This window comes from Sphingobacterium sp. Mn56C (assembly GCF_049319645.1).
GTDB lineage: Bacteria > Bacteroidota > Bacteroidia > Sphingobacteriales > Sphingobacteriaceae > Sphingobacterium.
In genome coordinates this window covers 1-57671 of the sequence record NZ_JBMOUC010000010.1, presented here as the reverse complement: position 1 = coordinate 57671, position 57671 = coordinate 1, and the positions used below count along the sequence as shown (strand labels likewise).

Genomic DNA, 57671 nt, shown 5'->3' with positions numbered 1-57671 from the left:
CATGTCCAATTTCTGAACGAATGGCGTTACCGTTTCGTTGCCCAAGTTTTTCAAGATTAATTCATCGGGCTTAACAATTGCTAACTCATAATCGTTGATATAAACCACCTCTTTTGTATAGGCTAACATCGGGGATGCGTCTGAACCTAAGAAATGTTCATTTTGACCAATACCAATAACCAAAGGTGATCCTTTTCTTGCGGCAATAATGGTATTTGGAACACTCTCATCCAATAGCAAAATAACATACGCACCGGTTACTCTTTTCAAAGCAATGCGTACGGCCTCTTCCAAAGTGCATCCATTATTGATGCGGATATCGTCGATAAAGTTTACTAATACCTCTGAATCGGTATCACTATGAAATTCATACCCTTTAGCAACTAGCTCTTTCTTTAACTGTGCATAGTTTTCAATAATACCATTATGAATAAGGGCTATTTGTTTGGAGTTGGAGTAATGTGGATGGGCATTTTTATCACAAGGCTCTCCATGCGTAGCCCAACGTGTATGTCCCATACCTACCGTTCCGGTAATATCTTCTTCGGCAACCATAGCCTCCAAGTTAGCTACTCTACCTTCTTTTTTGAACAACTTTATTTTATTATCCTTTAAAATAGCTACCCCTGCACTATCATACCCACGGTATTCTAACTTTTTTAAACCATCAATTACAATTGAATAAGCATCTTTGCTACCTACGTAGCCAACGATTCCACACATACGAAATAAGTCTAATTATATATTCTGTTAATAGGATAGCAAAAATAATGAAAAATCAATGTGATACAATCGATTGCATAAGATTTTTTTGTAACCAAATTATTTTGCTTATATTAAGATAGTTATAACTACTAATTAATCCTAATCTAAGTACATTTTTTTAGAAACTCGTTCATAAAATTAAACTTAAAACTATTGGTATATGAATATGAAAATAGTATGCACTGCAGTGCTATTTATTTGCAGCTATTTTAGCTATGCACAACAGCCACACAATCTTACGGGGGTGTACTTACATACGGGGTCTGCGTATAATACTTTATGGCTAATTCAGGACCAGTACCTAAGTCAAATACAATACAATCCGCATAGCTACATCAGCACACAGGGGGGGCCGTTTAGCTTATCTGGAAACCAGCTCCGGTATAATATTGAATATTTTGATGCCGTACCTGACAGTGTAGGCTTACAGAAGACCGAAATTCTACAGGTTAAAGATGGGGAGCTTTGGGTCAATGGAAAGGTGTTTATCAAACAGAAAGCAAAGTCGCAAGACTTAGATGGACTTTGGCGTATAACGGGTAGAATGACGACGGAAAACAAAATCGATGAAATCCCGCGGGGCGACCGCAGGACTGTAAAAATCCTGGTCGACGGATTTTTCCAATGGATCGCCATAAATCCTGCCAGCAAGGGATTTTATGGTACCGGTGGTGGAACGTATACCTTACAAAATGGTAAATACACCGAAAAGGTTCTATTCTTCTCCCGCGATAACAGCCGTATTGGTGCAACGCTAGGTTTCAATGGCGAAATAAAGAACGACAAATGGCACCATAGCGGCTTTAGTTCAAAAGGCGACCCTATTTATGAAGTCTGGAGCCGCGATTAGTGGGCTCCAAACAGGGGTTTATCTAACCTGGCAATGGGGTTAAAGCCTGTAAATGTTACCTCGGTAGAGATATACCCAGCTTTTATAGGCTCATCTTTAACTAAATCTGTACTTAGGTATTTTTTATTGTCGTCTGCCAGTAGTGTTACCACAACGGCATCTAAGCCCATTTCTTCCTTCACTTTAATGGCGCCGATAACATTGGCACCCGAGGAGATACCTACGGCTAAGCCCAGCTGCCTGGCTAATTTCTGCGCCATAAGAATAGCATCACCATCTGAAGCACAGATAACAGTATCTAATTCATCTAACTTTACAATAGCAGGAATAAACTCATCTGATATTCCTTGTATACGGTGCGAACCGACCTTATATCCTGTTGTTAAAGTGGGGCTTTCCTGCGGCTCTAGGGGATGGATTTTAACAAAGGGGTTGCTATTTCTTAGCTGCTTTCCTACGCCCATTACTGTGCCCCCTGTTCCAACACCTGCGACAAAGGCATCGGCCGTAAGGCCTTGGCTTTCCAGTTGCATCACGATCTCTTTCCCGGTTGTAAACTCATGCGCTTCGGCATTGAAAATATTTTCAAACTGCCGTGGTAAAAACACGCCTCCCTGTAAGGCCTGCTCCTCACTAAGCGCTATGCTACCCAAGAAACCACCCTCCTCTTTGCTCAGCAACTGAATATCAGCGCCCATACTTTTTATAATATCTATTCGTTCTTTGCTTAACCAATTAGGCATTATAATTTTCACCTGATGCCCAAGCGCCTTACCAATGGCTGCAAATGCAATTCCGGTATTACCACTTGTGGCCTCAATAATGGTATCGTTAGGGTTTATCTCACAATTCATATAGGCTTTATACAAAATATACAGGGCCATTCGATCCTTGATGCTTCCGGTAAGATTATAATTTTCACATTTTACATAAATCTTGCCCGCTTTACCTTTGTAGGTATAGTGCAACGCTAACATGGGCGTGTTGCCGACCAGGCACCATAGGTGTTGAAAACGACGATCCAACTCGGGGGATAAACATGCACTAAATATTGTATCTGCAACCATGGTAATCAGTTTTTTATAAAAAATAAAACTATTAAACAAAAATAAACAACACAAAATTCATCTTATTCCATATTATATTCAATACTTTAATGAAAATTCAATAAATTTTACAGTATTTAATAGTTTTTACAATAAAATAAACACAAATAGATCTTATTTTTGATATACAGCCAAAATATATACAGCATGAACTTAGATCAAACAGACATTAAATTATTGAGCTACCTGCAGGAGGATGCCAGTATAAGTAATAAAGAACTATCGATAAAGCTACACAAGTCTATTGCTGCCATACACGAGCGGGTAAAAAAGCTAAAAGCAAATGGTTATATCAAGAAAACGGTTGCCATCTTAGATCGCCACCGTATAGGGATTGGTCTTATTTCCTTTTCACAGGTTTTCCTTAAAGCACATACCTTTGAAGTGCTCAATGAATTTGAACAGGAGGTTGCCAAATTCCCCGAGGTAATGGAATGTTATCAAATGGCTGGCTCATACGATTTTATGTTGCGCATTGCTACGCGCGACATGGAAGCTTACCACCTTTTTTTACGACATAAGCTCGCCGTATTACCTCAGGTAAATACCGTTCAGACTTATTTTGTATTGTCGGAAACAAAAAATGTGACCGCTTATCCCATTTAACTAAACACCTAAAGACAAGTCGTTTATTTTGTAATAAACACCTTGTCCTTAGGTATTTCTACGGTATCCTAATTCCGCACCACCACTTACAGGTAAGCTTACTCCTGTAATAAACCGTGCGTTATCGGATAATAGAAACACACAAGCGTCGGCTATAACATCTCCTTCCGGGCAATACCCCAGCAGGTGTATATCGTTTAAGAAGTTTAAAGTTCGCTCAGGTACAGCCTGTTCTTGCACCCAATTTTTCAACATGGGGGTCATCACTGCTGCAGGCAATACAGCATTCACGCGTATCCCATCGGCAGCATAATCTATAGCCATAGACTTGGTTAAAGCATTCACGGCCCCCTTTGTTGCCGAGTAAGCGGCATGATTCTCCTGTCCTATTTCGCCCACCAAACTACTGGTATGTAAAACACAGCCTTTCGTGTTTTTTAGGTGTGGATATCCATAGCGCATGGTAAACAAAATACTCTTCAAATTTACCTGCATTAAATTTTCCCATTCCTCATCCGTCGTCAGATGCAAGGGTTTCGAAGGGCTCGCTAGTCCGGCATTATTATGAATCGCATCTAGCCGGCCAAAAGTTTGTACAACAAGGGCAATTGCTTCTTCCACCTCGGCAGCGTTGGTAACATCCGCACAGATCCCCAGATGGGGTGCTCCTATAAGCTGCTGCGTATCGTTTACCAATTCCTGTTCCAAGCCTATAAAAGCAACCTTTGCTCCAGCATCAACATAAGCTTTAACACAAGACAATCCAATTCCTGCCGTTCCCCCTGTAATGAGTATTACTTTTTCTTGTAAAGCACGCATAATAAATTTAAAAAACTAATAAAAAAATCTATTCTCCCAGTTTCCTAGTTGAATACTATATATAAAAATACGACAATAGCGAGCAGGGCAGCCGATAGAAAGCGATAGTTGCCGATACCATTCCATGCCTTTCCACGTAAAGGATCCAAGGGATTCTTCCAATACAAAGTTTTACTTATTGCCGTGTGCTGAACCGGATAGATATACGAAAAACTAACCTGCACAACTACGCAAAGCAAAAACAGATAAAACGCCATCATCATAAATGGAATTTGTCCGATGACCGAAGCGGGCATCAGCTTGTTCAATACAAAGACCAACACACCAATACCAGAGCCTATCCACAGCGTATATTTTGCCGATACCGCAGAAGCTTTTTTCCAAAATACCCCCAATAAAAAAACACAGGTAATAGGTGGAGCAATATGCGCTATAACATCGTTTATCCCGTTAAAGATACTTTCATAATTGTTTAACAAGGGCAATAAGGCTAAAGAAAATGCCATTGCCAATACCGCCGATATTTTACCGATCCAGATCAACTGCTTATCGGTTGCTTGAGGTTTCTTCTGTTTATAAATATCGTAACTTACCATGGTCGATATAGAATTTAAGGCGCCAGATATCTGACTCATTAAGCCCGACAATAGGGCCGCCACCAATACGCCAATTAGCCCGGATGGCAACAACTGGGTAATCATAAGGGTATATATGCCCTTAGAGTTAACCTGTCCGGCAGCATCTACACCAAGGCTACTTAAATCCAGTTGCCCGGTTTTAAATAAGGTATAAGCAAACAAGCCTGGGAGCACAAAAATAAAAACCGGAAGTATTTTTAGAAATCCACAAAACAGAGCCCCCACACGGCCATGGTTTTCATCCTTAGCACCAAGCACACGCTGCACAATAGTTTGATCGGCACACCAATACCAGATTCCTAGAATCGGGTAGCCCAATATTGCCGCATACCAGGGCATACCACTCGGGTCATCGCTCGCGCGCAACATCGACAACCGTATAAGCTCCCCCTCCTGGTCTAATACATCACGCATCGGCTGCCAGCCCCCCATCTTATGAAAGGCAGCATAGCTGATGATCAAGGCTCCAGACAGCAACACAACGGTTTGAATAGATTCCGTAACCACCACGGCACGTAAGCCACCGAGAATCGTATAGATCCCTGTTATAATACAAATTAACGTAATACTCCAGTACATATTAAAACCAAATAAAGTTTTTAATACAATCCCCCCGGCAAGCATAGAAAAAGCAATATGGATAACGATTGCCGAAACTATAGAAATTAACGTTAACCAGTCCCTGCTGGCCCGATCATAACGTCTTTCCAAAAAGTCGGGCAAGGTAGTAACGCCAGATTTCAGGTAAAAGGGAACAAAGAATAGGGCCAATAATATCAAGGTAAAGGCCGCCATCCATTCGAAATTGCCATTAAGCAGTCCAGAATCGAAACCACTCTGTGCTAAACTCACTAAGTGTACCGTAGAAATATTCGTAGCAAAAAGAGCCAACCCTATCGCCGGCCACTTCAAACTTTTACCCGCCAAAAAATAGCCATCGGCTGTCGCTGCTGCGCTTTCACCTTGCTTACGTGTACCGACCCATACCCCTACGATAAGAATCAGTAAAATGTAAAAAATGGATATACCTAAGTCAATGTTCCCTAACATAATCCCTATGTTTTTATATTAAATCGCAACTACTGCCTGCTTCCATAGGCGTTTTATACACGCCACCCTCAATATGTACAGGATGCACAAAATGAGATTTTAAGTGCGGTATATGCTCCAAGAATAACGCCTCATGCCCCATGTTGATATGGTTAAACAACACCAAATGTTGATGCAGCTGCCCCATATCGCCTACATGTGGCACCACCGGGATATTGTATTTACGTGCTAGCAGACTCACAGAAAGAAACTCGCTAACCCCACCTACACGCACCGCATCCACCTGCACAAAGCCGGTTGCCTCCATCTGCAGGTAATTTTTAAATACTACACGGTTGGGTACATGCTCGCCCATTGCAATTTTTGTTGGGTTAAGCGCCATAGCCAATTTCTTATGCGCCATAATATCATCGGGATGCGTAGGCTCTTCAATCCAAAAGGGATTCATCTCTTTCAGTTCCTGACAGATAGACAGCGCCTGTGGGTAAGTCCATTGTTGGTTGGCATCCAGCATTACGGTAGCTTTATCGCCCGCAGTTTCGCGAACGATATGCGCACGGCGGATATCGCGCAACGGATCCGTACTACCCACCTTAAGCTTCATGGCTGTAAAGCCCTTATCGATAGCCTTCAAGCAGTTTTCCCGCACTTGGTCATCGGAATAATTAAACCAGCCTACAGAGGTATCGTACCCCTTATACCCCTGCTCCAAAATACCCATACGGCTATCCCGGTCTTTCCTATTATCGGCCAATAAAGCGATAGCCTCCGCCTGCGTAAGCTCATCCTCTAAGTACGAAAGATCCAGTGTATTTACCAACTCTTCGGCAGATAAGTCTATTAACAACTTCCACAACGGCACCCCTCTTCTTTTTGCCCATAAGTCGTAACAGGCATTTGTAACCGAGGCTAATGCCAAATGCACTACCCCCTTATGTGGCCCTAACCAGCGAAACTGCTGTTCGTTGCTTAGGGTTCTAAAAGTTTGGCCAAAATCAGCCATTAATACCTCAATATCCTTACCTTTTAGCTGCTGCGCATAAAATGCCGCTGCCTTACATACCAGGTCATTCCCCTCGCCTATGGTAAATGCTAAACCGGTACCTACATTACCGCGATCATCAACAAGCTGGGTTACGGCATAAGAATACACCGGGTCTTTATGTACGGCATCGCTACCTGCACCTGTAGCCAAAGGAAATCTTTTATCCTGAATATTAAATTTTGTTATCATCGTTTGTGTAAAACTTGAGTTTATGTTGATCGTTAAATAGCTTATCCTTTTTTATTCTGCGCCTCGGGCATATCTATAATATTAATCTCTTTTATAGCGGGTAAGCCCGTAGCTTTTAAAATGCTAAACCGCAATTTAGCCGTTTGATAGTATTTTGGGAAGCGGATTACCTTACAATCGCCCATAGGCTCGGCACCGATATAAATCGTTTCCCAATTGCCGTTATTCCATATCTGCACGATATACTCCTGTATCCTGTTGCTACGGATGTTCGAGAAGCCATCGTCCAATTGCTTGGTATCCTGATACTCAAAAATCGTGATCTTATTAAAGCGTTTTTTGGGGTCTAAGGTAATATCTAAAAAACCGGTGGTATCCGCTGCCGACCAGCGGCTTTCTAAATTCCCATCTGTCACTGCCGTAGCAGCATAGCTTACGCCGTCTTCTACCAAGGTCGAGCTGGCTGTAACATCCTGTAACGCCGAAATAAAAGTGCCATTTGTAGGTAGCGGTTTATTTTTGGTTATACCGATACGCTTGGCCAGAGAAATAACCGCATTTGCTTCATACTCACGTATCCTACCGGTTTGATCGGGCGGAATATTTACCACCAGACAGTTGTCGTTATAGGTAGACCAATAAAACAGCTCTTCCAGTTCGTCCTGACTTCTAACAGGAAGATCCATAGACTTCTGAAACCAGTTCCAACGACTGCTGATGCAGATGGTATGCTCAAAGGGCAGGTAATACGATTGCCCCTCATGCAGGTACTGTTTCTTATCATACCGTGTAATTAACATCGGATCCCACAGTCTGAAATCGGATGGAAAATACTGAAAGAAATACGTATTATCCTCCGTCATGACAGATGGGTGCGTGAAATCGCGTTTCCCAGCTTCGTTTACAATGGTATGGTTTACGCTAATCGCACAATTAGGGTTAAAACCTTTAACCAATTTGTAAATCTGATCCATACCCCAATCTTCGGGTTTACGATCCCAGCCTCCATCTAACCACAATTCACAAATATCACCGTAATTGGTAAATAATTCTGTCAATTGATTTTTCATGTAATCAATATACTTCTGAGGATCTTTGTCCTGGTAGGAAGGCTCTTTTCTATCCCACAACGAGTAATACACGGCAAACTCCAACCCATATTTTTTACAGGCATCGGACACGGCTTTTACAACATCCATTTTTACGGGCGATGATGCGACATCATAATCGGTATATTTACTATCCCACAGGCAGAAACCATCGTGGTGCTTAGTAATCAACAACACATACCTAAAGCCCGCATCACGTGCTACACGCACCCACTGATCGGGGTCCAGGTTTGTAGGGTTATATTTCTCTACCGGAATACTGCCATCCGACCATTCGATATCGGTAAAGGTGTTCACACCGAAATGAATAAACATACCATACCCGCGTTTTATCATGAGCTGCTGCGCTTTATTGGGTTTGGTAGCAGGGACTTGCTGCTGCGCTAATGCCACTGTTCCAAACAGCAGACCTAGCCATACACTTACTATATATTTACGGAACTTCATTGTATAATTAATCTTAGTCGGTATGAAAGACTTCCTCCATATCTGACCATATTTTGCCCTCCGCCTTAGCATCATCTAAGGGTAACTGACAAGGGTCTGTTTCTTTCCACCAGCGCTGCGTTTCGGGGTCTGCAGCCATTTTTGCCATATCGGATTTAAAATTGTTACCCCGATATTCAAAATAACTGAACAGGAAGTATTCACCTTTAATTTCTTTAAGGTAAATCGAATAGTTTTCAATATTACATGCTTTGATTTTTTTTAGCACCGCCGGCCATGCTGCCGCATGTAGCTGTTTATAATACTCCAGCTTCTCGGGTTTTAAACCGGTCACTGAGGCATAGCGCTGTAGTGGTTGCTCCTGAGCATCGGACTGCGACGTATTGGAACATCCTGAAAATATTACGGCCATAACAATGGAGCATATACATAAAAATCGAGATTTTTTTAAAGCCATACGAATAACATCATATAGAAGTATACGGAACTTACGCTTAAAGGATGTTTCTAACGGTAATCCTCCCCTATGCTGCTGGTTATACTTCCAGGTTTATCCAACAAATCTACTAGTATCTGGGCATATCTATATCGACTAGATTAACAAGATTACATGCTATATTAACAAAATATCAAGATCAGGATCTTAAAAATGTAAAAAAAAGCTATATTGTTCCGTTTTATATAGCTCTACTCTACAGGATGAAACCCGTTTATGCTAAAATATTAGAAGGTTCTGAAATCGAAACTTTTGCTACAAAGGAGATCTGCAGACCCAATTTCTCTACCGAATTTCATTTTCATTCGGCATGCCAGATCACCTACATAATCCAAAGCAGTGGAAAACGTATAATTGGCGATAGTGTAGACCGGTTTAGTACCGACGAGCTAACTTTTATAGGGTCCAATTTGCCTCACGTATGGCACAATGACCTTAAACCCCAGCAGCCCCATGAAGAAGCGCGTTCTATAGCCTTATACCTGGAGCCTTCCTTATTCTTAGACAGCATAAAGAAATTTTTTAATCCGCATAAAATTGAAACTTTTCTGCATCTCTCCAAAAGAGGCTTACTTTTTTTCGGCGACACAAAAAAACAGCTGAAACAAAAATTGCAGGAAATCGTAGCGGTTCCCTATGGGCTGAAAAAAACAACCATGCTGTTTGAAATTATAGATATCTTGATACATACGGAAGAATATATTTTTCTATCGAGCGCTGGCTATACCAACAATTATAGACCCCAGGATAACGATAAAATAGATCGGATTTTTAAGTATGTTTTCGACAACTACAGCAAGGATATGGTATTAGATTCTGTTGCTGCACTATCGAATATGTCTAAACATGCCTTCTGCAGATACTTTAAATCGCGTACGCAAAAAACATTTATTCAGTTTGTAAACGAGGTGCGTATCAGCGAAGCCTGTAAATTGCTGGGAGAGGATACGCTTCAAATCACGTCTATTGCTTACCATTGTGGCTTTAACAACCTCTCGCATTTTAATAAGATTTTTAAGGCAGTAAAGGGGGCTACACCGCGAGAATATAAATTGCGGTTTTTAGGTTGAGTAATTTCCGGATAATACCCCGCTTTATTGGTTTAATATCCGGAAGATATATGCGTTCTGGAATGGCTATTTTTTTGTGGCAGCCATTTCGCGGGTAAAATGATAATTTTCATCTATAGCTACAACCTTGCGGTCTACCTTACGAAAATCGCGTGCCTCATTACTCCATAAAAAGGGGTAAAAGGAAAACACCTGATTTCCGTCTAATGCCTTAACATCTGCCTCCCAGTTCTTCCACTTGAAAGTTTGGTAAAACTCATGAATCTTACCGTTCAAGGTCCAATAGATAAAATCAGCATACTTACAGCCCAAACTTTCCCATTCCAAAGTATCTGGTGCGAAGTAGTAAATATTGCCTATTTCATCCCCTAAATCACCGGCATTGATTGCAAAATATCCACCTAAAACATCGTCGGCAATTAGGAGAAAACCACCCTTTACGCCTTCTTTATCAAAACTCTTCCCCTTATTCCATTCCATCATCCCGCGGTTCAATTTTCCCGATCCAGAGCCCAAGATACGGATCCAGCCCTGATCGACCAAGATACCGCCGGTTTCATAGATAATAGATCCCATAGCAGATTTCGTAGAAATTTGCGCCCTTAACAGCTCTTCATCAGCACGTTTCGGATTGCGCGGTAATATCTCATAGGCGTTTACAGCAGTCTTCATCCAGCCTTGAACCATTTTCCATCCTGAATCTGTCGTATGTATAAGCTCCTTTAAGGTCTTCATATGTATCTTATAAATTTGCGGTAAAGATAGTTTAAATTTCCCCTTTAGGTAAAGAAACTGTAAATATTGAGCCAGCATCGGGTCTGCTGTTTACCTGTATTGCGCCCCGATTTAAACGCGTAAACTCGGCACATAGGCTTAAACCAATACCATAACCATGCTCGCCAGATGTGCCATAGGTAGGCTGTTGGGCTACTGAAAACAGCATTTTAACTTTGCATTCGTCCATACCTATTCCTTCATCCATCACAACAATATCAATCATTTCTCCTGCATCTACCGCACGAATGCGTATGGTACCACCAAGCTTACTGAATTTAATGGCATTACTTAGCAAATTACGCAGAATAACCGCAGTCTGGTCTCTATCGGCATAGATTGTCATATCGCCAGGTACACTTACATCCAATACCAGGTGTTTTTGTGTAAAAAGTAAATCGAAGAAGTATAGAACCTCTAATACCAAAGGCTGTAAATAAAAGGAGGTCTTTATCGGTTGCATACCAACCATGCTCCGCGAACTCCAGCGCAACAAATTATCAATTGTGGTACTTAGACAAGACACCTGTTCATGTAAGGTCCCTAAGGTCTGTATACGTTCCCTACCTGTTAAAAGGTCGGCATGAAAGGCCTGCAATAGGTTTTCTAGCGTTGCTATAGGGCTGCGAATATCGTGCGCCAATATGGAAAATACCTTTTCCTTATCCTTATTCAATTGTATTAAGGCTTGTCGCTGCTTTTCAACTTCACGTTGATACCCCAATTGTATGTTTTTAAAAAAGGTGACCGATACCAGCATAATCAAACTGGCAATTATCATATTCACCATAACCTGCCGCTGCATTACCACAGCTCCGAAAATGGGTTGCTGCGGAAACATGGCTACACTTACACTACTCAACAAAATTAGGCTACACAGCAGATAACGCAGCCATTTTAGGTCGATCAGCAAGAGGGTAGTAATGATTAATGTCCATAAAAAATACTGTGATCCATTATGAAAAAATAAACCGGAGAAGGTGTATAAGCAAAACCGGGAAGTTATCATGACTAAACGGGCACTTAAGTACTTACGATACTTATGTAAAAGCAAAACCACTGTTGCATCTATTACAAGCCATAAGTTTAAAAACATAAGAACAGGACGCTCCTGGTAGGAATTAAAACACGCGTAGCTAAGCGCCAGTACTATCCCGATTAAGTTTAATACGTTCAACAGCTTCGTATATCTAGACTCCACGTAGGGCATATCCGGATAAATCCCGGTATTAACCAGTTTATGCAGTATATTTTTTAAGGAAATAAAAGACGTAGTATACATCAAATAGCAGGTTAACCGAGAAATAATTAAATGTCATAGTTAGATTAAACAAAGGTATTATTGTTTTTCAATTTTTAAATATCTTAAGTTATTTTATCTAAAAACCCCTTAAACCTGCTATACGCTGGGCCACAGTGCTCCCCAATGCAATGCCCTTACAAGCGGCCTGTTTTGCTTATATTATTTCTCGATGCCTCTTTGTGGCCTGCATCATTTTTAGGTAAAAATGATCACACCAAAGCAAAATTAACGGCTCAAAGACTTACTTTTGGATATTTTTAGTCAAAAAGTCAATATAGTATTTTTATGAAAAACCCCACTTTAGCGGTTGCTATAGCTTTTTTTTCCTTGTTACTGTACGGATGTAATTTATTTGAAGTACACCCATACGATGGTAATATTAAAGGAACAAAAGACATCAACAACAGCAATATCAAATTAATCGAAGAACGGTACGCCGATAAAGACACCATCCGTTATGCCTTTATCAGCGATTCGCAGCGTTGGTACGATGAGCTTAAAGATTTTGTAAACAGCGCCAATAAACGGGATGACATCGATTTTATTATTCATGGTGGCGACATTTCAGATTTCGGCCTTACCAGGGAATTTCTGTGGCAACGCGATATCTTGGAAAAATTGAAACAACCGTACGTAGCATTAATAGGTAACCACGACTGCCTAGCCAATGGTGAGGAGGTCTTTTCGAAACTTTTCGGCAATCCGAATTTTAGTTTTATTGCCGGTAAAACGAAGTTTTTATGTCTCAATACCAATGCCCTTGAATCGGACTACTCAAACCCTATTCCCAACTTTGCATTTATTGAATCCGAGCGCGAAAAAGATAGCCATAGGTTTGAGAAAACGGTGGTTCTTATGCATGCCCGTCCCAGCTCTGAACAATTTAATAACAATGTTGCCAATGTGTTCCAGTATAGCATAAAACGCTTCCCTGACCTGCTGTACTGCAATAATGGCCACGACCATAACTACCAAGAGGATGATATATTTCAGGATGGTATTATATACTATGGCACACCCAATATCGGGAAACGTCAATATCTAATTTTTACGATCACAAAAGAAGGTTACTCCCATGAACTTGTATCATTTTAAAATAACATACAGCACCGTACTTTTTACCCTTATTTTCTTTACTCAAATTGCTACCGCACAAATTAATGCGCATTTACCTACCGATACCATGCAGGCCAATACCCCGGCCGAAAAGGATTTAAAAAAGGCTTCTTTAGCTTTATTTCCTTCGAGTTATATTGCACAATATGCCGGCTCTATCGGGATAATATCCTTGGGTGCAGGCTGGGATTATGGAAGAAATAACAAATGGGCTACCGATGTATTAATGGGTTATGTTCCGAAGTATGATACCGAAAGAATAAAAATAACGTTTACACTCCGACAGACGTACAGCCCTTTTAGCTTGGCGCTACAGGATGGATTGACGTATCAACCCCTACGAACAGGGATGTATGTAAACACTACTTTTGGCAGACAGTTTTGGCTTAGTGCACCCGATAAATATCCCGGCAATTATTACAGCTTCTCTACCAAGATAAGATTTAACATTTTTGTAGGTCAGAATTTCACGTATACCTTCAACTCCAAGTCTTCCTTCTTTGAAGGGGTTAAATTCTATTACGATCTGCATACCAGCGACCTGTATTTGATAAGTCGCGTACAGAATAAATATTTGAAGTTTGATGATTATTTAGGCCTTGCTTTAGGCGTAAAGCTACAGATTCGGCGCCAATAAAAGCTTGGCACCTTAAGCATAATTTACGGTAGTGTATGCGCATACACTCTTATTAGTATACGCATACACTACCGCTTACAGGCTAACACTGGCGTGTAGTAAATTTATTTCACTTTAATTTTCACAAAACCGGTAACGGTACCGCCCTGGTTTACTTCAAAAGATTTAGTCGCTGTATTTGTGGCTGCATTAAACTCAAAATAGGCGTTTGTTCCTGTGGCAGTAGCGCCGCGCAACAATATCTTGCCATCGACCTCCACTACTGCTACTGCAGCACCTGGGTTTATACCTGTCGGAATACCTTGGATGGCATTAAAGACGAATGGCTTTTTATTTACATCTATGCTGTAATATTTCCAGATATCTTTTGAATTGATATTTCCTCCCTGACCACCAGATAACGATTCGGTATTTAAAGTCACGATCATCTGTCCATTTTTAACAAAGACGCCAACAAACTTACCGTTATCTTCGGCACGGAAATCCGAAAACTTCAATACCCAATCTTTATCAATATCCGTTTGGTTGGCTTGGATACGAACGATCTTGGATTTCCCCCCCAAGCCTTGCAAATGTTTTCCCTGCGTTACGATGTATAAATCGCCATTGGTATCAAAATCATACATCGCATTATCATTGATATAGGCTATACTACCGGCATCCGCGATTTTTATAGTTTTTTCATACTGCCCGGTAGCTAAATCAATAACTGCAATATAAACATCGGGGAAGTAATCATCGAAAAATCCCGCTTGCGTAGAGGATAGCGTACCATAGGTGATATTGGCATATAGCTTTCCGCCTTTTATCGCCAAGAATTTTTGACCTATAGCTTTAAATTTTATCCCTGTATCCGTGTCCTTGATATTTTGATTCACAGCAGCTGTTAAATCCAGCGTACCGGTATTCTTCATTTCTAAAGGGTTGAATTTCTGAATTTTTAATGGCTCGGCAGCATCCCAATAGAAACCTGCGGTTTCATGCTGTATCACAAAGTTGCCTGTCCCTAAATATTTAGCCGCTTCGGTAGGGTTTTTAGACGATATAAACTGCCCTGAGGTAACTTTACCATCCCTATCGACTTCAATTTTTTCTATCCCCTGGGACGCATCAGCACTGCGGAACATCTTGAAAATCCAGTTTCCATAAGGTCTCCATCCAGCCATTCCGCGTACACCTTGTAAGGATTTACCGCCCACAACATTTGAAAATGATCCGGAAGGAAATTCGTTGTAAGCGGATATATAGCCCCCGCCATTTTGTTGGGTACGATCGGTTACCGTCATTAAGACATATTTAGACTGGCCTTGCTCGATATCAGGCTCCGGCGTTTTATCGCTTGTACATGCACCCCATAAGATACTGCTGCATACTATGCTTAAAACAAAATTAAAGCTAGTTTTTTTCATAACATTAACTTTTAGTTGATTTTATAAAGTAGTTGATTTTAAAATGTATACTTCGACCAGGACGCTGTATTTTATAATAATCATACAGTTTAGCATCCATAATATTTTTGACTTCAGCACCGAAGGTCCAGTTGGCAAAGGGGAAGTTATAGGTAAAGCCTGCATTAATTAGGCTTTGATTAGGCACCAGATCTTTCGTGCTAATCTTCGCACTGCCGGTAAGGCCTAAAAAGCCATTCGCTTCTTTATCTTTCGGTACATTAACCAGGTAAAACTCGCGGATAAAATTGTAATGTATATAAGGCTTTAGGCCATCGTTTTTTGAAAATACATGCTCAAAATTTCCTTTAACACCGATATTGCTGAAAAAATACGGCGTGTTGGTTAGTCGGGTGCCTTCAATCCATTTATACAGGGGTTCGCCCACATCGACCATTCGGATATCTTGCCAGGTCGCATTTCCGCTTATTTCTACATTTTTTAATAACCTATACGACAAGTCTATATCAAAACCATAACCTTGTATGCTATCTAAATTTTTATACTGCGAGAAAGGTGGTTGTATGGGCACCAGCAGAATCATGCCTTTGGTTTTTCGGTAAAAGGTACCTATTTCTGCACTGTACCTGGCGGTAGCGTAGCGGTACCCTAAGTTCACATTAAAACTCCGCTCGGGTTTAAGGTTAAAATTTGGTGCGCGGGTATCATTATTCCCGAAAAGTTCTTCTTGCAAGGGTAAGCGGTTGGTGAGTTCCACTGAAGCCCGGACGAAGCTGTTTGCATCGATCTGGTATTTTGTAGCGTTGCCATATCCGAAGTTAAAATCCGACATGGACTGGTATTTACTTAAATCGGTGTCATTACTTAAAAAGCCGTTTATCCCTTTGGCAGAGAAGCCGAAATGTTTAACAAACAATTGGTTTGTTAGTTTTTTATTCCACCAGTTTGATTCCCAGGATATGCCTAGAATAGACTTTCTATAGGTTGCTTTTTTACTTAATATATCCACATCAGTGCCTGTAAAACGGAAGCCTAATGGGTCGCTTCCCTTACGCATATTATGATCGAGGGTAAAGCTGGTATAAATGGTATTATTTTTATCGATTGAAAAGGATGCAGCAGTACGGCTGATGATATGGGTATAATCTATATGGGCTAAGGATGGGTTCGGACTCTCTCCAACGGATGTGCCTGCCGTAAAATTACCATACCAATCATAGGTTCCTTTGATGGTATCGGTGCGTGTTCTGTGGGTTTCACTGTATGAAACAAACTGATCAATGTTAATCCGGCTATTCCATAGCGTTTTTTTATACCGGATTGAGGGTACAAAGCCCTTATTTGTTAATTGAATAGCGCCATATGGGTTGGTCATTAAGGCGGGATGTTGGGAAGCGCGGTCTATACTATATAAAGCTAGGGACAGACGCAGCTCATCTGCCCATTTTTTATCTTTTACCCCTAAGTAGGCTTCGGTGAAATAATGTCGGTAGGCATTGTGAAATAGCCGAACACGTGCCGGCTCTAGGTTGGCATTTTCATTTACAATTTCAACATCGACTTTATAGTTGTTGGCCGATGTGTTTATAAAGGCATCCACGCCGGCAAACCATTTTTTCTGAAATTGTTGCCGCCACGATATATTTCCTATATGTGTTTTAAAGGAGGCTGCTTCGTAGGAGGCTTGCAAAGAGTTCGCAGCGCTTTGATCGCTAACAAGGTTTACGGCTCCTCCTAATGCATCACCACCTAAACTAATCGGAACAACTCCCTTGTAAATCTCTACTTGCCGCAATTGATTGATGGGCACATTGTTGATGCCATATCCGCCGCCAAGATATGTTAAGGGTATGCCATCGCGAAAGTATTGTACCGCATTGCCCTGAAATCCGTTGATAGAAACATCGACTTGGTTGCCAAGGCCTCCACTTTGCCGTATACGTATACCGGATGCTCGGTTCATGACTTCTGCTAGGGTGGTTGGCTGCTCGGAAACGGCTTTGGTATCTATCATTATGGCTCGTATGGGCTGCTCCTTTAATTTTTGAAACGCTGTTTTCCCTTGCACCGCAACCTGCTCTATCAGATTATTTTGTTGCTGTAGCGTGATTTGCAGGTTTAAATTTTCACCTTTTTCTTTCGTTATGGTTGCTGTATAATCTGAATACCCCACAGCTGTTATGTGGAGTCGATGCTTTCCGGCAGCAATGTTTTCTACTTCGAAAGAACCGTTGTGCTGCGACCTAAGGTTTTGATTGGCAATACGTATGTTGGCTTGCCCGATACCGCTGCCTTCGGAATTTATAAGGAGCCCTATAATTCGATCTGTTGGCTGCGCAGCCAATGAAAAACAATAAAATATAAGACAAAAAATAAAGCTATAACGATTATGCATCCCCTTTAAAAATTTGGTGAAACGAACCGCAAATATAAATTTTAATTAGATTAAATATAAATAATTTGGAAACTATTTAGAAAGACTCTAAATTAGCAGATCGAAATAGTAAACAATTTAATGATGGAATGGCTTCGTGCCATGGTAGAAATTATGCCTCAAGCTAAAAGAACGATAACAATTAATCTTCATAATAACGGCACTGATTTTATTGGAGAACCGATCTATTTAACTGGAAATATGGTCGACTGGAAAGTTGATGGCTTATACGTAGGTATTTTACCGCCTAAAGGGGAAAGCTTGCGTGTTGATCTTGAGCATATCGATTCTACGCAGCTGGAGTTTAAAATCAATAGGGGCAGTTGGCATACGTTAACAGCGAGTAAAGATGGTTTTCTGTTGCCGCCTTATGTAATGGAGAGCGATACAGATGCATCTTTGGATATTTACATCGATGCCTGGCGTGATACATTTCCTAAATCTACAGCTTCGAGCCGAGTAAGTTTGCTGGCCGATAGTTTTTATTTCAAACGCTTGGATTCCTATAAAAGGATTTGGATTTATCTCCCTATTGGTTATGAAGATACACTAAAAAAATATCCGGTCTTGTATATGCATGATGGACAGCATGTATTCGATGAGTCCACATCGCTTGGCCGCATGGGCCCGGTGGAATGGCAGGTTGATAAATCAATTAATAGGTTGAATGGCGATGCCATTGTGGTAGCAATTGAACATGCCCTACCCTTTTCGGAACGCGAAAAGGAATATATGATTTTCCCTACAGCGATGGTTCCTGAACCGCTAGGGCGGGATTACCTCCAGGATATTGTGGAAACTTTAAAACCTTATGTTGACCTGCACTATCGTACTTTAAGCGAAAAGCCTTTTACAGCGATGGCTGGAAGTTCTTTGGCGGGTCTGCTGGCTCTTGAGGCGGGTTTATTGTACCCGGATGTTTTCGGTTATTTGGGGGTTTTCTCTCCTTCGATATGGACCGCTAAACCTGCTGTGTTTGGTTTGCTCAACGAAGCTGTTGCGCTTGCTTCGCATGGGATTGGTGAACAAGGTTATTTTTATTATGCTGGCGGCATGGAAAAGCGTGCTAGTGAAACGGGCGATAGACCGCGTATGTTAACGGATATGCTGGAATTTACTGCCGCACACCGAGAAAAGACCACATCGGAACTCATTGTGGATATCGATGATCGGGGTAAACATGGTGCTTTGTATTGGCAAAAGGTATTTCCACGCTTTTTCGAAAGTTGGCAGCGTTATGTAAATCGCTGAATTGTACTTCCTACAGCGCCGTAGCGAACTGCCTTAAAGTTGACTTGCCGTAAATGCTTTTAGCTTATTTTTTTAAAATGTAATGTTTAACTATTAAATATAATTATTATGATTTTACGTAACACTTTTTCTAGAAAAAATAGTTTGTTTCTTCTTGCCGGGCTCCTGTCTATGACTACAGTAGAGGTAGCTGCACAACAAGCAGAGAAATCTGCTAAAGCAGGTACGGGCATATACGAAGCGGCAATTAATAGTAAAGATGGCCTTATTTATGTAACGGGAGCAGGTAGTAGAACGAATCCTGCGGGTGCTCTTTTTAAAATAAATCCAGCAGACCTTAGTTTAGTAGACAGCATTTCTTTAAAGGATAATCCTCCGTTTGGTTTGGCTATTAACAATAAAACACAGGTAGCGTATACAACAAATACACGTACAAATAGTGTGAGTGCCGTGGATTTAAAAACAGGTAAAATATTAGCTACGATAACAAACGGCGCCGAGAATTCGCATACACGTGAGGTTTTAGTGGATGAGGCTGCAAATTTAATTTATATCTCTGATGTTGGAGACCCCAGCACTATTTGGGTTATCGATGGTAAAACAAACAGGTATTTGCATTCGATTACAGGCTTAGGGAAAACGGTAACAGGAATTGCTTTTGGAAATGGTAGGGATAAAATTTACGCTACTGTTATGTCGGATAACGCTATTGCTGTAGTTAATACCAAAACAAAAACTGTAGAAAAAACATTCTCTTCGGGTGGCGAAGCTCCGGTAAATATTGTTAGTGATGGAAAACGCTTGTTTGTGACGAACCAAAAATCGGGTACCTTAACGGTATTGGATTTAAATGGTACTTTACTTAAAAGTATAAGCACTGGAGCTGGGGCAATTGGTATTGCATATGATCCCGTAAAAAATCGTTTGTACTCGGCAAATAGAGGAACAGGGACTACAACGGTGATTGATGCTAAAACTTATGAGGTCCTTGCCGATGTGGAAACGGGTTCTGCCCCTAATAATGTTAAAGTTGATGCGAAGGGGGTGGCGTATGTTATTAATAAAACAAAGGGTGGAAGACCGCAACCTGGCGAAACGCCTCAGGTAGACAGCAATGGGGATACAGTAACGAAAATAAAGTAGTCAACGGCAGTAGCTTTGCCACTTATTTTTAATGTGGTAATGCAGAATTTCCAGCGATATATTAATCCCAAAGTAACCTTGATTTTGTTGCTTTGGGATTCTCAAATTAAGAGAAAAATATAATTAGTAACTATAGTTTATTTTGAAGAGAAAGAGAGAAAAAATTATTTTTTATAGCGTAACTGTTCTTATTACATTTCTATTGGTTTGGATTTCCTTATTCACTGGCGCAAAAAATATACATTGGGCCGACTTATGGCAGTATCCCGACAAAATGCAGGTGTTCTTTATTAGTCGTATTCCGCGTACATTGGCGCTTGTTTTGGTCGGCGCTGGCCTGAGTATTGCGGGCTTTATCATGCAGCAGCTATCCCAAAATAATTTTGTTTCACCAACTACATCAGGTGCCTTGGAAGGTGCAAAAATGGGAATTTTGTTTGCCATGGTGCTTATGCCCCAGAGTTCGCTCTTGGTGAAAATTTGTAGTGCATTGGCCTTCACCTTCTTAACGGCCCTTATTTTTATCTTTTTTGTGAATAAAATAAGGCACCGAAGCTCGATTTTTATTCCCTTGGTAGGTTTAATGTTTGCCAGTATCTTGGCTTCTATATCCACATTTTTCGCCTACAAGTATAACATTGTTCAGAATACACAAGAGTGGATGTTGGGCGATTTCTCGTCGGTATTACAGGGGCAGTATGAGTCTATATACCTTATTCTTCCTGTGGTGGGGCTTTGTTACTTTTATGCCGAAAGGTTTACCATCGCGGGTATGGGCGAAAGCTTCGCCCGGAATCTCGGACTTTCTTATGCCGCTATAGTAAATCTTGGCTTGCTTGCGGTTTCGTTGGTGGTGAGTGCTTCTGTTGTTACGGTAGGAACAATACCATTTGTGGGGTTAATTATCCCTAATATGGTTCGTATTTTTGTTGGCGATAACCTAAAACGTGCTTTACCCTGGAGTGCTTTTGCGGGTTCTATTTTTTTAATGGTTTGTGATATTATGGGACGACTGCTCATATTTCCCTATGAAATTCCAATCGGAATGATGGTGGGGGTTATTGGAGGGCTTACCTTTTTTGTTCTTATTTTAAGGAGGAGCCAATGAAACAGTCACAAAAGGTTGTCTGCCTTGTCTTGTTGTTCGTGGTTGCCATCGCCTTATTTATGGGATACAAACTTACCGGCAATTTAGACTATGTGCTTAGCCGACGTAGCATACGTTTGGCCACGATGCTGGTGGTAGGCGTTAGCATTGCTTTTGCTTCGCTTATTTTCCAGACGGTTACGAATAATAGGATACTAACTCCCGCTATGATGGGGTACGAAGCTATATTTATACTTTTTCAGACTATCCTAGTTTTTTGCTACGGGGATAGCGCGCTTCAGCTTATTCCTCAGGAGTTAAATTTCCTGTATGCTGTTTTGCTTATGATGGTTTTTTCGCTTTTTATGTACCTGCTGATTTTTGGCCGTAAGGGCAAAAGTATCTATTACCTGCTGCTGATGGGTATGGTTATGGGAACGCTTTTTATGACGTCAAGTCAATTTCTTCAGGTGTTAATAGATCCTGATGATTTTGCGGTGATTCAAAACTATATGTTTGTATCGTTTGCAAAAATGAACAGCAAATTACTGCTTATCGCCAGCGTAGCGTTATTTTTGGCTATACTGCTGGCATTACGTTATTTACGCTACTTAAATGTTATTGCCCTGGGAAGAGAGCATGCTATTAATTTAGGGTTAAACTATTACCGCTTAATCCGCATTTACCTGCTTATCATAGCGCTTTTGGTGTCGGTATCTACAGCATTGGTAGGCCCCATTACTTTCTTGGGCATATTGGTGACCAACTTAACCTACGAATTGTTTCACACGAGGAAACACGAACATATGCTGTGGTTGTGTAGCCTGATCGCTTGTACTTGTATAATCGCAGGACAATTTCTTGTCGAGCATGTACTTCGCTTTTCTACTACGGTGAGCATTGTAATCAATTTTATTGGGGGCGTTTATTTTATGTATTTGATATGGAAAACGAGAAAAAGAGCAAATTAAAATTCGAAAATATAGTTAAAAATTACGGCAAGAAGGTTGTTATTAATGGCCTCCAGGGGGCTATAGCAGATCGTGCTATTACGTCGTTAATTGGCCCTAATGGTGCCGGAAAAAGTACGCTGCTGTCGATTTTATGCCGGCTATTGAAACAAGATCGTGGCGATGTATTTTTCGACGGTAAAGGCTTGGATAGGTATAGGAGTAATGATCTGGCGAAACATTTAGCTATTCTTAGGCAGTCGAATAATACCGACATGAAATTAACGGTTAAAGATTTAGTTGCCTTTGGTCGATTTCCGCATAGCCAGGGTCGGATGACTGCCCTGGACTGGGAAAAAGTCGACGAGGCTTTGGCATTTTCTGGCCTTACGGAGCTCGCTAATTCCTTTGTCGACGAGCTAAGTGGCGGACAGCGTCAACGTGCTTTTTTAGCCCTCATTATTGCGCAGGATACGGCCTATATTTTGCTGGATGAACCCTTGAATAATTTAGATATGAAACATGCGGTACAGGTCATGAAAACTTTGCGCCGTCTGGTGGATGAGAAGGGTAAAACGGTGATTATGGTTATTCATGAAATTAATTTTGCTGCCCAGTATTCGGACTATATTATGGCGCTAAAAAATGGAGAAATTTGTTACCATGATGTTACCGAAAAGGTGTTTAATGTCCCTATTCTAGAGGATATTTTTGGAATAAACTTTGAAATTATACAGCATAACGGAAAGAAAATTTGTAATTATTTTAATATTTAATATATGCGTTTAAATCAATTTTTAGTGGTTATTTTATTGGCAGTTGTCGGAAGTATGGCGGCTTGTAATACGCCTTCTCAACCGCAACATGGCGCACATGGCGAGGTCTTATCTATCCCGCATAAGTTAGGTGTCACCACAATTTCTAGTCAGCCATCGCGTATTGTCGTTCTCGATATCGGCGCCCTGGAAACCTTGCATGAATTGGGTGTTACCCCTATTGCAATCCCCAAAAAGTTTATGCCCGAATATTTAAACGATTTAAAAAAACGGGAGGATATTGCTGATGTAGGCTCGGTCATTGAACCGGACTTTGAGGCTATTCACGCGCAAAAACCGGATTTAATATTAATATCGGCACGCCAGGAACGCTTTTATAAAGAACTTTCGGATATTGCGCCTACAGTTTTTATAGGCACCGATAATAAGAATTATATCGCTTCGTTTAAGTCTAATACGCTGCTCTTGGCCGATATTGTTGGAAAGAAAGATGTCGCCCAACAGAAGTTGGATAGTTTAGATGCTAAAATCCGTACTGCACAGCAGTTTTTTGATAAGGATCCAAACAAGGGGCTGTTTTTGATTTATAATGGCGGTAAGTTCAATGCTTTTGGCTCGGGTAGCAGGTTTGGTTTCATCCATGATGTTCTGCATATTAAACCCGTAATGGAACTTAAAGACGAGTCTGTACACGGCCAAAAGGTGTCGAATGAATTGATTGCTGAGGCTGATCCGGATTATATGTTTATCGTCGATCGAAATGCTGTCGTCATGGATCGGAAGGCTGTAAAAACGGAGATTGAAAACCCATTAATTCAACAAACTAAAGCCTTTAAAAATAAGAAGATTTTTTATCTGGATCCGAATGTATGGTTTATCTCAGGTGGCGGTATTACCTCGGTAAACTTAATGATTGAGGCTATCGAGGGTTTAATTATGCAGCCCTAATTTACTTCGGTACCGTCATTGAAATAATATTTTGAGCAACATTCGTTGGTTAATGTTGCTCAATTTTTGCGGACAAATAATGCGGCTTCTTCATGTTTAGAAAACGGTTTGCTTTTGTATACCTATATTTTTTATGCTGCAGCAATCAAATGATAAGAAAAAGAACGGCTTCCGATTGGCGTTTTTTGTAAGAACCCATTTCTATAAAGTAGGCGCAAGGTACTGTGTACGGTGGCCCAGGATACAGGTTGTTTTTGCCGGAGGCTAATCCAAAATAATTCGATGTCATGAATAGTTTGTATAGCACATATTTCATGTACTATCCAAGCTCTTTTGCTGCTGATCTTGATGCTTCTTTCGCGTAGGGTGTCTATAATAATATCTTCCATAGGTAAAAAACATTTTTTTTTAAGCTACTATTCACCCGTTTGTATGGGTAAATAGTAGGGTTAAGGAGTTTTGCGTATAAAAAAAACAGCTGCCTCGACAGCTGTTTTAGAAAGCGGTTTGCTGTAACTTGGAGGCTTAGAATTTTATGCCGTACAATTTTTCGCCAATATCGGTAACCTTATTGTCGACCGACAGTAACCCACTTCCCGATAAATACCATATAAATCCGGGCAGTAAAAATACCTTCCCATTTTTATAGGCTTTGGTTTTCTTTGCATCGTCGGTTAGAAGGTCTGCCAAAACGGGCATTGTTCCTTGAATACCTGTAGCCCGATCGAAAACAAATAGATAATCTGGATTTAGAGTCTCCAAGGAGGGGGTGTCGTTACTTTTCCCTCTTTCACCTTGGTTTTCCGCGCTTGCCTCCGAAATATAGGCTGGCTTAAGGTGAAGCATATCGTGGGCGAAACCAAATCTGGAATTAGGCCCATTTGGAATCAACCTTTCATTGATATGCATAACCACTACAGCCTTGTTTTGGTCTTCCTCGGCTTTTGCTTGTACTTGAGCTAATTTCTGGCGTAACTTACCTAACTTTTGCGCTGCCTCTTTCTCCTTGTTAAAGATGCTTCCTATTAGTTGTACATTATTCTCAAATGTACTCCAGAAATCCGCTACAGTTGTTCCCAGTACTAAGGTCGGCGCAATTGCCGATAAGGAGTCTATTTGACTGCGCTGCCGTGTTGATGTAATAATAAGGTCGGGCTTTAATTGGGCTACTGCTGCAACATCGGCTTTTGGAACTGTCCCTACCGCGGTGTACGTATTTGCGTCGCCATACTTTGGCATATACTGCGCAACATTTCCTAAACCTCCAATTACGGGAATGTTTAGTTCATGACAGTTTTCCAACGACCCCATGTCCAGAACAACAAGGCGTTTAGGATTTTTTGTGACTGTTGTTTCGCCGTTCAGATGTTTTATCGTAATGGTTTCTTGCGCAACAGCAGGTATAACAAAGCACAGTGCAGCAAGTATTAAATAATATTTTTTCATAGTAGATTGCATAAAATATAACGGTTGATGGATTCAACCGTTATACTTTAAAGGTTTTAGTTCGGTTTAACAAATGTGATCGCATCTATAGCATCGATATTCTGCACAGATACGCCCTTTTTAGCTGCTGCAGTTTCAATATCAATTACGTAAACACGCGGTGTTTCCTGGCTAGTTTTTACACCCATATAAATTTTCCCATTGTAGACATAGGGCCATTTAATGCCAAGATCTGGAATATCGGCTTTTGATGGTAAGCCTGTTACCCATTTTAAAGATTTAGTAGATGCGTCGACAATAGCGTAGTGTGTCGCTGTAGCCATTGAAGCATTGGCTTCATGGGGTGCAACTTTATCGTTGTAGAATTCTAGTAAGAATTTGTTGCCCGATAGTTCCCAGACCTTACGGAAACGGTTTCCATCTGCTGCAGTTTCAATATCCCAGAAATAGTCTTTATCAAAAGCGGCAGCACCTTTCTTGATTAGTAAGGCACCTGCTTTTTTGGTTCCTCCTTGATTGCCGGCAAATACATAGACATCTCCATTACTTGCTAAACCAATTTGTGAATACCTTGCCGAGCGGTATGCCGCACCGGATCTAGGTAAGCGGGGGTCTGAAAATACAGCTTGGGTTTTCACATTTTTATCAATCTTAGCAACAACCACATCATCTATGCCTTCACTGCTAAGGTCTACCGAAGTATAAAATGACCCATCTCCGGCATCTGCAATCCCAATTAACCATCCATTTTTACCTTCATAGCCTTTAAATTCATTGACTTTAAACGATACAAATTGGGGTTGTGGATCATTTAAACCGATACGGTTTACGGTAGCGATTGTAGGGTCTGAGGCACGTCCGCCACTCATAATCGTATACACCATATTCCCCACAAGACCTGCAGTAATAAAACCATTTTGCAGCTCAAATTGTGCACCTATGGTCGTCGCTTTTCCTGTAGTAGCATCTATGGTAAAACGCTGTCCAACGTGTGCATTTCCTTGCCCATATTTTAAGGCGACAAAGCCGTCGTATGCGTTGGGAATATAATTGGAGAATGTATTTAAAAATTCATATCCATTTCCTTTAATACTAATGGAAGCATTTTCATCTTCTAAGTTCTCCACAGGAATAAGGTAAGTAGCTTCTGGTGAGCTACCGCTCGCATTTACGGAGGTCGCCAGTAAAAATTTACCTTTGCCTGCTGCTATAGGTTCATCTGGTGTGGCGCTTTCATTTTTGCTGCAGCTGGCTGTTGCCAGGGCAGCTAAAATTACCGCTGCTGTAGTTTTAAAAAGTTGTTTTTTCATCTTGTATTTGATTTTGTTTCTGATCTGTTATTTACGTTTCACGAAATAGTAGCGCAGCTTTATGTAAAAACTTCTTCCTGGTTTTTGAAGACTGAAGTTGTCATATAGCAAGGCATTTTCAATATTACGTGCTTCAAAGGCGATATTGTATTTACCGTCCTTCATGATATAGGTAGCCGAAAAATCGCTATACATCTGCTTTGGGACAAAGGCCTTGGACGACTTTTCAGCAAATACTTCGGAGTGGAGGTAGATCTTTTCTACGAAATTGAAAGCATAGTTTAAATTTAAGGTGTTCCCTTTAGCAAAAGCATTATGCACATAGTAGGATGCATCTACATTCCAAAAGAAATACGGCAAATTTGGCATACGTGTGTCGTAAGCACCGTTTTCAATTTTGTTGTCGGTATCCTTAAACCGTGCCTTATCGCGAATATCCATATAGGTCAATGTGGCACCGAGTGTAGCCTTATCTTTATAATAAACACGTGCTTCAACGTCGGTTCCTAAGCGCGTAACACGGCCATGATTGTTGTTACGGTACAGCGATATACCATTTAAATCATCGCCTAAACGGCCAATTGTTCTTTGAATAAAATTGTAGGTATCGCGATAGTACCCCGACCAATCTACATAAAGGCTGAAAGCGTTGTTCAATGGTTTATTCAGTGTAAGGCCAATATTATAATTATTGGATTCTTCGGGTTTTAATGCAATATTCCCTTGTTCTAATATTTCATCTCCAAATAGTTCCCGGTCTGTAGGTAAACGGTAGGCTTTTTCTGCCGATGCTTTTAACTGCAGATCTTTAAAGAAATAGGTGCTGGCGACACCGTACCCCATTTTACCTACGTTCTCCTTCCGACGGTAGGTCATTTGATTTTCCATCTGTGGTCCTGAAGCTTGATTTGTATAATGCTTGGCCAGGATATTGGTATTCCATTTACGCTTCAGGGTAAATCTATACTCCACGCCTAAGGTGTTTTTAAAACTTGATCTACTCATACTATCCGATGCTGTTGGAAGATCTGGAAATAGATTTAGCGCTATCTCTTTCACATCAGGGCGACGTGTAAAACCCGTTAAGATATTATTTACAGCAATAGAATGACTTGAATTAATACGGTACCCAATGTTTAAATTGGCCGAATGGTTGCTGTTTGCATGTTCTGTTAATCCGAAACTGGCTTCACCATAGGTTGTACCAACACCACGTAGATCCTTTATTAACATGCGTTCGCCTGTCCAACTGTATTTATAGGATGAGGTATCTACTGTACCTGCCTTTTCATAATTGTAGTTTGCATTTAATCGTACACTAAGTCCCTCGACAAATAAATCGCGTTTATCATAGGTTATAGAGGGTAAAAACGATTTGCTATGTGCCGTGCGTTGCCCATAAACATAGCGCATCTCGGCACCATGTTGTATATCGCGATGTACCTGCCCTAAAGTTAGGCCAAAGAGCATTCTATCGGCCCATTTTTTACCCACAATCCCTAATTTTGCCATGACCGTCTCATTCCTATAGGTATCGTGAAAACGTTTAAACCAACGTGCGTCTTCAGACCATGTTGAACCATTTTGCCAGGCGTCATCTGGATCGGAAGGGTTTTTCTCTCTTTCGGAAAATATTCGATATACGGTTTTTACTTTGTAATCGTTGGCAGCATAGTTCTGAAAGGCATTTACCTGTAAGGATAGGCCCGAATTAAAGGTGTGATTCAATCCGATATTTGTCTTATGGGTATTAAATGATCCATACGCATAGGAGGCGTCTAATGTTGTATTGGCTGTACGGTTTGTGACAATATTAATAACGCCACCCAGTGCATCTGCACCAAACTCTATAGGTACTACACCTTTATACACCTCAATACGCTCGGCCATATTAACCGGAATATTATTCAGCTGAAACGCGCTGCCCATACCTTGCATGGGTACGCCGTCGATAAAAACACGGATGTTACGGCCGGTAAAGCCATTCAGAGTGATACTCATGTCGGACCCAACGCCACCACTCTCCCGAATTTTAACCCCTGATGCTCTATCTAATAGATGTGCCAAGTCTAAAGTGGAGTTATAATGCGACTTGGCATCTAATGCGACCACATTAAACGGTGATTCGCGTACCTCTTGAATTCCTGTTTTACTGTGTACAACAACTTGTTCGATATTTGTGCCGGGGTCAGTGGCCAATACCAGGTGCTGATGGCTGTCGGTATGTTTCAGGCTCACTTTTTTTGTGGTCGATAGGTATCCTACTGTAGAGGCTGTAAGCTCATATTCTCCGGGTACCACTACCAACACAAAATTTCCTTTTTGATCGGTTTGCGTACTGTAGTTTGTATTTTTAAGATATACCGTAGCTTTGATCAACTGCTTACCTTTGCTGTCTTTAACGGACCCAAGGATCTTTATATTTCGTGCCCTATGCTGGCTATAGCTTGGATTAATCGTAAATATGCTTATGCATAACATACAAAATATAAATGCGTAATAGTTAATTCCTTTTGGCTTGACGTAAAAATTCATTTTAATTTAGCGTTATTGTTATTTAGATTAATTATGAATAACTTCGCAAAGATACTGTTGCTGCGGGGAGCGTAGTAGCGATAAAAGGGACGATTAATAGCGAAAAGTGGTATGCGATTATTTCAAAGAATTGAAGAACTAGATTATTCTTTTTACGATTTAAATGTGGATGATAGGTATGTGGATGATGCCGATATTTGTGTAGAAAATAATGACTTTCAGAAAAATAATGAGGTCAGCATTCGCTGCAAGACAATGCATACCAATGGTTTGCATATATTTGAATCTTCCTTAAAAACCCAAAAAAAGCTAGCTGTTTCATGGATTACCGAAGGTCCTCATATTCGCTACTTCTTTCATTTGGGTGGCTGTTCGCGTGTGGAAAACGGGGCGGGTCGTGAAAGTTATCAGCATCGCGTGGGCATGCTGCAGCGAAATTTTTTGGATACCGTGGGTGGCGGTGGAACGGTACATATCGAGGCAAATAACGAGGTTAGTTATGTTATATTAAAAATGTCGGTAGATTTTTATACCCATCTTTTAGCAGCAGAAAGATGGATTAAAAACGACTCCTTCCATAAATATGTTTTAACTGGTATTCCCGAAAATCGACCGAACGAAACTTTGTATATTGATTTTCGGATATTGCAGATTTTGGAGGATATCCGAACCTGTGATCAGCTGAATAATCAACGTTATCATTTCTTAAAGCTCAAACTTCGGGAGTTGATGTTTATGATTTATCAACAAACAAACTATGGCGCTGGTACGCATCAGGCATCGCTGCCTGGGAATAATTTAGAAATGATTCGGGCATACTTAATGCATCACTTGGATAATCCGCCGAGCAGTATTTTTTTAGCGCGTAAGTTTTTTATGAATGAAAAAAAATTAAAACAAGATTTTAAAAACACCTATGGTAAAACGATTTATGCTTTTATCGTTCAGCTGCGTATGGAAAAAGCACGAAAACTGTTGTTTGAAAATTATAATGTTAATGAGTTGGCATTGCTGTTGGGTTACCAGAGTGTTTCACATTTTATTAAGGTTTTTAAAGCCCATTTCGGAGATACACCTAAAGAGTTATTGAAGAAATACCAAGCCATTAATGATTTCAAACATCGGTACTTCGATACCTGAAAAAGCGACAATAGCTTATTTTAAATGATGTGTACAATTCTAGATTAAAGCGGGATGGCGGCGTTTTTTTTAGTCTTTCAGTTGCTTTAATGGCTACGTAAGTACGCTACACCTAACTATTTAGGCAGAAGGGTTGGCTTATGCATGCAGCCTTAAGGGTTAGTATACCAACAGCCTATCAAAAGACTATCCTGCAGCAGTCGGAAAATTATATTTTTAGGGTAGAAATTAAGGCTTACTGCCTGTGCTAATAAAACAATTAGACATATCCTTAGGTTGTGGGTAGTGGGATATGTCTAATCGAACTGCTTTTTAGTACTGCATGCTGCTATTTGCGATTGGCTGCTGCGGTACGCTACATATATTACAAGCTGCGCACAAATAATTGCTCTTTAAAGAAATCCTTCAGCAGCTTCCCATCGCCGTGTACCGTCCATATCTCACGCGGTTGCACTTGTGTGATAAAATGCAGGAGGTCGTTCCAGTCGATATGATCGGAAATATATAGCGATAGATCATTATGCTGCTGTAAGCGCTTCCATCCGGAGGCAAATACGCGAACGACATTTTTTGCCCGTATATAATTATTAAAGGTTATTGGCGGCACTAAATATACGTTATCCGTTCCCTCTCTTAAGGCTTTCCTATGGTAAGGCTCATACTGCAGTTTCACAAATCCCAAGGTGTCATAAATGCGGTGCAAGGGCATAATATTGTGGTGCACATATACTGTTTTCTGCGGACAGTGGGTGTTTAATAGGTTCGTGAGCCGTTGGGCTTTGCCTAGACCATAACATCCCAGCATAATATTATGGGTGGTATCGCCCAGTTTTTTAATTTCGGCAATAGGATCGGGATGCTGTACTTCAGGATTGGCAAAGGTAGTTTCGGTAATCAGTACATCCGCTTGCACATAACCTATAGGCTCGCAGGTGCTATCGGGCTGCAGTTTATAATCGCCCGTATACAGGTACTTTACCCCTTTGTATTGCATTAAAATTTGTGCAGAGCCCAGAATATGGCCTGCAGGTATGAATGTTAACATTACGCCGTTTAATATAAAATCTTGCGCATAGGATATTTTATGGTAGGAAGATTCCGGCTGTTTAGTAAATCTAAATTGCATAAAGGCTATCGTTCCTGCGGTAGCATATATCGCCTGATGACCGGGTACGGCATGGTCGCCATGTGCGTGGGATACAACAGCTTTCTTTACGGGGTATTTGGGATCTATATAAAAATCACCATAGGGGCAGTAGAAACCGGATGCTGTCTCTGTCAGAAAATCGGAAAGGATTTCGGGCATTATATATGTACTAGTTTTTGATGTATATTAATTATTTGAGGCAACAGGGGGCTGTGCTGATCGTTGACGATAACAAAGTCTGCCTTTGCTATTTTCTCCGCATCGGGCAGTTGCTTTTGTATCCGGTTGATGACTTCCTCCCTACTGACCGTATCACGTTCTATAACGCGTTGTATACGTAGTTCCTCGGGAGCAGTTACCAGAATAGTGTAATCTAATGTTTTATAGGAGCCTGTTTCAAAAAGGAGCGCTGCTTCTTTGAGACTATAGGCTGCAGTTTGTTTATCGGCCCATGCTACGGCCTCTTGTATCACTACTGGGTGAACAATACTATTGATTAAACGGAGCTTATCTGCATGGTTAAATACAGTCTCCGATAGGAGCCGCCGATTTAGGGAGCCATCGTTAAAATAAACCTCAGGGCCAAAATGCGCTATCAAGGCCTCACGCACGCTGGCATTGGTTACCATAATTTGCTTCGCCTCCCAATCGGCATCATAAAATGGAACGGCCATGGTTTTAAATATTTTAGAAACGAAGCTTTTTCCAGAGCCTATACCACCTGTAATACCTACTTTTAATGACATAATGATTTATTTACGGACGAAGAAATCAACATTCTGGGGTTCTATTTTCACGATCTGCACAAAATCGGGCATTTTCGTAATTAACACCGGGAGATTGGGGACTTTATGCTCCTCCCAGTTATCCATATCTACAACCGCTTCAAAATCCCGCGCCGTCCATTTCGCGTAGTCTTTTAGCGATACTATTGTCGTAATTGTAACTTTACTCGGAATGGTACGTACCGAGCTATAGCGCTTCCCATTTTCAATTTTTAATGGTACCTCAATAATTTTCTCCGTTAACTCGCCTACAGGAATTGTAACCTCAGCAAAGGTAGGGTAAATCGAAATATTAGTCCGCTGCCGCTTATTAATATTCGCTACAGTACGCACATCGGTATGCGTCTGTACCCCCACCACGGTATCGGTTTCCAGGTATTCTATGGTGGAGACATCCTCCAAAGGACCGGTTATTGTAATATACTGGGGGGTAGTTTTGGTATCGCCAATAATACCATATTGTTTTTTAAAGGCGATGTTTAGGGGTACGCGTACTGGTACCTTACGCTGGGTCTGCTTCGAGAAATCGAAGTATAACGTATCCGGACTTACCCGTATGACTTGTTTGTCTGAAGGAAATTGCCGGTTTATAAAACCGATCTGATTGCCAAAAACAATATAATTGCGGGAATTAAGGCTGCTTAAGTCTACCTGTATATCCACGGTATCTGGGCGTAGTTTGTGCAATAGCACATTCCAACCACTCATTTTAACCTGTATATTTACGGTATCCGATTGTAAGGGATGGAAAGCACGCTTCTCTGGAATATTAACATATTCTATACCTGCAGTTAGGGTAAAGTTATATTTATTAGAAACGGCAATAAGTGTCCATGCGGCAAAAGAAATAATAAGACAACGCATAAAGATCGATATCTTCCGGCGTTGCATTTTGCTTATTTTTCGTTGCTTCATACCAACAAAGGTAACAATTACTAACAACGAAAAAAAGCTACCATTTTCGGGTAGCTTTTTTATTATCTTTTAAATACAGTAGGCCTTATTTAGCATCAGCTGCATTTAATGCTTTAGAGGCATCTAATGAAATCGCCGTCTTATCGAAACGAATTTTAACCCCTGAACCTACATCTACTAAAAAAGTAGTATCGCTAACTTCAACAATACGGCCATGGATTCCGGCTGTAGTTACGACTCTAGAGTTTACATTTAATTCTTCGATATATTTTTTATGATCTTTTTGTTTCTTCATTTGCGGTCTGATCATAAAGAAGTAGAATACTACTACTATTAAAATCATTGGCAAAAAGCTAAGAATACCACCTCCACCTGCGGCTTGTAAAAATACTGTTGAAATCATATTTACTTGTTGTTAATAGTTTTAAATTATTTCTCGACTGTCCCTTTTAATTGAATCGTCGTAACGTTATTCTCCGCATTAGAGCTTATGGTAATAATCTTCTGCTGCACCCCAACCTGTCCATGGCTATCAAAACTTACCTTTACTTCACCCTCTTTTCCTGGAAGGATAGGTTCTTTGGTGTAAGACGGCGTAGTACATCCACAGGATGCCGACACTTGGGCTAAAATAACAGGTGCTTTACCGGTATTTTTAAATTTAAAAGCATGATCTACAACCACACCTTCTTTCACCGTGCCGAAGTCAAATGCTGAACTTTCAAATTCGATAACCCCAAGGGCCTGTACAGCGCCAGCCGTAGTATCTTCATTTGCAGACTCGTCTACTCCTGTCGCTTTTTGGGCAGAATTATTTGTACATGCAGCCAAAATTGCTACCGCTGCAATGCTCATTAATAACGTTTTTAGTTTCATAAATTATTCTTTAAGTCCTCTTCCAACCTTACGTACACGTCCTTGTTTAGTAAGATCAGCAAGAATTTTGTCTAATATACCATTAATAAAGGTATTACTTTTTTGTGTACTAAAAATTTTTGAGAGCTCAATATACTCATTTATGGTCACTTTAACAGGAATAGATGGAAAATTTATCAATTCACTAATGGCCATACGCATTAATAGAATATCCATTAACGCTATCCGGTCGGCTTCCCAGTTTTTTGTTTTCGCAGCAATCATTTCTTGGTATTCTTCGGAATAACGGATTGCTGTTTTTAACAATTCAGCGATAAACTCCTCATCTTCGTCCCAACTGGGCGTCAAGTTGGCAAGTTTATTCTGAGCGGCGTTCTCAGAACTAAAGTTTTTGAACGTTTTTGCAATCATAGCCTGCAACACTTCTTTATCTACAGACCAGTTGATAAATTTTTCTTCGAATACCTGTTCGATATCCACAGACTTCATAATAATCTTTTTGAAGATATGTTTAATAATATCTTTCTCTGCATGGATACTACGGTCTTCCATTTGAAGGTAGTCCAGGTAGATCTCTGAATCTTTAAGCTGTGCAAATATGGAACGTACAATTTCAGGGTCAAAACCCCAGGAAACATTATAACGTTTTACCAGTTCTAAATAGTTTCTGTTCTGACGTAATGATTCGATAAATGTATTCGAATTCAGTTTTGTTGTCAGGATTTTGTCTTTTTCTGTGGGCAGAAATTTTGCAGCACGACTTTCCGCGTCCAAGACTACATACTCTGCCACCTCATCCAAAAGGTTCAGTGTCCAGATGTACATCTGGTTTACTTCTTCTACAGAGTTGAAAAGGGCTTTTTCAAACTCTTTAATGTGTTTATCTTCCGATAAGCTAAACGCGTAAAGCGTTTGTAATACCTTCATACGAAGGTGTCTTCTGTTTAACATAGTTGTGTATAAGAACGATTATTATATAAGAACGAATAAAAATTGATGGCTCGATAGGTATTTATCTTTTTATTTTAGCCATATCTAAAATACGCTTTTCGGCAAGCTGACGTGCCGCATCATACGTAGTGATATTTTCTTCCTTGGATTTTTGCAATACATGTCGCGTTGCAGAATAGATATTGCGCACTAAAGATTCTGTACGATCATTGCCGTAACCTTCCAGCTCGGAGTAGCAACTGATAAGGGCTCCAGAATTGATTAAGAAATCTGGCGTGTACAATATATTATGCTCCTTCAGCAGATGAATTGTTTTTTCTTCCTCTTTCAACTGGTTGTTCGCAGATCCGGCAATTATTTTACAGCGCATTTTTGGTACGGTCTCCTCATTCACCGTACCCCCAAGTGCACATGGTGCATAGACATCTACATCCAGCTCATAACTGGTAGAATATTGTATAGGTTCGGCTTTATATTTCGCGGCAACCTTCATTTTACGCTCCTCAGTCATATCCGAAACGTACACACGAGCATTCTCGGCACGTAACATGGATACCAACTGCTCGCCAACGGCTCCTACACCTTGAACGGCAATTTTACGCCCTGCCAAGGAATCATCACCATAAAGCTCCTTCACCGACGCCTTGATGCCATAAAATACGCCTCGAGCAGCGAAAACTGTAGTATCGCCACCACCATTCATGGAGGTAGGTAATCCAGCAACATAGTCTGTTTCAGCCTGAATATATTCCAAATCCTTTTGGGTTGTTCCCACATCTACCGAAGCGATGAAATTGCCATTTAAGCCTTCCACAAATTGACCGAAACGACGCATTAAAACTTCTGTTTTCTCGGTGCGGTTATTTCCAATTATCACAGCACATCCTCCACCCAAATTCAGACCCGCTAAAGACGATTTATAGGTAATCGCTTTTGATAGACGTAAAGCGTCTTCTATAGCATCCTCTTCCGAAACGTATGGCAACATCCGTACACCACCGATTGCTGGCCCTAAGGTTGTATCGTGAATCGCGATGATAGCTTTCAGGCCTACTGAAGGATCATTACAAAAGAATAGATTTTGGTGCTCCGAAGGAGCCATAAGACTGAAAATGGATGAGTTTTGCATATTATATACCGTTCAAATTGTGGCTTAAAAAGCACTACAAAAATAATAAATTAATTCATTTTATACTTAAATTATTAAAATATGTAGATTCCGTTATTCCTATGACATTAGCGCTAAGTACTGTCTTTGATTTAGGCAATCTGCAACCATTACGCATAGAAAATCCACCCGATAGCCTTAGGATAATGGCCTTATGATAGCTAGACTCCTGCATGGTTGCAGTGGTAACCTTATTATTTTTTAAGGCTTAATAGATCTTTTATATGGCTTGCAACGACCAACGCCAATTGTACGCCTATGGAATTGGTGTGATTGTATAATTTACTGCGTTCTGCACTAAGATATTTATCCACTAATATTTTTTTAATCGTAACTTTGTACCCACATCTTCGCTTCTTTGCAACACAGGGAGTATCGATATAGATGGATTTGCTTTCGGCTGGAATATTTGACTTCACTTGCCGGGGGTACTTTAGTTTATAGAGAGGCTTAGGCTTGTTGCTGAAATTGAAGCCATGTATTTAGATTAGTTGTTGTAAATTATTTGTAAATTTTATTGATGCAAAATAAGTAAATAAATCTATAATTTTTAGCAAAAACATTTTGCATTACTACTAATAGCAACAAAACAACAAACTGAAAAACAACACTTTAAGCTATAGGATAGCTTAAAAAACACAATTTAATGAAAGATCTCGCTTATCTAAACAAATACTTCTATAAATATCGTTGGCGACTTATCCCAGGGATTATTTTTGTTATTATATCAAATTACTTCGGTATTCTGCCCGCAAAAGTTATTCGTGAGGCCTTTGATTTGGTAAAAGAAAACATTGACTTGTATAGATTATATGACGGTTTTGAGCGTCAGGACTTAATTTATCAGGTGTTTGGTAGTAGCTTATTGTTTTTTGGTGTCGTTGTGTTGGTGCTGGCATTGATACGGGGGCTTTTCCTGTTTCTTATGCGCCAATCTATTATCTTAATATCAAGACATATTGAGTATGACCTAAAAAATGAAATCTACCAGCATTACCAGGAATTGGATTTTGCCTTCTTCAGACGTAATAAAACGGGAGATTTAATGAACCGTGCAACGGAGGATGTTAACCAGGTACGTAATTATTTGGGACCTGCGATAATGTATGCCATTAATACGGTGGCGCTATCTATTATGATTATCTATGCGATGTATGCTGTAAATCCTCGCTTAGCGACTTATGCCTTGCTCCCTATACCGATAATTTCGGTGCTTATTCTTTTTGTTAACCGTATTATTAACAAGCGGAGTACGAAAATACAGGCGCAGCTTTCAAAATTATCGTCTTTTGTGCAGGAGACATTCTCTGGAATCCGCGTGATAAAAACTTACTCTAGAGAGGCGGATAAAATGGAGACCTTTGCAAAGGAGAGTAATATATACCGCAACAGATCGCTGGACTTGGTAAGAGTGCAGGCTATTTTCTTTCCATTAATCATCTTTTTAATTGGCTTTAGTACCATTGTTACGGTTTATATCGGTGGTATGGAGGTCAACAAAGGAACTATAACCGCGGGGAATATCGCTGAGTTTATTATGTATGTGAACCAGCTTACCTTCCCTGCCATGTCTTTGGCTTGGGTAACCTCGCTGATACAGCGTGCCGCCGCTTCTCAAAAGCGAATTAATGAGTTCTTAAATACGAAATCGGAAATTATCGACGGTAATTTTAGCCAGCCTGTGAAGGGGCATATTCGTATTGAAAATCTTTCCTTTACGTATCCTGAAACGGGAATTAAAGCGATTGATAAGGTAAGCATCGATATTCCTGCCGGACAAACGTTAGCTATAATTGGTAAAACAGGATCTGGAAAGTCTACGTTAGCGAATTTATTGTTACGGATGTATGATCCGGATGAAGGAACGATTTATTACGATAATAGGGATATTAAATCGTATAAGGTAAAGGAGCTTCGCGCGCAGATGGGATTTGTGCCGCAGCAGGTTTTTTTATTCTCGGATACGATAGCGCGAAATATTGCCTTTGGTATGGATACGGTGGATATGAAGGCTGTTGAACGTGCGGCGAAAAATGCTGCAGTATACACCAATATTATTGCTTTTGATGAGGGCTTTGATACGCATATTGGCGAAAGGGGTATTACCTTATCGGGTGGACAAAAACAGCGGGTGTCTATTGCTCGTGCGCTGATTAAGGATCCCGAGATTTTGCTGTTTGACGATTGTCTATCGGCAGTGGATACCAAAACGGAGGAGGAGATATTGCATAACTTGGGCGGTATTATGAAAAATAAAACGTCTATTTTTATTGCACACCGTATATCGACAATTAAAAATGCGGACCATATTATTGTTTTGGATGAGGGTCGTATTATTGAACAAGGAAATCATCAGCACTTACTTGACCTTGGCGGCGAGTATGCAGAGCTTTATGATAAACAGCTGCTTAACAGTGTAACCTAGTTTTTCACGTTTTTACTGTTATATACTTCATTCCTTTACATATTAATATTTGTTAACTTGTATTATAGGTCTGAAGTTTATGTTCTTAGACCGTTCTTGGCACATTTTTGACGTATATGCGGCCTTCTGTTTTTAGACGCGGCGTCTGTGTAGGCTTTAACACTAAGGACTAGGGTACAGGGCCGCAGCGGTTGATGGGTAGCGACCGTTTCCTTGAGTAGGCAGTATGCGATGTATTTACAGCTTTGCATTTATTGACATGTAGGGCTACGCATAATTTTTAATGGGGTTTTTAGCCGTCACCCGGAACCATAGTTTATGCTAAGACACAATGAAACGCGGAATTTTGCTGTAACGCTTAATTCCTCTGTAATTGAATATTTTTAAAGGAAAAAAAACAGCTACACCGCTGCCCTATTGCGGCGTTAGGCCGACATTTGAGGGTTATTTTTGCTACAAATGGCATAAAGTATAATCTTAGCCTTGCAGGTAAAGAATAATTCCCTATATTAGCGCTCGCAATGGGGCATTAGCTCATTTGGCTAGAGCGCTTCGCTGGCAGTGAAGAGGTGATCGGTTCGAATCCGATATGCTCCACAACCTTTTAAAGGCTATCTCAAAAAAGATAGCCTTTTTTTTATGGTTTACCATTTTCTGATTTACTTTTACCTTCCTAATATAGCCGTTAAACTGCTGCTGTACTATAAAAAAAGATACCCTGTTTGCAGGGTATCTTTTTTTATAGTACAGGATTCTAAAATCCTTACCTGATAATCTGTGCGATTGATGTATAGTTATTGGCTTTAGTACGGTACTGTACTTTATGCTATAAGTTTGTGTTGTTTAACCTACTTGCACCAAGACATGGTAAAACAACTTCGCTGTAATCGTCGCTGCTTCGCCTTCTTGCAAATTATTTTCTACTTGCGGCATAACTTCAAAACCTGTAAACCAAGCTTCTAAACAATTGGGCACATCATTTTCCTTAACACGCTCTTCCAACAACTCACCTTGTATATGAAAATACGGGCCTTCGGTGGCTTCTACCTCGGCCTTAGGAACAGTAATTTTTATATAAATATCTTTCTCTATAGTCTGCATATTATCTAGGCTTACGGGCGTCTCTCCGGGTGTCCGAGGAGGGCTTTTTTTTCTTTTTATGATGACGGAAATCGGGCTTGCCTCCTTTGGGCTGCTCCTTAGCTGCTTTGGATTTTCCTTGCGAACTTTGAAGAGTAGATTTAGCTAAAAATTGTGGCGACATGCTTAAATCGTCCATTACTTTTACCGGAAGTTCGAAGCCAATAGTATACTGAATATCCTTGATGTACGGAATCTCTTCAACATCGCATAATGAAATCGCAAAACCTGCAGCGCCGGCTCTTCCGGAGCGCCCTATACGATGTACGTAGGCATCCGGCATATTCGGAATTTCATAGTTTATAACATACTTCAATAGGTCGATATCGATACCGCGTGCCGCAATGTCTGTCGCTACCAAAACTTTAATTGTTTTATTTTTAAAATCTTCTAACGCTTTCTGTCGGGCATTTTGGGATTTATTTCCATGGATAGCCGCAGCCGAAATATCTTGCTTATGCAAAAATTTTACCAACCTATCGGCACCATGTTTTGTGCGTGTAAATACCAATACGTTATCGTCGACATCGGTTTTTAACAATTGCAGCAGGGCCTTATTTTTATTAGCTTTTTCAATATAATATAAGGTCTGCTGTATGGTCTCTGCCGTTGTAGACTCGGGTGTTACTTCTACCTTTACCGGACGGTTTAAGATGCTGTCGGCCAACGCTTGAATAGCTTTCGGCATGGTTGCGGAAAAGAACAGCGTTTGTCTACGCTCGGGAATAACTTTTAACACGCGTTTTACATCGTGTATAAAACCCATGTCCAGCATACGGTCGGCTTCATCTAAAACAAAAATCTCTATCTGGCTAATGCTGATGATACGCTGGTTCATCAGGTCTAATAAACGCCCTGGCGTGGCCACAAGGATATCTACCCCTTTACGTAGCTCATTGACTTGATTATACTGGTTTACACCACCAAAAATCACAGTATGGCGCAGCTTTAGGTTCTCCCCATACGATTTAAACGACTCATCAATCTGTATCGCTAGCTCGCGCGTTGGCGTAAGGATCAACGCACGTATGGTACCTCGCTTATGCCCTTCGGGTTTGCTGGTGTTTAATAGTTGTAGAATAGGGATAGCAAATGCTGCTGTTTTTCCTGTTCCTGTCTGCGCACAACCCAAAAGATCGTGTCCTTTTAATATTTCGGGGATAGCCTGCTCTTGTATGGGTGTAGGATTTTCGTATCCTAAACTTTCTAGCGATGCCAATATAGGTGCGCTAACCTTTAACTCTTTAAAAGTCTTCATGTATTCACTTTGTTTTTATGGAGCAAAGGAACAGCCCTTCCCTCCTTTTGAATAGAAAAATTCTATTCAACAGTAAAAGCCGCCAAGAAACTTAGCGGCTTTTACGTATAATTTTAAGGCAAACCTTAGTTATTTTCAGCAGGAATTACTGAAACAAAAGATTTGTTATTTGCTTTTTTACGGAAAACTACTGTTCCATCAACTAGAGCAAATAAAGTGTGGTCTTTACCGATACCTACGTTAGCATCTGGATTGTGTACTGTACCACGCTGACGTACGATGATATTTCCAGCAATAGCTTTCTGACCACCGAAAATTTTGATACCTAATCTCTTACTATGTGACTCACGGCCGTTCTTGGAACTACCCGCACCTTTTTTATGTGCCATTTTTTTATTTTAATTTATGACTTGCGTCAGATTAAAAAATTCGATTATAAACTGATACCAGTGATCTGGATTTTTGTGAATTGTTGACGGTGACCGTTTTTCTTTTTGTAACCTTTACGACGTTTTTTCTTGAAAACGATTACTTTATCACCTTTTAAATGAGACAAAATCGTAGCTGAAACTTTAGCACCTGCAACATTTGGAGTACCTACAGTGAATTTACCACCGTCTTCTGCCAACAATACATTGTCAAATTCAATAGTAGCGCCTTCTTCTCCTTGTAAGCGGTGTACAAAAAGATGTTGGTCTTTTGCAACCTTAAATTGTTGCCCTGCTATATTTACTATTGCGTACATTGTTATTTAATTTTTTAATAATTATTTAATGAACCGCAAAGATAGGTCTTTGTATTCAATTATCCAATATTTTTTCTATTTATCAGAAAACACATGGCTGATGTAATTGCAGCGATCCATTTCCGCTTTCCTTTGCACTATTTTCGCACAACTTGCGACGCCATATTTCCTTGATAGAAAAACAGGCGAATTCTGCTCCTTTGGGATTAGAATTCGCCTGTTTTATGCTTCGCTTCAGCTAAATTATCGCCTCAGCCAATAGCCTTTCGTTCTAGGTATTAGCGTACTTCGATGGATCGTTTTGCAATAATAGCATCTTCTTTTTTACCAATCTTAACCTTTAAAATACCATCCGCATAGGCCGCATCAATATTGCTATAATCTACAGTTTCTGGTAAGGTAAAAGACCTAGAAAATGAATTGTAGTTAAATTCTTTTTTATTGTACAATTTTTCGCTGCCTTCCATTTCCTTATCTTCGACTTTTTCGGCGGATATGGAGATTATATTCTTGTCTACATTGATTTTAAAATCTTCTTTTTGCAAACCTGGTGCAGCCAACTCAATCGTAAATGCTACTTCACTTTCGGTGATATTTACCGCAGGAACACGGGTTACCAATCTATCCGAAATAAAAGAATCATTAAATAAATTGTCGAATACTGAATTTACAAAGGGATTAACACCATCTGTATTTACGGTTCTGTTAGGGAATTTAATTAAAGCCATTTTTATGTCCTCCAAAATTTAATTTTTGTTGTTTAATTTTTTATTTTAAATATCTATATCTCCTTATTTTCAACTTATGTACCAAAGTGAAAACAATGCCTTTTTGTCATTAAAAATTAAAATCACAAGACATAAAGTCATATTCTTCATGTAAATACACTCAAAAACACCGACTTAACTGCAGTTCTTTTCCCTGAACCTTTACTGTTTATAATATAGGGCTACCTCAGAATTGGCCAGATCACCACCAAAAGCAGGGTTTGTTTTCCGTATGGAAATGTCGGCTCGTGTGATAAAGGGATATTTATCTTGTAAAAGTTGCAAAATATCTGCTACTGCCGATTCCAATAGCCGGCGTTCTGGCGTCATTACCTCCACTAAAATAGCATATACCTCCTCATAGTTTATGCTGTTGGCTAGGTTTTCAGTATCCGAACTATCGAAAGGAAAATAAACAGATACGTTCAGGTAAAATTCATTTCCTATGACCAGCTCCTCGTCATAAAATCCTATAGGCGAAAAAAAGCGCACTTCATTTAAGGCTATTTTTTGTGTTATCATAATTTAAAATTACATATTTATTCCATGCCTGAATAACTATATTTACAGAACGGATTCTATAATCTAATAGCTAATATTTTAAATCCTAAACGGCTTAACCAAAAACTATAAACCATGGTGAAAATAAAAAAAATAACCTTCCTCCTTCCCTTATTGTCTTTACTGGCAATGAGCATGCATGCACAAACAAAATTTAAACCTGAAGATACCGAATATTACAGCCCTGAATTACGCACGGTAACGACAACAGCCAATGGCGCCCCAAGCGATGCTATTGTACTTTTTAACGGCACGAACCTAGACCAATGGATAGCATCAAACGACCGCAATAAAGCACAATGGCTTGTTCATAACAACACTGTAACCGTAGCGCCTGGCAAAGGTAACATACAGACTAAAGATACATTCGAGGATTTCCAACTTCATATTGAATGGAAAAGCCCTGAGGTTCGTAAAGGAGAGGGACAAGGGCGTGGTAATAGTGGTATATTTTTACAGGGCTATTATGAAATTCAGGTGTTAGACAATCGGGATAATCCAACATATGTAAATGGCGAGGCTGCTTCGCTGTATAAACAGCAACCGCCATTAGTACGTGTGCTGGCGAATAATGATGCTTGGCATAGTTATGATATTGTTTACTCGGCTCCCCGATTTAATAAGGATGGCGTGTTGCTTAAAAAGGGATCGGTAACAGTTTTACATAATGGTGTCTTGGTTCAAAATAACACGCAAATTGAAGGAACTACAGAATACATCGGATTGCCTAAAATTATTGCACATGGAGCTGGGCCTATTATACTTCAAGACCATGGCGATTTGGTGCAGTTTAGAAATATATGGATACGTCGGCTTTAGTTGCCGAGACATCTTACATCTTATATGCCTTTACCGTAAAAATGTGCGCACAAATCCCTAATTTCGTCAGGTATAAAATTGATGATGATAATGATGAAAAATTTATGGATATTATTCCTGTTAGGATCATCGTATGCTTACGGACAGCGTAACTTTACGATAGAAGAAACGGTACTTGGACCTAGCAAATTTGCGCCAAAAACATGGTATGGCACCAAATGGACTACAGGATCGGATAGCTTTACACATCTGGATAGCACATACCAGCATTTGGTTGTTCGCAGTGCCCATGACAATTGGCAAGGCAAAATACTCGCCTCTGTAACTGATGTGCAGCAGGCTTTAACAAAAATTCTTCCAGCAGAAAAAATAAGCTTACGAAATTTCCCTATACCGTACAGTTGGGAAAATGAAAAAGACCTTTCTTTTACTGTTAATGTGGACAAATATATATATTCCGTAGTGTATAATGTAGACAGCAAATTGGCTTCGATAAAATCGGCGCTAGATTTGGAGTCTACACAAATGGAAGCGAGTGCTAACAATCGACAAACGGCTTATTTAAGGGGCAATAATATAGAAATCCTAACCCTCGATGGCCATAAAATCCAGGTTACAAAAGATACTGTGGATGGTATTGTAAACGGTAGTGACTATACACACCGCCAGGAATTCGGTATTAAAAAAGGAATGTGGTGGTCGCCAGACAATGAAAAATTGCTCTACTACCGCAAAGATGAAACCATGGTCTCCAAGTACCCGTTGCCACAGTGGGATAGTCGTGTGGCATCTATAAAGGATATTCGATACCCCATGGCGGGCATGAAAAGCGAAGAGGTTAGCCTCGTAATTTTTAATACACATACCAAAGAATATATTACGCTACAAACGGGTACACCGCAGGAGCAGTATCTTACCACTGTCACTTGGGATCCTAGCAGCAGGTATGTTTATGTAGGTATTTTAAACCGTGGCCAGGATCATTTAAAACTTAATCAATATGATGCACAAACGGGTGCCTTTGTAAAAACACTCTTTGAGGAGCAGTCTAATACTTGGGTGGAGCCGCTAAATCCATTGACGTTTCTTCCAAACAACCGTAACCAGTTTTTGTATCAAACGGATAGGGATGGCTTTAACCAGCTGTACCTTTATGATACGCAGGGTAAACTGTTGAGAAACTTAGGCTTCCAGGAGGTTATTGTTATTGACTTTAAAGGTTTCGATAGCAAGGTTAGCAAAGCGTATTATACTGGGGCTACAAACAATGGACTGGAAAGGCATCTCTATGAGGTGGACTTAAAATCTGGAAAAACGGTGCAGTTAACACAACATAAAGGTACCCACAACGCTTCCGTGAGTAGCAGTGGAAACTATGTTTTAGATCAGTACTCCAGCTTAACGACGCCCAACAAATTACAGGTTCTAAATCGTAAAAATAAGAAAGAAACGGTTCTACTAACGGCAGAAAATCCTTTTACAGGTGTTATTAACCTACCTAAAATCGAATTTAAACAATTTACATCTGCCGATGGTAAAACGCCTCTGAATGCGCGCATAACTTACCCTGAGAACTTTGACCCCAACAAAAAATACCCTGTTATGGTTTACCTTTATGGGGGCTCGCATGCTCAGCTGGTTACTGATAGGTGGTTAGGTGGCGTGGGCTACTTTGATCTGTATATGGCTCAAAATGGTTACTTGGTGTTTACTTTAGATAATAGAGGTTCTGATGCCCGTGGTAGAGACTTTACCCGTATTACGCATAGGCAGCTTGGGGAAGCTGAAATGGCCGACCAATTGGTTGGTGTAGACTACTTAAAGTCGTTACCGTATGTGGATAGTCAGCGATTAGGGATATTTGGATGGAGCTTTGGTGGCTATATGACGACCTCCTTAATGACTAAACACAACGATATATTTCATACCGCAGTGGCTGGTGGCCCTGTTATCGATTGGAAATATTATGAGGTGATGTATGGTGAACGGTATATGGATACCCCACTAGAAAACCCGGAGGGCTATAAAAAAACGTCTCTGCTGGATAAAGCCGACCGTTTAAAGGGAAACCTTCTGATTATTCATGGTGCCCAGGATCCGGTAGTGGTTCAACAACATAGTATGCAATTTTTAGAACAGTGTATAAAAGCTGGGAAGCAGGTTGACTATTTTCTATATCCTACGCATGAACATAATGTAAGTGGTAAGGATCGTATTCATATGTATGATAAAATTGCCAAGTATTTCGATATGCATTTAAAAAAATAGTGCTTTAAGCGGATACTTTTTACAGAAGATAATAGCATAAATAAGGCTGCCCTGGTTAAAGGCAGCCTATTTTCTCATGTTAAGTTTATGTATATTACAGCTTAGAAGGTATAGCGTGCTGTTAAACCTCCATTGGCGTAAAAACCATCGTAACGATCATATCCTCGAACGATATGAACTGTAGGTCGAATATCTGCAGAAAAGGCAAATGGAGCCTTTTTTAATTTATAGTCTATTCCCCCTGTTGGGTATAGCCCTGCATTAAATCCCCCTTCTAAATCACTATCTTTAACAAAGGTGTTTGATAAAATTAACCCTCCACCTACAAACCATTTAAAACCTGGAATAGTTCCAATCTGGAAGTGATGTTGATAGGTTCCGGAAAGGGCTACATTCTGATAGCGATCGCCATGCCATTTGTTGGAATCAAAACCTAAATCAAATTCTAATGCGCCAGGTTGGGTAATAAAAGTCTTAAAAGCAACAGAAGCAGAATTGTAATAACCTCCATCTGCTAGTCGTATACCTATAGAGTTTTTGTAGTGCTGCCCATAGGACAATCCAGAAATTAACATTGCTACGGTTGCTAAAAATATTCGCTTCATTTTGTTCTAATATGTTTCTAGTATTCTACGTTGCTATACAAACACCGTACCAGTTCGTAATTTCTGAAGATGCAAAAGCGCCCTATTGGATTTAAGCAAAACATTTTTTTATATTATAAAAAATATAATGTAACTTTGCACTCCGACAAAGCAGTCGGAATACTCTTCTTTAGCAAGGCAATTCTCGCCAGCTTTGATCAACACAACAACGCGTATTTTAAACACTTTTTGATTTAATAAATAATGCCTAGAAACACCTCCATTAACTCCGTTTTAATTATTGGTTCTGGACCTATTGTTATCGGACAAGCGTGTGAATTTGATTATTCAGGATCCCAAGCTGCCCTATCTCTAAAAGAGGAAGGTATCAAAGTTTCCATTATCAATTCTAACCCAGCAACAATTATGACCGATAATATTGTTGCGGACCATGTTTATTTATTACCCCTTACTTGTGAAAGCATTGAACAGATCCTTCAAGAGCAGCAGATTGATGCCGTATTGCCAACTATGGGTGGTCAAACCGCGTTAAACCTGTGTATCGAAGCGTCTGAACTTGGCTTATGGGAAAAGTATAATGTTCAAGTGATCGGTGTGGATGTGGCAGCCATTGAAAAGACAGAAAACCGCGAAGAGTTCCGTCAATTAATGGTGGATATTGGTGTAGGCGTTGCCAAATCAAAAATTGCCAATTCTTTCCTTGAGGGTAAAGAAGCTGCGCAGGAAATTGGCTATCCTTTGGTTATCCGCCCTTCTTATACTTTAGCCGGTACTGGTGGTGGTTTCGTACACAAAAAAGAGGATTTTGATGCTGCTTTAAACAGAGGTTTACATGCATCACCTACGCATGAGGTTCTGGTTGAACAGGCCGTTTTGGGTTGGAAAGAGTTTGAGCTGGAGCTGTTACGTGATAAAAATGATAACGTAATTATTATCTGTACCATCGAAAACTTTGACCCTATGGGTATCCATACCGGCGACTCGATTACGGTTGCTCCGGGTATGACGCTTTCGGATAAGTGTTACCAGGATATGCGTAACAAAGCGATTAAAATGATGCGTTCGATTGGTAACTTTGCCGGTGGATGTAACGTTCAGTTTTCGGTAAATCCGGAGAATGAGGAAATCATTGCTATCGAAATTAACCCGCGGGTATCGCGCTCTTCTGCATTGGCATCTAAAGCTACAGGTTACCCTATTGCAAAAATCGCAGCAAAGCTTGCTATAGGTTACAATCTAGATGAGTTACAAAATCAAATTACAAAAACTACTTCTGCATACTTTGAGCCTACGTTGGATTATGTTATCGTAAAGGTTCCTCGTTTCAACTTTGATAAATTTAAAGGGGCAAACAAGGAGTTGGGCTTGCAGATGAAAGCTGTTGGTGAGGTGATGGCAATTGGCCGTACCTTTATCGAGGCTTTACAAAAGGCGGCTCAATCTTTGGAAACTGGACGTGCAGGTTTAGGTGCTGACGGTCGCCAGTTGCGCAACCTTGAAGAGATTATGCACAGCTTGGAGCACCCTAGCGCGGATCGTTTATTCCATATCAAAGATGCTTTTGAATTGGGGGTTCCATTGGAATCTATTCGCAAGGCTACACTTATTGATAAATGGTTCTTGGTACAAATTCAGGAATTAGTGCATTTAGAACAGGAGTTACGCCGCTACCAATTGTCGAATATTCCACAGGACTTTTTATTGACCTTGAAACAAAAAGGATATTCGGATGTGCAAATTGCTTGGTTGTTAGGTAATGTTACCGAAGATGAAGTTTATGCACGCCGTAAGGAATTAGGTATTAACCGTGTGTATAAAATGGTGGATACCTGTGCTGCGGAATTCCCGGCACAAACCCCGTATTACTACTCTACTTTCGAAACAGAAAATGAGTCTGTCGTATCGGATAAAAAGAAAATCATTGTTTTAGGTTCGGGCCCTAACCGTATCGGTCAGGGGATAGAATTTGATTACTCTTGTGTTCACGGTTTACTGGCCGCTAAAGAAGCGGGTTTTGAAGCCATTATGGTGAACTGTAATCCTGAAACGGTGTCTACAGATTTTAACATGGCGGATAAACTTTATTTCGAGCCTGTTTTCTGGGAGCATGTACGTGAAATTATTGAGCTTGAAAAACCTGAAGGTGTTATTGTTCAGTTGGGTGGACAAACGGCTCTTAAAATGGCGGAACGCTTGGAGCAATTGGGTGTTAAGATTATCGGAACATCGTTCGAAAATATGGACTTGGCAGAAGACCGTGGCCGTTTCTCGGACTTGCTGAAAGAGTTGGATATTCCGTACCCTAAGTATGGTGTAGCGACCTCAGCGGAGGAGGCTATTGTCGTGGCAAATGAAGTTGGATACCCGGTATTGGTACGACCTTCGTATGTATTGGGTGGACAGGGTATGAGTATTGTTATCAACGACGAGGACTTGGAAAAAGCCGTGGTGAATCTATTGAAAAACCTTCCTGGCAATCATATTTTAATTGACCATTTCTTGGATCGCGCGGAAGAGGCGGAGTCGGATTCTATCTCTGATGGCGAGGATGTGCATATCATCGGTATGATGGAACATATTGAGCCTGCAGGTATTCACTCTGGCGACTCATCGGCAGTGTTACCTCCATTTAGCTTGTCCAAAAATGTACAGGACAAAATGGAAGAGTACTCGATTAAATTAGCAAAAGCGCTGCAGGTAAGTGGTTTGTTAAATATTCAGTTCGCCATCAAAGATGAGCAGGTGTATGTGATCGAAGCGAACCCGCGTGCATCTCGTACGGTACCTTTTATTGCAAAAGCTTACGATGTGCCTTACATCAATATTGCAACGAAGGTGATGTTGGGAGTAAATAAGTTAAAAGATTTCACCATCGAACGTAAATTAACCGGATGGGCGATTAAAGAACCTGTATTCTCATTCTCTAAATTCCCTGAAGTTGACAAGCAGTTGGGCCCTGAAATGAAATCTACAGGTGAGGCTATCCGTTTTATCAAAGATCTTCAGGATCCTTATTTTAGAGAGTTGGTATCTAAAAAATCGATGTTCTTAAATGCGCAGTAGGCTGAATATTCAGCATATATAAAACTGTTCAACTCGTAAAATAATTAAATAATAAGCATAAATAAGGGGCTTTTCAAATTGAAAAGCCCCTGCTTATTTTTAGTATTTCCTTACCTTAGTTTAGTCTTAAACCGAGAGCTGCTTTCCACCGCCCTGTATTAGGGTACGAATTTTGGTATTTCCACCACCGTTTAAGGTTAGGTCTACAGGCGTATTTGTCTTCCATGCTCCTTTAGTGAAATCTGGGATATTTACCGATTTTGAATTCTTAGCTACCGATTCTACACTGAGCGGTACAATAGCGCTCCATGCAGCAGCGTCGTACACATCCTGGTCTAGCGGTAAACCATTACGTAAACAATCAATCAGCCTCCAATCCATCATAAAATCCATCCCCCCATGTCCACCTACTTTTTTGGCCTGCTCACCAATAAATGTAACCAGTTCAGGGGTATATTTTTTACGTAGATCCGCCATCATTTCTTCATTTAGGTATACGTGACCATTCTTATGCCGCTTTAGTGCAATCCCTTCCGTTGGATACTTTTGGGCGAAACCTTGGGTACCGCTAAGTTGATGTATACGTGAATATGGACGTGGCGAGCTTACATCATGCTGTAGCATAATGGTTTTCCCTTTCCGCGTACGGATTAATGTTGTATTCATGTTGCCTCTAAATTTTTTGCCTACAAACTGCTGATACGTAGCGTCGCTGGCGGCAAGCTTTCTTGCTTCTTCCCCCATATGATAATCGTCGGTCTGCATGGCGACAAGGCTGTCCATAACATCCCCCCTATTTACCTGCATACATTGTGCTATGGGGCCTAAACCATGTGTAGGATAGAGGTTACCATTGAATCGTATATTTTCCTTTAAGCGCCAAAAATCATCGTAATAGGTTTTGCTGAAGTTAAGGTCTAATAAATCATGAATATAGGCGCCCTCGGCATGTATAATCTCGCCGAATACACCTTCTCGAGCCATCTTTAACGTTAGCATCTCAAAGAAATCATAACAGCAGTTTTCCAGCATCATGCAATGCTTTTGCGTCTGTTCAGATACCTTAACCACCTCCCAGCAATCCTTTACCGATAATCCGATAGGTACCTCACAGGCTACATGCACACCTGCACGCATGCCGGCGATACACATTGGGGTATGCAGGTCCCAGGGGGTACAGATATATAAAAGATCGAACTTTACTTCTTTCAACATGTGCTGCCAGCCTGCATCGCCGGAAAATATTGTGGGTTGTGCCAGACCCCGCTCGGTTACCAGTTTCTGCATCTTTTCGGCCCGGTCTTTATGTCGGTCGCATAGGGCTACAATTTCTGCACCTTCAATATAGGTATACCGATCTACGGCACCAATGCCTCTATTTCCTAATCCTACAATAGCAATGCGCACTTTATCTAATTTGGGTGCAGTAAAGCCGGACATATTAACGGCCTGCCCTGCTTTCGCTTCTACATACAATGCAGGCAAGGTTATAGCAGCTGCAGACAGCATCGATACGCTTTTTAGAAAGTCCCTACGGTTTGAATTCATGGTTATATCTTTGGTTTTTAGCGTTTACTAACTTCTTCTTAAAAATTAGAGGGGACATCAAGTCCCCTCTAAAATCACCTATCTTTTAAACAACCTAAACAGTCTTTCAACAATTAACCATTGGAAAAGTAAACGTCTTTTGGTTAAGGATATCGGATAAACATACCGTTATCTTCAGCAATAATAATTGTAAATTATCAGATTATAAAATAAAATCTATACGCAAACGATTGTTCAATTTTACGGAAACGGTTGCATGAAACTATTCCTTGTTATTGCGTAATATTAAGTTTTCCGACAAGCTCTAATAAGTTGGCTTCGGATAATTTAGCTTCCAACAGGGCCGCATTATAGCGCGATACAGCCTGAATAAAGTTCTGCTGAGCATCTCTGAATTCCACAGCGCTGATAGTTCCTATGCGATATTTCTCCAGCGTAATACTCAGATTCTGCTTGGCAATACGTTCATTTTTCGCTTCCCAGCCTGTCAGTTCAAGATTCGTTATATAGCTTTGATAGGCTTGGGTTAAGGCTGTTTCTACGGTCAATTTCTGCTGGGCAATCTGCAGATCTACTTGATCGACATTCAACTTGGCAACGCGCTCATTGCGCCGTTGATTAAGGCCATCAAATATATTAACCGAGGCGGTAATGCCATAGTTTAAGCCCTTGGAATTCGAACTTGCCACAAACCCTAAGCTGGATTCGGTACGCGAAAAATTATAGCCTCCATTAACACGTACGGTAGGGTATCGGTTGGCCTTTACCGTTTTTTCCTGAAGCTCTGCAAGGCGTCTTGCAATGCTTGCTGCTAGCAGATCGGGGTTATGCTGGCTGGCTTGTTCCAGCAGATCGGCGAGCTTCAGCTGCTCGTTAATTTCAACGGTTTCTACCACTAGAAAGTCTGTTATCAGTGGGCGCGCAAGCAAACTGTTTAAAGCAATTTTAAGATTTTTTACGGTTTGGCTTTGTCTCAGCCTATTGGATTCATCTTCATTTAGGTTTACCTGTACATTTAGTACCTCCAAACGGGAGGCTTTGCCTATGGTAAATCTATTTTCCGCTGTGCGCAGTCTTTCTTTGGAAATAAGAATACTCGAGTCTAAGGCATTTAAAAGATTTTGCTGCTCCACAATGGTATAGTAGGTGCTTATAACTTCCGAAACACGCGCTACAATAGTTTTCTTTAACAAAATATCACCCTGCTTTTCCAGCTCTTTTAGGGTTTCATAGCGTGCAAACATCCCGAGGCCATCAAAAATTGTCCAGCCTACATTTACGCCATAGGTGAGACTATTGTTTCGGGCGTTATCCAACGAACGGGTTTCGCCCGTTGCTTGCTTTTGAGTAGAATTCTGAATATTATTATTCTGATTTAAATTTGCTGTCACTGTAGGTAGTATGCCGGCATTACCGTAGGTTACATTTTCTTTCGCTACCAGCAGATCATTTTTAGACAACTTGATACTATAGTTATTGTCCAATGCTAGGGCTACGGCTTCATCTACCGTTAACAACTCCTGACTGAAAACCTGCTGGCTGTAAATAATAATTAGACTTACTAAAAGTACAATCCTTTTCATCTTATTCGGTTATAGTATCAAATTCAGGACGGTGTTTACGCTGACGCGAAAACATCAGGTAAAAGGCCGGAATTACAAATAGTGTTAATATTAAAGAAAACATGGTACCACCAACGATTACTACGCCCATACCAATACGGCTCACGGAGGCTGCACCTAGCGATAGTGCAATAGGCAAGGCACCTAATGCAATGGCTAAGGAGGTCATCAGAATAGGACGTAAGCGTGCCTCCGAAGCGTGTGCAACGGCCTCAAACTTGCTGTACCCTTCTGAACGGAGATGGTTGGCAAACTCAACAATAAGAATACCATTTTTCGTCACTAAGCCGATCAACATAATGGTTCCAATCTGACTGAAAATATTCCACGATTGCCCAAATAACCAGAGGGAAAATAAAGCGCCCGCCACCGCCATTGGAACGGTGAATAGAATAATAATGGGGTCTATAAAACTCTCAAACTGTGCCGCTAAAATTAAAAATATTAAAAGTATTGCCAAGCCGAAGGCAAACATGGTGTTCGAGCCACTTTCCACAAAATCACGAGCTTCACCTCCTAAATCGGTTGTAAAACTATCATCCAACACCTTATCCCGAATGGCGTCCATGGCTTTAATGGCCTCGCCCATATTTCTGCCGGGTGCCAGACCTGCAGATACCGTGGCCGACATGTATCTATTATTATGATAGAGTTGTGGCGGACTACTGTGCTCGGCTACTTCGATAATGTTATCCAATTGTATAAGTTGCCCTTCTTTATTTTTTACATAGATAGAGGTCAAATCCGTTGGTGTTGCACGATCTTTACGATCAAACTGTCCCATTACTTGGTACTGCTTTCCATTCATCATAAAGTATCCAAAGCGTTGCCCTGATAGGGACATCTGCAGAGTCTGTGCTATATCCAATACCGAAACACCCAAGGTTTGAGCCTTCTCTCTATCTATGTTTACATAAATCTCGGGTTTGTTAAACTTGAGGTTTACGTCCACAACGGAGAAGGTAGGGTCTGTAGAAAGCTCTTCCATAAATTCGGGTATCTTCTCTTCCAGCTTTTTGAAATTTGGTGCCTGAATAATATATTGAATTGGTAAACCTCCTCTACGATTTACAGCAATTGTAGGCTGTTGGGATACCGACACCTTAGCTTCCGAATATCCGCGCGTCAGACGGCTCATATCATCGGCAATCTCCCCTTGGCTCCTTTTACGCTGGTCGGAAGGTACTAAACCTAAACGCACGACACCACTGTTGGCCGATGCCGAGCCAAAGCCTGGTGAGGTAATAACTAAACTTACTTTTTTCTCCGGCACAGAATCGTTAATAAGCATCGTTAAATCCGTCATAAAACGATCCATATAATCGTATGATACCCCTTCGGGTGCTGTGGCACGTAAGGAGATATAACTTCGGTCATCGTAAGGTGCTGTTTCCTTGGGCAACAGTTGATAGAACAGGAATATTAATCCAAAACATAGCATAATAATCGCCACACTAAGCCATTTAAAGCGTAAAAAGTTGCGTAGAGCACTTTCGTATTCTTTATTCATAGCGACAAAATAACGCTCTGTTTTTTCGTAAAACTTGGTGTGCTTCTGCTCGCCTCCTTTCATAAGATAGGCATTTAACATCGGCGTTAAGGATAGCGATACAAACGCGGATATCAATACCGCGGCACCAATTACTACGCCAAACTCCCGAAATAAACGCCCGACGAAACCTTCTAAAAATACAACGGGTAAAAATACTGCAGCGAGTGTAATAGAAATGGAAATTACAGCGAAGAAAATTTCATTGGATCCCTTTATTGCAGCTTCTATGGGCGACATGCCTTGTTCTACTTTCTTAAAGATATTTTCCGTTACTACGATACCGTCGTCTACCACCAAGCCTGTAGCCAATACGATAGCCAACAACGTTAGTACATTAATGGAAAACCCACATAGGTACATAATAAAAAATGTGGCAATAAGGGATACAGGGATATCAATTAAAGGCCTAAAGGCGATGGACCAGTTGCGGAAAAAGATATATATAATAATTACCACCAGCACAATTGCTATTAGCAAGGTTTCGGCAACTTCTAAAACGGAGTTTTTTACAAATTGGGTGTTATCAATGGCAATATTTAAATCAAAACCTTCGGGTAGCTCATGCTCCAAACGGTCATACTCGGTATAAAAATGTTTAGCAATCTCCAGGTAATTTGTTCCCGGCTGTGGGATAACCGCCAAACTTACCATAGGATAACCTGAATCAGACATTTTTGTTTCAAAATTCTCTGCCTCCAGCGCGGCTTTACCTATATCGCTAAAACGAACAAGCTGTTCTTGTGTGGCCCGGATAATCATATTATTGAACTCCTCCACCGAGGCTAGATTTCCAATTGTCTTAACGGCTAGCTCGGTATTAGCACCTGTTAATTTGCCCGATGGAAGTTCTACATTCTGCGCATTGAGGGCATTACGAACGTCAATGACGGTTAACCCATAGGAGGCTAACCGTACAGGATCTATCCATAAGCGCATAGCGTATTTCCGCTGCCCCCAAATTTGTACGGAACTTACGCCTGGAATTGTCTGTAGGCGCTGCGCAATAACATTCTCCGCAAAATCTGACAGTTCAAGCACATTTTTTGTAGAGCTTTGTACGGTCATTGTAATGATAGGCTCGGAATCTGCATCGGCCTTGGATACCACCGGAGGTGCATCAATATCCTGTGGTAAACTACGTTGCGCCTGCGATACCTTGTCGCGCACATCATTTGCCGCCTCTTCTAAATTTTTTGTCAGGTTAAATTCTATGGTAATATTACTAATACCTTGACTACTCGAGGAAGATATATTCCGGATACCATCAATAGAATTAATAGATTTCTCCAATGGTTCTGTAATCTGCGACTCTATAATCTCGGCATTCGCTCCTGCATATGATGTTCGAACAGATATCTGTGCCGGATCTATAGAAGGAAATTCACGGACTCCTAAAAAGGTGTATCCTATAATACCGAATAAAATAAGCAATAGATTCATTACTATCGCTAAGACGGGGCGTTTTATACTTAAGGTGGATAGACTCATAACAGCAACTTCTATTTAAGGGTTACCTGTACCGAACTACCATCACGAAGCGACATAACCCCCGACGTTAAAACCGTATCGCCGGCAGTAATACCTTTGGTAATTAATATAGCAGAATCAGTACGTCCACCGGTTTCCACAATGCGCTCCACTGCTTTTCCATTCTTTTGTACAAAAAGTTTCTTGCCATTTTGAATTGGAATAAGTGCTTCTGTAGGTACCATCAACCCGTCGTTTATAGTTTCGAGGGGGAATATAACATTGGCAAATGTACCAGGAATCAAGCGGCTGTTACCATTGTCGGCAATGGCACGCACACGTAATGTCCGTGTACTCGCTTCAACTATAGGCTCAATGGCGTAAATCGTAGCGAAAAAGTCTCCCTGCAGCTCTTGAACGGTAAATAGCACTTTATTATTAATTTTCACCTTTCCGGCATACTTTTCAGGAATTGAAAATTGCAACTTCAACTGCTTTAAATTTACAAGCTGAGCAATATCCGTAGTTGGCGTAATATAACTCCCTTTAGAGATGGCGCGTAAACCTATGGTACCCGAGAATGGGGCACGCACGCGGGTTTTATTGAGTTGGGCCTGTATTAATTGTATCTGCGCATCGGCAGTTCTAAAATCAGCACTAGCAATATCATATTCTTCTTGACTAATAGCCTCCTTTTCTAATAGTAATTTTGCTCTACGCTCGTTTTCCTTCGCTAAGGTACTTCGTGTTTGTGCTTGCAAGAGTTGAGCTTTTAAATCGGCGTCATTTATTTGAACTAAAACCTGTCCGGCAGTTACAGCCCCCCCTTCCGCAAAGTTTAAGTTTTCGACGATGCCCGGAATCTCGGACCGCAATACGACAACTTCATTGGGTTCAATTGAGCCTGTCAAGGATAGAAAATCCGAAAATGGGGCCCCTTTCACCACTATACCGTATACACCTGCAGCCTTCCTCCCACCAGACACAGATTTTTCAGCAGCCTTGATTTCACTATTTTGATAAAGCCGATAACCGACCAAAATCGCTACTACAAGTATTAATAAACCGAAAAAAAAACCACTCTTTTTATTCATAATATGCCGTCATAGATGTTAATAAATGCAGTGGACAAGATAAGGCAAATAGTTCTAGTTTATTGTAAAAAATATGATAGAAGTATATTGAAAAAGAAAAAACAGGTAAGTAAACAGAATTTTTAGGTAAAAAATCGCTTGTTATTTCGGCACAGAAACTGAAAAATGCATACCAACAACCATGGTTTTGTAGCAGCCATTTGTATAGGAAAAAAAGATCCGGTAAAAGATCCCGGAGAAGTCATCAGCCAAGCGCTAAAGCAAACCAGTTACTATGGCCGTGAAGTGCTAAAGCAAAGCTAAAGGTTAAGTAAGGCTAAAAGATCAAGACTAGCCCCCATACGCCAAGCCTATTAGCAGCAAAAGCTATAAAACAAAAAATCCCCTCCAGTTTCCTGAAGGGGATTTGTATAAAAAAAGGCACCGACCTACTCTCCCACCTGTTA

Annotated in this window: 50 protein-coding genes and 1 tRNA gene (1 of these 51 running past the window's edge); 18 read left to right on the top strand and 33 right to left on the bottom strand. The window is 40.6% G+C overall.

The features are described from left to right. Positions 1 to 723, bottom strand: the 5' end (the start) of a protein-coding gene (glmS, locus tag ACL9RF_RS17520; RefSeq protein ID WP_422801943.1) for a glutamine--fructose-6-phosphate transaminase (isomerizing). The gene continues 1119 nt to the left of window position 1, outside the view; only the first 723 of its 1842 coding nucleotides appear in the window; it begins with the start codon at positions 721 to 723; its stop codon lies beyond the left edge, outside the window. A gap of 202 nt (positions 724 to 925) precedes the next feature. On the opposite strand from glmS, the gene ACL9RF_RS17515 reads away from it, so the two are divergent. Beyond that, complete coding sequence (locus tag ACL9RF_RS17515; RefSeq protein WP_422801942.1) at positions 926 to 1615, top strand: hypothetical protein; 690 nt, start codon at positions 926 to 928, stop codon at positions 1613 to 1615. Here ACL9RF_RS17515 and ACL9RF_RS17510 read toward each other — a convergent pair. Next, positions 1612 to 2682, bottom strand: coding sequence for a PLP-dependent cysteine synthase family protein (locus ACL9RF_RS17510; RefSeq protein ID WP_422801941.1), 1071 nt, complete (start codon positions 2680 to 2682; stop codon positions 1612 to 1614). The genes ACL9RF_RS17515 and ACL9RF_RS17510 overlap by 4 nt on opposite strands. A 186-nt stretch (positions 2683 to 2868) precedes the next feature. On the opposite strand from ACL9RF_RS17510, the gene ACL9RF_RS17505 reads away from it, so the two are divergent. Beyond that, complete coding sequence (locus tag ACL9RF_RS17505; RefSeq protein ID WP_422801940.1) at positions 2869 to 3327, top strand: Lrp/AsnC family transcriptional regulator; 459 nt, start codon at positions 2869 to 2871, stop codon at positions 3325 to 3327. A 48-nt stretch (positions 3328 to 3375) separates the two neighbouring features. Here ACL9RF_RS17505 and ACL9RF_RS17500 read toward each other — a convergent pair whose 3' ends face one another. The 5 genes from ACL9RF_RS17500 to ACL9RF_RS17480 are packed head-to-tail and all read right to left on the bottom strand — an operon-like array spanning position 3376 to position 9036. Continuing rightward, positions 3376 to 4146: an SDR family NAD(P)-dependent oxidoreductase gene (locus tag ACL9RF_RS17500; RefSeq protein ID WP_422801939.1), complete on the bottom strand. Its 771-nt coding sequence runs from the start codon at positions 4144 to 4146 to the stop codon at positions 3376 to 3378. 44 nt (positions 4147 to 4190) lie between these two features. After that, positions 4191 to 5834, bottom strand: coding sequence for a sodium:solute symporter (locus tag ACL9RF_RS17495; protein ID WP_422801938.1), 1644 nt, complete (start codon positions 5832 to 5834; stop codon positions 4191 to 4193). Positions 5835 to 5847: 13 nt separating this feature from the next. After that, positions 5848 to 7068 (bottom strand): enolase C-terminal domain-like protein, encoded by a 1221-nt coding sequence (locus ACL9RF_RS17490; protein ID WP_422801937.1) that lies wholly within the window; start codon positions 7066 to 7068, stop codon positions 5848 to 5850. A gap of 41 nt (positions 7069 to 7109) precedes the next feature. Then, positions 7110 to 8624, bottom strand: coding sequence for an alpha-L-fucosidase (locus ACL9RF_RS17485; protein ID WP_422801936.1), 1515 nt, complete (start codon positions 8622 to 8624; stop codon positions 7110 to 7112). 13 nt (positions 8625 to 8637) lie between these two features. Then, positions 8638 to 9036 (bottom strand): L-rhamnose mutarotase, encoded by a 399-nt coding sequence (locus ACL9RF_RS17480; RefSeq protein ID WP_422801935.1) that lies wholly within the window; start codon positions 9034 to 9036, stop codon positions 8638 to 8640. Positions 9037 to 9323: 287 nt separating this feature from the next. Here ACL9RF_RS17480 and ACL9RF_RS17475 point away from each other — a divergent pair, with 287 nt between their 5' ends. Next, a complete protein-coding gene (locus tag ACL9RF_RS17475) occupies positions 9324 to 10190 on the top strand; it encodes an AraC family transcriptional regulator (protein WP_422801934.1) in 867 nt (288 codons plus the stop codon). A 66-nt stretch (positions 10191 to 10256) separates the two neighbouring features. On the opposite strand, the gene ACL9RF_RS17470 is transcribed toward ACL9RF_RS17475, so the two are convergent. Together ACL9RF_RS17470 and ACL9RF_RS17465 are read right to left on the bottom strand one after the other, a co-directional pair. Then, positions 10257 to 10925: a DUF2625 domain-containing protein gene (locus tag ACL9RF_RS17470; protein ID WP_422801933.1), complete on the bottom strand. Its 669-nt coding sequence runs from the start codon at positions 10923 to 10925 to the stop codon at positions 10257 to 10259. Between the two features lie 31 nt (positions 10926 to 10956). Continuing rightward, positions 10957 to 12246 carry a sensor histidine kinase gene (locus ACL9RF_RS17465; RefSeq protein ID WP_422801932.1) on the bottom strand — a complete coding sequence of 430 codons (1290 nt, stop codon included), beginning with the start codon at positions 12244 to 12246 and terminating at the stop codon, positions 10957 to 10959. Between the two features lie 306 nt (positions 12247 to 12552). On the opposite strand from ACL9RF_RS17465, the gene ACL9RF_RS17460 reads away from it, so the two are divergent. Both ACL9RF_RS17460 and ACL9RF_RS17455 read left to right on the top strand, forming a co-directional pair. After that, complete coding sequence (locus tag ACL9RF_RS17460; protein WP_422801931.1) at positions 12553 to 13362, top strand: metallophosphoesterase family protein; 810 nt, start codon at positions 12553 to 12555, stop codon at positions 13360 to 13362. Then, a complete protein-coding gene (locus ACL9RF_RS17455; protein WP_422801930.1) occupies positions 13343 to 14020 on the top strand; it encodes a hypothetical protein in 678 nt (225 codons plus the stop codon). The genes ACL9RF_RS17460 and ACL9RF_RS17455 overlap by 20 nt, the downstream gene beginning before the upstream one ends. Positions 14021 to 14124: 104 nt before the next feature. Here ACL9RF_RS17455 and ACL9RF_RS17450 read toward each other — a convergent pair whose 3' ends face one another. Both ACL9RF_RS17450 and ACL9RF_RS17445 read right to left on the bottom strand, forming a co-directional pair. After that, positions 14125 to 15429, bottom strand: coding sequence for a hypothetical protein (locus ACL9RF_RS17450; protein ID WP_422801929.1), 1305 nt, complete (start codon positions 15427 to 15429; stop codon positions 14125 to 14127). 4 nt (positions 15430 to 15433) lie between these two features. Beyond that, entirely contained in the window at positions 15434 to 17773 is a 2340-nt protein-coding gene (locus ACL9RF_RS17445; RefSeq protein ID WP_422801928.1) for a TonB-dependent receptor, read from the bottom strand. 171 nt (positions 17774 to 17944) lie between these two features. On the opposite strand from ACL9RF_RS17445, the gene ACL9RF_RS17440 reads away from it, so the two are divergent. The 6 genes from ACL9RF_RS17440 to ACL9RF_RS17415 all read left to right on the top strand — a co-directional run bounded on the left by ACL9RF_RS17440 (position 17945) and on the right by ACL9RF_RS17415 (position 24018). Beyond that, positions 17945 to 19114 (top strand): alpha/beta hydrolase, encoded by a 1170-nt coding sequence (locus ACL9RF_RS17440; protein WP_422801927.1) that lies wholly within the window; start codon positions 17945 to 17947, stop codon positions 19112 to 19114. A gap of 108 nt (positions 19115 to 19222) precedes the next feature. Beyond that, positions 19223 to 20257, top strand: coding sequence for a YncE family protein (locus tag ACL9RF_RS17435; RefSeq protein ID WP_422801926.1), 1035 nt, complete (start codon positions 19223 to 19225; stop codon positions 20255 to 20257). Between the two features lie 142 nt (positions 20258 to 20399). Next, a complete protein-coding gene (locus ACL9RF_RS17430) occupies positions 20400 to 21365 on the top strand; it encodes an ABC transporter permease (protein ID WP_422801925.1) in 966 nt (321 codons plus the stop codon). Next, positions 21362 to 22315, top strand: a complete 954-nt coding sequence (locus ACL9RF_RS17425; RefSeq protein ID WP_422801924.1) for an iron chelate uptake ABC transporter family permease subunit — start codon at positions 21362 to 21364, stop codon at positions 22313 to 22315. The genes ACL9RF_RS17430 and ACL9RF_RS17425 overlap by 4 nt, the downstream gene beginning before the upstream one ends. Continuing rightward, complete coding sequence (locus ACL9RF_RS17420) at positions 22288 to 23070, top strand: ABC transporter ATP-binding protein (protein WP_422801923.1); 783 nt, start codon at positions 22288 to 22290, stop codon at positions 23068 to 23070. Before ACL9RF_RS17425 ends, ACL9RF_RS17420 begins: the two co-directional genes overlap by 28 nt. 3 nt (positions 23071 to 23073) lie before the next feature. After that, positions 23074 to 24018 (top strand): siderophore ABC transporter substrate-binding protein, encoded by a 945-nt coding sequence (locus ACL9RF_RS17415; protein ID WP_422801922.1) that lies wholly within the window; start codon positions 23074 to 23076, stop codon positions 24016 to 24018. 131 nt (positions 24019 to 24149) lie between these two features. On the opposite strand, the gene ACL9RF_RS17410 is transcribed toward ACL9RF_RS17415, so the two are convergent. The 4 genes from ACL9RF_RS17410 to ACL9RF_RS17395 all read right to left on the bottom strand — a co-directional run bounded on the left by ACL9RF_RS17410 (position 24150) and on the right by ACL9RF_RS17395 (position 29309). After that, positions 24150 to 24407, bottom strand: a complete 258-nt coding sequence (locus ACL9RF_RS17410) for a hypothetical protein (protein ID WP_422801921.1) — start codon at positions 24405 to 24407, stop codon at positions 24150 to 24152. Positions 24408 to 24543: 136 nt separating this feature from the next. Then, the gene (locus ACL9RF_RS17405) at positions 24544 to 25464 is read right to left on the bottom strand and encodes a siderophore ABC transporter substrate-binding protein (protein WP_422801920.1); all 921 of its coding nucleotides are present in this window, start codon (positions 25462 to 25464) and stop codon (positions 24544 to 24546) included. A gap of 56 nt (positions 25465 to 25520) precedes the next feature. Continuing rightward, positions 25521 to 26774: a DUF4374 domain-containing protein gene (locus ACL9RF_RS17400; RefSeq protein WP_422801919.1), complete on the bottom strand. Its 1254-nt coding sequence runs from the start codon at positions 26772 to 26774 to the stop codon at positions 25521 to 25523. A gap of 27 nt (positions 26775 to 26801) precedes the next feature. Beyond that, positions 26802 to 29309: a TonB-dependent receptor gene (locus ACL9RF_RS17395; RefSeq protein WP_422801918.1), complete on the bottom strand. Its 2508-nt coding sequence runs from the start codon at positions 29307 to 29309 to the stop codon at positions 26802 to 26804. Positions 29310 to 29420: 111 nt separating this feature from the next. On the opposite strand from ACL9RF_RS17395, the gene ACL9RF_RS17390 reads away from it, so the two are divergent. Then, positions 29421 to 30449 carry a helix-turn-helix domain-containing protein gene (locus ACL9RF_RS17390; protein ID WP_422801917.1) on the top strand — a complete coding sequence of 343 codons (1029 nt, stop codon included), beginning with the start codon at positions 29421 to 29423 and terminating at the stop codon, positions 30447 to 30449. A 364-nt stretch (positions 30450 to 30813) separates the two neighbouring features. On the opposite strand, the gene ACL9RF_RS17385 is transcribed toward ACL9RF_RS17390, so the two are convergent. The 7 genes from ACL9RF_RS17385 to ACL9RF_RS17355 all read right to left on the bottom strand — a co-directional run bounded on the left by ACL9RF_RS17385 (position 30814) and on the right by ACL9RF_RS17355 (position 36252). After that, a complete protein-coding gene (locus ACL9RF_RS17385) occupies positions 30814 to 31755 on the bottom strand; it encodes an MBL fold metallo-hydrolase RNA specificity domain-containing protein (protein WP_422801916.1) in 942 nt (313 codons plus the stop codon). Beyond that, positions 31755 to 32342, bottom strand: a complete 588-nt coding sequence (gene coaE / locus ACL9RF_RS17380; RefSeq protein ID WP_422801915.1) for a dephospho-CoA kinase — start codon at positions 32340 to 32342, stop codon at positions 31755 to 31757. Before coaE ends, ACL9RF_RS17385 begins: the two co-directional genes overlap by 1 nt. A 6-nt stretch (positions 32343 to 32348) precedes the next feature. Then, positions 32349 to 33296, bottom strand: a complete 948-nt coding sequence (locus ACL9RF_RS17375) for a CdaR family protein (RefSeq protein WP_422801914.1) — start codon at positions 33294 to 33296, stop codon at positions 32349 to 32351. An 85-nt stretch (positions 33297 to 33381) separates the two neighbouring features. Next, a complete protein-coding gene (gene yajC, locus ACL9RF_RS17370) occupies positions 33382 to 33699 on the bottom strand; it encodes a preprotein translocase subunit YajC (protein ID WP_422801913.1) in 318 nt (105 codons plus the stop codon). 26 nt (positions 33700 to 33725) lie between these two features. Beyond that, a complete protein-coding gene (locus ACL9RF_RS17365; protein ID WP_422801912.1) occupies positions 33726 to 34172 on the bottom strand; it encodes a DUF1573 domain-containing protein in 447 nt (148 codons plus the stop codon). A 3-nt stretch (positions 34173 to 34175) separates the two neighbouring features. Further along, entirely contained in the window at positions 34176 to 35123 is a 948-nt protein-coding gene (gene nusB / locus ACL9RF_RS17360; protein ID WP_422801911.1) for a transcription antitermination factor NusB, read from the bottom strand. Between the two features lie 61 nt (positions 35124 to 35184). Next, positions 35185 to 36252, bottom strand: a complete 1068-nt coding sequence (locus ACL9RF_RS17355) for a Glu/Leu/Phe/Val family dehydrogenase (RefSeq protein ID WP_422801910.1) — start codon at positions 36250 to 36252, stop codon at positions 35185 to 35187. A gap of 685 nt (positions 36253 to 36937) precedes the next feature. On the opposite strand from ACL9RF_RS17355, the gene ACL9RF_RS17350 reads away from it, so the two are divergent. Continuing rightward, the gene (locus ACL9RF_RS17350; protein ID WP_422801909.1) at positions 36938 to 38716 is read left to right on the top strand and encodes an ABC transporter ATP-binding protein; all 1779 of its coding nucleotides are present in this window, start codon (positions 36938 to 36940) and stop codon (positions 38714 to 38716) included. Positions 38717 to 39239: 523 nt separating this feature from the next. Further along, positions 39240 to 39313 (top strand) — tRNA-Ala (locus ACL9RF_RS17345). Positions 39314 to 39559: 246 nt separating this feature from the next. On the opposite strand, the gene ACL9RF_RS17340 is transcribed toward ACL9RF_RS17345, so the two are convergent. The 6 genes from ACL9RF_RS17340 to ACL9RF_RS17315 all read right to left on the bottom strand — a co-directional run bounded on the left by ACL9RF_RS17340 (position 39560) and on the right by ACL9RF_RS17315 (position 43148). After that, complete coding sequence (locus tag ACL9RF_RS17340; RefSeq protein ID WP_422801908.1) at positions 39560 to 39817, bottom strand: hypothetical protein; 258 nt, start codon at positions 39815 to 39817, stop codon at positions 39560 to 39562. A 1-nt stretch (position 39818) separates the two neighbouring features. Beyond that, positions 39819 to 41114 carry a DEAD/DEAH box helicase gene (locus tag ACL9RF_RS17335; RefSeq protein ID WP_422801907.1) on the bottom strand — a complete coding sequence of 432 codons (1296 nt, stop codon included), beginning with the start codon at positions 41112 to 41114 and terminating at the stop codon, positions 39819 to 39821. A 125-nt stretch (positions 41115 to 41239) separates the two neighbouring features. Continuing rightward, a complete protein-coding gene (gene rpmA, locus ACL9RF_RS17330) occupies positions 41240 to 41503 on the bottom strand; it encodes a 50S ribosomal protein L27 (protein ID WP_422801906.1) in 264 nt (87 codons plus the stop codon). 44 nt (positions 41504 to 41547) lie between these two features. Beyond that, a complete protein-coding gene (rplU, locus tag ACL9RF_RS17325; RefSeq protein ID WP_422801905.1) occupies positions 41548 to 41859 on the bottom strand; it encodes a 50S ribosomal protein L21 in 312 nt (103 codons plus the stop codon). Between the two features lie 278 nt (positions 41860 to 42137). After that, positions 42138 to 42587 carry an Hsp20/alpha crystallin family protein gene (locus tag ACL9RF_RS17320; RefSeq protein ID WP_422801904.1) on the bottom strand — a complete coding sequence of 150 codons (450 nt, stop codon included), beginning with the start codon at positions 42585 to 42587 and terminating at the stop codon, positions 42138 to 42140. 201 nt (positions 42588 to 42788) lie between these two features. Beyond that, positions 42789 to 43148 carry a dihydroneopterin aldolase gene (locus ACL9RF_RS17315; RefSeq protein WP_422801903.1) on the bottom strand — a complete coding sequence of 120 codons (360 nt, stop codon included), beginning with the start codon at positions 43146 to 43148 and terminating at the stop codon, positions 42789 to 42791. A 114-nt stretch (positions 43149 to 43262) separates the two neighbouring features. On the opposite strand from ACL9RF_RS17315, the gene ACL9RF_RS17310 reads away from it, so the two are divergent. Both ACL9RF_RS17310 and ACL9RF_RS17305 read left to right on the top strand, forming a co-directional pair. Further along, the gene (locus ACL9RF_RS17310; protein ID WP_422801902.1) at positions 43263 to 44006 is read left to right on the top strand and encodes a 3-keto-disaccharide hydrolase; all 744 of its coding nucleotides are present in this window, start codon (positions 43263 to 43265) and stop codon (positions 44004 to 44006) included. 90 nt (positions 44007 to 44096) lie between these two features. Beyond that, on the top strand, positions 44097 to 46274 hold the full coding sequence (locus ACL9RF_RS17305; RefSeq protein WP_422801901.1) for a DPP IV N-terminal domain-containing protein: 2178 nt from the start codon (positions 44097 to 44099) through the stop codon (positions 46272 to 46274). Positions 46275 to 46375: 101 nt separating this feature from the next. Here the strand turns inward: ACL9RF_RS17305 and ACL9RF_RS17300 are convergent, their stop codons facing one another. Continuing rightward, positions 46376 to 46879: a hypothetical protein gene (locus tag ACL9RF_RS17300; protein WP_422801900.1), complete on the bottom strand. Its 504-nt coding sequence runs from the start codon at positions 46877 to 46879 to the stop codon at positions 46376 to 46378. Positions 46880 to 47122: 243 nt separating this feature from the next. Here ACL9RF_RS17300 and carB point away from each other — a divergent pair, with 243 nt between their 5' ends. After that, positions 47123 to 49942: a carbamoyl-phosphate synthase large subunit gene (gene carB, locus ACL9RF_RS17295; RefSeq protein ID WP_422801899.1), complete on the top strand. Its 2820-nt coding sequence runs from the start codon at positions 47123 to 47125 to the stop codon at positions 49940 to 49942. A 126-nt stretch (positions 49943 to 50068) separates the two neighbouring features. Here carB and ACL9RF_RS17290 read toward each other — a convergent pair whose 3' ends face one another. The 4 genes from ACL9RF_RS17290 to ACL9RF_RS17275 form a co-directional block, all read right to left on the bottom strand. After that, positions 50069 to 51490, bottom strand: a complete 1422-nt coding sequence (locus ACL9RF_RS17290; RefSeq protein WP_422801898.1) for a Gfo/Idh/MocA family protein — start codon at positions 51488 to 51490, stop codon at positions 50069 to 50071. Between the two features lie 272 nt (positions 51491 to 51762). Then, on the bottom strand, positions 51763 to 53073 hold the full coding sequence (locus ACL9RF_RS17285) for a TolC family protein (protein ID WP_422801897.1): 1311 nt from the start codon (positions 53071 to 53073) through the stop codon (positions 51763 to 51765). A 1-nt stretch (position 53074) separates the two neighbouring features. Continuing rightward, positions 53075 to 56152 (bottom strand): efflux RND transporter permease subunit, encoded by a 3078-nt coding sequence (locus ACL9RF_RS17280; RefSeq protein WP_422801896.1) that lies wholly within the window; start codon positions 56150 to 56152, stop codon positions 53075 to 53077. An 11-nt stretch (positions 56153 to 56163) separates the two neighbouring features. Then, on the bottom strand, positions 56164 to 57225 hold the full coding sequence (locus tag ACL9RF_RS17275; RefSeq protein WP_422801895.1) for an efflux RND transporter periplasmic adaptor subunit: 1062 nt from the start codon (positions 57223 to 57225) through the stop codon (positions 56164 to 56166). Between the two features lie 165 nt (positions 57226 to 57390). On the opposite strand from ACL9RF_RS17275, the gene ACL9RF_RS17270 reads away from it, so the two are divergent. Then, positions 57391 to 57528: a hypothetical protein gene (locus ACL9RF_RS17270; RefSeq protein ID WP_422801894.1), complete on the top strand. Its 138-nt coding sequence runs from the start codon at positions 57391 to 57393 to the stop codon at positions 57526 to 57528. Positions 57529 to 57671 lie beyond the last annotated feature (143 nt).

Excerpts from the sequence above, each read along its gene's own strand:
- ACL9RF_RS17515 (WP_422801942.1), top strand. The coding sequence starts at position 926 with ATGAATATGAAAATAGTATGCACTGCAGTGCTATTTATTTGCAGCTAT.
- ACL9RF_RS17510 (WP_422801941.1), bottom strand. The coding sequence starts at position 2,682 with ATGGTTGCAGATACAATATTTAGTGCATGTTTATCCCCCGAGTTGGAT.
- ACL9RF_RS17505 (WP_422801940.1), top strand. The coding sequence starts at position 2,869 with ATGAACTTAGATCAAACAGACATTAAATTATTGAGCTACCTGCAGGAG.
- ACL9RF_RS17500 (WP_422801939.1), bottom strand. The coding sequence starts at position 4,146 with ATGCGTGCTTTACAAGAAAAAGTAATACTCATTACAGGGGGAACGGCA.
- ACL9RF_RS17495 (WP_422801938.1), bottom strand. The coding sequence starts at position 5,834 with ATGTTAGGGAACATTGACTTAGGTATATCCATTTTTTACATTTTACTG.
- ACL9RF_RS17490 (WP_422801937.1), bottom strand. The coding sequence starts at position 7,068 with ATGATAACAAAATTTAATATTCAGGATAAAAGATTTCCTTTGGCTACA.
- ACL9RF_RS17485 (WP_422801936.1), bottom strand. The coding sequence starts at position 8,624 with ATGAAGTTCCGTAAATATATAGTAAGTGTATGGCTAGGTCTGCTGTTT.
- ACL9RF_RS17480 (WP_422801935.1), bottom strand. The coding sequence starts at position 9,036 with ATGGCCGTAATATTTTCAGGATGTTCCAATACGTCGCAGTCCGATGCT.
- ACL9RF_RS17475 (WP_422801934.1), top strand. The coding sequence starts at position 9,324 with ATGAAACCCGTTTATGCTAAAATATTAGAAGGTTCTGAAATCGAAACT.
- ACL9RF_RS17470 (WP_422801933.1), bottom strand. The coding sequence starts at position 10,925 with ATGAAGACCTTAAAGGAGCTTATACATACGACAGATTCAGGATGGAAA.
- ACL9RF_RS17465 (WP_422801932.1), bottom strand. The coding sequence starts at position 12,246 with ATGTATACTACGTCTTTTATTTCCTTAAAAAATATACTGCATAAACTG.
- ACL9RF_RS17460 (WP_422801931.1), top strand. The coding sequence starts at position 12,553 with ATGAAAAACCCCACTTTAGCGGTTGCTATAGCTTTTTTTTCCTTGTTA.
- ACL9RF_RS17455 (WP_422801930.1), top strand. The coding sequence starts at position 13,343 with ATGAACTTGTATCATTTTAAAATAACATACAGCACCGTACTTTTTACC.
- ACL9RF_RS17450 (WP_422801929.1), bottom strand. The coding sequence starts at position 15,429 with ATGAAAAAAACTAGCTTTAATTTTGTTTTAAGCATAGTATGCAGCAGT.
- ACL9RF_RS17440 (WP_422801927.1), top strand. The coding sequence starts at position 17,945 with ATGATGGAATGGCTTCGTGCCATGGTAGAAATTATGCCTCAAGCTAAA.
- ACL9RF_RS17435 (WP_422801926.1), top strand. The coding sequence starts at position 19,223 with ATGATTTTACGTAACACTTTTTCTAGAAAAAATAGTTTGTTTCTTCTT.
- ACL9RF_RS17425 (WP_422801924.1), top strand. The coding sequence starts at position 21,362 with ATGAAACAGTCACAAAAGGTTGTCTGCCTTGTCTTGTTGTTCGTGGTT.
- ACL9RF_RS17420 (WP_422801923.1), top strand. The coding sequence starts at position 22,288 with ATGGAAAACGAGAAAAAGAGCAAATTAAAATTCGAAAATATAGTTAAA.
- ACL9RF_RS17415 (WP_422801922.1), top strand. The coding sequence starts at position 23,074 with ATGCGTTTAAATCAATTTTTAGTGGTTATTTTATTGGCAGTTGTCGGA.
- ACL9RF_RS17410 (WP_422801921.1), bottom strand. The coding sequence starts at position 24,407 with ATGGAAGATATTATTATAGACACCCTACGCGAAAGAAGCATCAAGATC.
- ACL9RF_RS17405 (WP_422801920.1), bottom strand. The coding sequence starts at position 25,464 with ATGAAAAAATATTATTTAATACTTGCTGCACTGTGCTTTGTTATACCT.
- ACL9RF_RS17400 (WP_422801919.1), bottom strand. The coding sequence starts at position 26,774 with ATGAAAAAACAACTTTTTAAAACTACAGCAGCGGTAATTTTAGCTGCC.
- ACL9RF_RS17395 (WP_422801918.1), bottom strand. The coding sequence starts at position 29,309 with ATGAATTTTTACGTCAAGCCAAAAGGAATTAACTATTACGCATTTATA.
- ACL9RF_RS17390 (WP_422801917.1), top strand. The coding sequence starts at position 29,421 with ATGCGATTATTTCAAAGAATTGAAGAACTAGATTATTCTTTTTACGAT.
- ACL9RF_RS17385 (WP_422801916.1), bottom strand. The coding sequence starts at position 31,755 with ATGCCCGAAATCCTTTCCGATTTTCTGACAGAGACAGCATCCGGTTTC.
- coaE (WP_422801915.1), bottom strand. The coding sequence starts at position 32,342 with ATGTCATTAAAAGTAGGTATTACAGGTGGTATAGGCTCTGGAAAAAGC.
- ACL9RF_RS17375 (WP_422801914.1), bottom strand. The coding sequence starts at position 33,296 with ATGAAGCAACGAAAAATAAGCAAAATGCAACGCCGGAAGATATCGATC.
- yajC (WP_422801913.1), bottom strand. The coding sequence starts at position 33,699 with ATGATTTCAACAGTATTTTTACAAGCCGCAGGTGGAGGTGGTATTCTT.
- ACL9RF_RS17365 (WP_422801912.1), bottom strand. The coding sequence starts at position 34,172 with ATGAAACTAAAAACGTTATTAATGAGCATTGCAGCGGTAGCAATTTTG.
- nusB (WP_422801911.1), bottom strand. The coding sequence starts at position 35,123 with ATGTTAAACAGAAGACACCTTCGTATGAAGGTATTACAAACGCTTTAC.
- ACL9RF_RS17355 (WP_422801910.1), bottom strand. The coding sequence starts at position 36,252 with ATGCAAAACTCATCCATTTTCAGTCTTATGGCTCCTTCGGAGCACCAA.
- ACL9RF_RS17350 (WP_422801909.1), top strand. The coding sequence starts at position 36,938 with ATGAAAGATCTCGCTTATCTAAACAAATACTTCTATAAATATCGTTGG.
- ACL9RF_RS17340 (WP_422801908.1), bottom strand. The coding sequence starts at position 39,817 with ATGCAGACTATAGAGAAAGATATTTATATAAAAATTACTGTTCCTAAG.
- ACL9RF_RS17335 (WP_422801907.1), bottom strand. The coding sequence starts at position 41,114 with ATGAAGACTTTTAAAGAGTTAAAGGTTAGCGCACCTATATTGGCATCG.
- rpmA (WP_422801906.1), bottom strand. The coding sequence starts at position 41,503 with ATGGCACATAAAAAAGGTGCGGGTAGTTCCAAGAACGGCCGTGAGTCA.
- rplU (WP_422801905.1), bottom strand. The coding sequence starts at position 41,859 with ATGTACGCAATAGTAAATATAGCAGGGCAACAATTTAAGGTTGCAAAA.
- ACL9RF_RS17320 (WP_422801904.1), bottom strand. The coding sequence starts at position 42,587 with ATGGCTTTAATTAAATTCCCTAACAGAACCGTAAATACAGATGGTGTT.
- ACL9RF_RS17315 (WP_422801903.1), bottom strand. The coding sequence starts at position 43,148 with ATGATAACACAAAAAATAGCCTTAAATGAAGTGCGCTTTTTTTCGCCT.
- ACL9RF_RS17310 (WP_422801902.1), top strand. The coding sequence starts at position 43,263 with ATGGTGAAAATAAAAAAAATAACCTTCCTCCTTCCCTTATTGTCTTTA.
- ACL9RF_RS17305 (WP_422801901.1), top strand. The coding sequence starts at position 44,097 with ATGATGAAAAATTTATGGATATTATTCCTGTTAGGATCATCGTATGCT.
- ACL9RF_RS17300 (WP_422801900.1), bottom strand. The coding sequence starts at position 46,879 with ATGAAGCGAATATTTTTAGCAACCGTAGCAATGTTAATTTCTGGATTG.
- carB (WP_422801899.1), top strand. The coding sequence starts at position 47,123 with ATGCCTAGAAACACCTCCATTAACTCCGTTTTAATTATTGGTTCTGGA.
- ACL9RF_RS17290 (WP_422801898.1), bottom strand. The coding sequence starts at position 51,490 with ATGAATTCAAACCGTAGGGACTTTCTAAAAAGCGTATCGATGCTGTCT.
- ACL9RF_RS17285 (WP_422801897.1), bottom strand. The coding sequence starts at position 53,073 with ATGAAAAGGATTGTACTTTTAGTAAGTCTAATTATTATTTACAGCCAG.
- ACL9RF_RS17280 (WP_422801896.1), bottom strand. The coding sequence starts at position 56,152 with ATGAGTCTATCCACCTTAAGTATAAAACGCCCCGTCTTAGCGATAGTA.
- ACL9RF_RS17275 (WP_422801895.1), bottom strand. The coding sequence starts at position 57,225 with ATGAATAAAAAGAGTGGTTTTTTTTTCGGTTTATTAATACTTGTAGTA.
- ACL9RF_RS17270 (WP_422801894.1), top strand. The coding sequence starts at position 57,391 with ATGCATACCAACAACCATGGTTTTGTAGCAGCCATTTGTATAGGAAAA.